The organism is Photobacterium sp. GB-36 (assembly GCF_003026135.1).
Lineage (GTDB): Bacteria > Pseudomonadota > Gammaproteobacteria > Enterobacterales > Vibrionaceae > Photobacterium.
The window spans coordinates 173014-230684 of sequence record NZ_PYNY01000005.1 but is presented as its reverse complement, the minus strand read 5'-3'; the positions used below and the strand labels follow the sequence as shown (position 1 = coordinate 230684).

The following is a 57671-nucleotide window of genomic DNA, read 5'->3' as shown; positions in this document are numbered from 1 at the left end:
CAAAGATGTCAGGTGTAAGGATGTAGCGACCAATAATTGCTAAGTTACTTGGCGCAGTGCCGGGCTCTGGTTTTTCTACCATGTTATCAACACGGAATAGATCGTCACGTAGCATTTGACCTGAAATCACGCCGTACTTGTGTGTCTCTTCTTCTGGTACTTCTTCAACCGCGACAATGGAGCAGCGAAATTGCTTATAAAGCTCAGCCATTTGCGCCAGCACGCCTTGTTGTTCTTCATCGGTTACACAAAGGTCATCGGCAAGTATCACAGCAAAGGGTTCGTTACCTACAAGCTCACGTCCTGTTAGGATCGCATGGCCTAAGCCTTTCATTTCACGCTGACGAATGTAAGTGAAGTACGCTGAATCAATAATGTCGCGAATATCAACCAATAGCTCTTCTTTGTTAGTACCACTGATTTGATGCTCAAGCTCGTAATTCTTATCAAAGTGATCCATCAAGGTGTTTTTACCACGACCTGTCACAATACAAATGCGGTTCATGCCTGCTTGGATTGCTTCATCTACGCCATATTCAATCAAGGGTTTGTTAACTACGGGCATCATTTCTTTTGGCATTGATTTGGTTGCGGGTAAAAAGCGCGTACCGTAGCCTGCGGCAGGAAAGAGACATTTTTTTATCATCGTACATCCTAGTATGTATATAAAGTTATTACGTTTTATACTGCTATATTATTAAAGACTTAATGCATATATCAGCAAATAGAGCACCTTTCTTTTTAAATGCGAAAGACTTCATTATTTGCGACTTTAAAGTTTGTTACTTCAGATCGTAGACACGAACATAATCGATTAAAAATTCCTGTGGAAAAATAGAGTTATCTATTCCTTTCTGTCCCCCCCAGCCACCACCGATAGCGAGGTTTAAAATCAGGTACATTGGCTTATCAAATGGCCAGGCTTCACCGTTACGCTGCTGGGTATGATAGAGCTTACCATCGTAGTAGAAGCGAACTTCATTACTATCCCATTCTGTTGCGTAAGTGTGGAAACCATCTTCTAATTTGTCATCTTGGATCACGCCTGGTATGGAGTTACCTAAAGTCTGGTTACGATCCGATTTATGGGTCGTAGAGTATGCAAAGTGTGGGTTGTAGCCAACATACTCCATGATGTCGATTTCACCACATGCAGGCCAGCCAACGGTTTTAATGTTGTCGCCGAGTAGCCAAATAGCAGGCCATGTGCCACGCCCTTGCGGTAGTTTTGCGCGTACTTCAACGCGTTTATGTACCCAAGAATGTTTTCCCGCGGTGGTTAAACTGGCTGAGGTGTAATAGGCGTCTTTACGTTGTTGATACCACTGAGTGCCGTTGGGATTGTAATCTGCATTTGGTACGGTTTCTTTCAGCGCTTCAATCACCAAGTTTCCATTTTCAATACGCGAGTTTTTACTGCTGGTGGTGTAGTACTGATCTTCTTGATTACGAATAAACTTTGTTTCGTATGTCCAATCTTTAGGGTTCGGACGTGTACCTGAATTGAACTCATCCGCCCATATTAAACGTTTGTGTTGTTTATCAACAACGTGAGATGAAGTGTCGTGTTGCGCGGCAAAGCTATAGCCAGAAAATAAAAGTAATGTGCTAGCAAGAAGTGTTTTTTTCATGACAAAACCTATTTGTTAAGTGCTCTATTGAGACGCTTTTTTACGGGTAGCGATAATAATAATGCTGAGTGTGGATATTTAATCATGTCGATAAATGCCGAAAGATCTTTGTGCTTTAACTTGGCAACGATCTCTAAATATTTACGCGCTGTGTTCATATTTTTAGTGCGATATTGCTGAGCGTTTACCGCACTGGCATCAAAGTTAAAGCTATTAACTAATTGGGTGTCATATTTCAGCAAGGTATCGATATGTTCGATATTAATGACACGTGAGATAGACCCTTCGCGAATGGTATAAATATAGCCGCAGTAATCGACAACTTGCGCTTTTGCACCAAAAGCGAGGCAATTAGCCAAGAAATAATAGTCTTCGCCAATCTTCACTTCTGGCCAATATCGCACTTGATGTTGTTTGATAAACGCATTGCGAAACAGTGGCTTAACATAACCTGTTGAATGTACATCACTGAACATTAAATTGGTTGCAATGAGGTGGGCAAGGCTGAAGTCGCCAACAGGTAATTCAGCACGGTTATAAATCGGTGTTGTTTGTACACCATCTGCGGTTTGTTCACAGAAGTTATCAATAATGATGTCGGTATCATTCGCTGCCATTTTTAGCATGACAGAAAGGCGCTCTGGTTGCATCGCGTCATCAGAATCGACCACTGCAATCCATTCACCTTGTGCCGCTTGAAAACCAATATTTCGCGCTGCACCCGGCCCACCATTTTGTTCACTAGTGAGCACTTTTACCCGAGGGTCGGGATGTTTGCTGACAACTTCCACGGTATTGTCGGTTGATGCGTCATCGACCACTAACACTTCAAGCTCAACGTCGGTTTGCTGCAAAACAGAATCAATGGCTTGAGTAATAAATTGAGCAGAGTTCCATGCCGCCATGACAACGGAAACTTGAATTGGATTTGCCATCTATAGAATCTCGTAATAAGTCAGATCAAGTGTAGCTTTTAACGTTGGCAAATAAGCCGTAAAAGAACCCACAGCCATGGGTAAGATCGCCTAAGGAATTGAGGATGCTACGGCTTGGCAGTAATGCATCCGGCAGTAACATCAGTGCGCCTTTTGCTAAGTAAGCGGAGCCTTTGAATAGGCAGCGAGCATAGCTTTTTGCAGGAGAGTTAATGCAAGATTCAATTTGAAACTCGGTGGCACCAATACGGAAACGACGCTTGAGCGCCCATTTCACATTAAGACGCTCTGGGCTAATAAACTCACTAATGATCGCATTTTGTACCCATAATATCTTGCCGTCATGACGACCAACTTGTTGGAACAATGCCTTATCTTCACCACCGAAAATCAGCTGGTTATTAAACGCTAATTGGTTTTGCGCAAAGAAGTGTAAATCAAGCAAAACGTTATTGGTTGCCGCCCAAGAAAGCGCAGCACCATCTGCCAGTTTACGTTCATGGTAAACCTTGGCTGCGGTATATAATGTTGCAGTGTCATCAGGGTAAATTGGAAATTGTGGCCCTGTAGTCACTTGAACCTGATTATTTTGTAAGGCGACAAATAACGTTTGGATCCAGTTTGGATCGGCAATTGCGTCATCATCAACAAAAGCCAAATAATCAAAGCCTTGCTGTTGACCGAAGCGTAACCCGTTATTACGAGCGAAAGGGATACCTGCTGTAGTTTCCAATTGATGATGGATAGTAAAAGGGGTGTGCTGATACCGAGCAATCGCCTCAACTACCGCTTGATTGTGAGTTTTATTGTTTTCAACAACCAAAATATCAATGCTAAATGTATCATTGATATTTTGCTGCTGTAGGCTCTCAATACACTGGCAGAATGTCGCCATACGTGAGCCCGTAGTTAAGGTTGTGAGCAGTACTCTTTTCATAATTTAGCCACGAATAAAAACGAACAAGATCAGTGAGTGTCACCGTATTGAGTGAGGTGCTGTTTGCCTAATAAACCACTTACCACGCCGAGGTGTAGGGCAACGCGCAACTTCCAAAAATACTTTTGGCTGGTTTCTTGATTTATAAAGCGCAACGCATAGACATAACTAAATCCAGCTTTAGCGCCAGCGAGGAATGTCTGTTTTAAGCGATTGAAGGTACTCGCGTTATCGAGTAGTAACATCTTGCCGTGGGTTTGCCCACAACGAAAACGACGTTGATAAAGCCAGTCATACTCGGTGCGTGCTAGTGGTACATGCTCAGAGGCTTCTGCCTGCTGAGAAAAGGCAATGGTGCCACCTTTCATCGTTAACTGACGAAAGAAAATCGAATCTTCACCGCCAGAGCAACCGTATTCCAAATCAAAGCGCAGTGGGTGCTGTCGAATAAAATCAAGGTTGATTAAGGTATTACCGGAGTTGGCGGTTTCAATCTTGCCACTTGGTGCGATGATTGGCTCTTTTACTGATTGTAAATCGAGCGCTTTCACCCATTCAGGTGCTTGCTCTGGGTAAATGCTACGTACTGGGCCTATCACCACATCTGCTTGTTCGCGTTGTGCGGTATCAAGATGGGCGCTTAGCCAGTTCTCTACCACAAATTCATCGTCATCAAGGAAGATCAAATATTGACTATGATTGAGTGCCCACTCTAAACAAGCATTACGTGCAATTGAGATATTAGAGGCTGGCGCATGAAGATAATGAATCGCTAATGGCGACTGCTCGGCGTAGCTTTCGATTAAGGCTTTTGAATTAGCGTCCACCGAGTTATCAGCGATCACGATCTGTATTTGTTTACCGTCGGGGATCGCGACCTTCGCCAAGCTATCGAGCGTGTCGGTAACTTCTTGGCGATGATATGTACATAAACCGATCGTAATTACATTAGGATCAATCATGAACAGGCTTCCTTCTGAAGGCTGGGAAGAGCAAGGCTGCACAAAAACCGAGTGACCAACCAAAGTGCATGATCATGGCTGGGATCCCTGAAAGCTTAGCACTGAGTGGGAACTGATCTGACTTACCCGTCGCGCCGACGAGTAAACAGGCGGCGATCCACAATAGAGCGGGTAGAGCAAAAATAAAATGCCACTCACTAAGCAATAACGCCATTAATAATACAGGTACCACTGATAATGGGATCAACTGACGCAGTTTCGGGATCGTGTGGTGCTTTATACAGTTAGCGGCACGACCTTTGCCATAGTTGTAGTATTGCTTAAATAGCGATTCTGGCGTTTTACGAGGGAAGTAAGTCATGTCCGTTTGACCCGTTAGCCAAATTTTGTAACCCGCATCGGTTAAACGCTTATCTAATTCTGCATCTTCGTTGGCGATGAAGGTTTCATCATAGCCTCCTACTGCGCGGTATGCCGATACTTTCATTAGTGCATGATGACCATGCTCAACCCACTTACCATCATTTTGTGCATTGCGGTGTGGTGAGCCACCGTTACCTAATTTGGAGTTTTGCGCGATAGCCGCTGATACTTGAAAAGGCGTGTGACCTTCGGTGTACATACTGACGACAACAGAATCCGCTTGGTGTTTTTCTGCTTCACTGAGTAAAGACGCAATGAAATCATCTGGGTACTGACCATGAGCATCAATACGAATGAAGTATTCATAATCGTCACCAAATTGATCCACCGCTAAGTTCATAGCAGCACTTTGGATCTTATCTGGGTTGTGAAGCAATACAATGTGATCATCTTTTTCAGACCAACGCTCCACGATTTCTTGCGTGCCGTCATGGCTGCCACCATCAACCACAACCAGTTTACTGTTGTCTGTTAATGATGGAGAAAAATGCGTTAAAAGATCACCAATATGATCAGCTTCGTTTAAACAAGGAATGATAATTAAACAGCTCAAAATATAACCTTTAAGTCTTAGTTAAAAAGCAGAAATCACTAGCGGAAGGTGATTTTTTTATTGGATAAATCAATCGATAAAAAGTGTCGTGAGAATAGGAGCAACAACACGATATAACAGCTTAAAAAGAGAATGGCGCTAAAGCACAAATTGAAAAACTCGTGAGTAAACGGCATTAAAGGCAGATTCATCGCAGCGAATGCAGTAATACCTAATGCGGTGTAAATAGGCCATAAACTTTTTAAATAGCGGTAAAACGAGGTGTTAATTTCACTGGTCACCAAGTAGGTCGAGGTGAAGAAATACAGTGCATTAACACCTAAGAAGCTCCACAGTACTGCATGAATATCAATGGTTGAGGCAAAGTACAATGTCGGCAGATAAATAGCCGCAATGATCATTTGTACTCTAAACCACAAGCGAGATCGGTTCGTCACGATGATCGCAGTTTTGTTGATCATGCTGTAAGAGATAAACAAAAATGCAATACAGAAAAACTGAAAATAACCTGCCGAGGTGATCCACTTTTCTGAGAACAAGAAATTGAAGATCGTCTCAGAATAGATAAAGCCATATACGAACAGTGGAGAGGTGATCGCTCCTGTAATGAATAAAGCTTGGCGGATCGCCCGTTGTAAACTTTGTTGATCGTTTTGGCTGTTGGATAAATACGGCAATGACATGTCATAAGACGTGCCAGTTAAGATATCGTTGATGATATTCGATAAGCGTTTGGCAATATTGAAAAAGCCTAAATCGTATTTACCTATGTTGCTACCAATCACAAAAGATTCAAAGTGGGTAGAAATGCTCTCAACGGTTGTGATTAGGGTGTTATATAAACCAAATTCCCACGTTTCTTTAATTAAGCTCCAGCGGAATGACCAGCCCAACATTTTACGAGTCGGAATGTAGACAGCAACCAAGTTGAAAATCGAAATAATGGTTTGTGATAACACCAGTGCCCAGATATTAAAATCAAAGTAAAGCAAACTGAGGATAGTCAAAGCTGAAACCATCGCACCTAAAATAGTGCGGTAGCCCAAGGCTTTGTATTTTTGCTCACGAACTAATATAAACGTGAGGGTATGACCTGCCGCATCAAAGGGCATTTTTATCGCCATTAAATAGAAAGCGAGATTAAATACCTGAGACTGAAAGCTAAAAAGGTTTAAGGAAATAACAAAACAAGCGATCAGTGCAAAAGCGAATCCCGATAAACTAAGAAACGCTAAAATGGTACTAAATTCGCGCTTGCCAAACTCGTGGTATTTAACAATCGCGCTTTGCCAGCCTGAGGGCAGAAAACTTGAAATAATATAGATGATGGATAGTGCAAGGGCGACTAAACCAAAGTCTTCTGGAGCCAGTATTCTTGCCGTATAAGTAAATACAGCGAAGTTAATGATCGGCGGAAATAGCTTACTGGAAAACAGCCACAACATACCGGATATGGATGACTTAGACATAGAGATGTTCTTTGATGTTGGTATCTAAGAGAAAGGCTCTCTGGAAAATAATACGACAAGTGAGAACACTTGCCGCATTGGCGCGGTAATTAGTCGAACTTACCGTCAGTGTCTTTAGACCAACGAGTTAACGCTGTTTGTAGGTTGCCTGGTAGTTCTATGTGGTTTTCAACTAACCAGCCAGGGTAAACATTGGTTGAGCGGATCAACTTCATCACGCGGTCAGGATGAATACCTATGTTTAGAAAGTTCACCAATTGCAGTAATTTAGCCGCACCAAGTACCACAAATTTTGGCACCATATAGACTTTAACGTCTGGAAAGTGCTCTGCTTTAAATGCTTCGATGATTTGTTCTAGGGTATAACGATCAGGGTAAGCACCGTTAAATAATTCAAAGTTATTGTCTGTTGCACGTGCCACTTCAATGGCAAAGATCAAATCTTCCACATAGATACAGGCTTTAATGGTGTCTTTACGACCTGGGTAGACAAAGAAGCCTTTACGCATCATTGCTGCAAGGCGAGTAAAGTTGCCGCCTTCACCTGGGCCAAAGACGACAGCAGGACGAACAATAGTCAGTTGATGCTCACTATTGCGTTCAAGCCATGCTTTATGGATTTGTTCAGCTAACATTTTCGAGTAGCCATAGGCTGAGTTTGGCGTTAATGGGCTATTTTCATCTTTTTGCTCTTCACCTGGACCGTATGGCGAAATTGAACTGGTAAAGACGATTTCTTTAATATTATTACGCTCAGCAAACTGACAAACGTTATTAGCCCCTGCAATATTGGTTTCGTAATACTCGTGAGTGGGGTGCCCTGGTGTGGTGTGAATCGCAGCAAAGTTGTAAATACAGTCAATAGGCTCATCAATCACTAAGTCATTGAGGTTTCTAACGTCATGGTTTATGTAAGTAACTTCATCGTGACGCACTTTAGGCTCGCGAATATCAATCGAATAAACCTTCACCCCTTCAGCAATAAATTTCTTGATGTAATGGGAAGCAATGAAACCGGAACCACCAAAAATAGCCACTGTTTTCATGAAATATTACCTTTATTATTTAATCTTTTTGCTTTGTGAGCGCTACTTTCTAGCTCAATCCAGCAAAAACAAAACATGACATGTGCGAGGGTGAATTGGGCAAACCAGTCAACTTCAAGCACACTTCTTGATATGAAAAACACAAAGTACGCAACGGGAATGAAATCACTTTTTTGAAAGTGTCCGCAGGCAATTAAACGAATGTTATAAAGCAGTCGTGCCAGTATCAAAAGGTAGATGGTGAGGCCGACATAACCGAAATGTACTGTCCAATGGATAAACATGTTATGGAAGTTAAATCCCACCCCTGGTGGTACTAAACCAATTTTCCACACCGCATCGCCGATCGGATTTCCAATCTGGAATATAGCATCATAGCCAGCACCTAAAATGGGCGCTTGGGCAATGGCCTTATCCCCTTCAGCCCAAATTAGTGTTCGGCTGGTTAAGGTTGGATCTTTCCCGATTTCAATCATGAAGTGGTTAAATTCAGGAGTGCCAAAGATGATATAGACAAAAATGATGACACACATAGCGAGCAAATAAAGCAGATTAACGGTCGCTTTTTGTGCGCGTTGGGTGATCGCAAAATTGGAGAAATGATATAAACAAAAGCACGCAAAAATAGAGCCAAAAGACGTTACTGTCGCCCCCAGAGATTTGGCTTTTAACAGGACAGCAATAGAAAAGACGATCGACAATAGCCCGATAATCTTTTCGACTTTATTCTTAGCTAGGGTGTAAAACAAACCAAATCCCACGAAAAAACCAATCGAAGCGGTTTGTGCTAAAAAGTTCTTACTACCAAGATAACCAATTAAAACGGTTTCTCCTGTCATACCGTTCGTCTCTACCCGGTGAGAGACTAAGCTCAGCGCCATAATAATAATGACGCTGCCTGATAAGCCGACAAAGAACTGTTCTTTTTTGATGTTATAGGCAACGGCAATACCTATCACAGTTGTTAAAATAAATTGTATTGATGAGCGAAATGTCGCTTCTGGATATTGTGACCATAATACGGAAAGCAAAGCGAGTATCGGGTAGACCATCACCATCCAATTATATTGGATTCCTAATAATGTTCGGTGAAGGTGGAATATAATAACGGTGCCACCGACAAGAATAAATAATAGGGCGGCCACCGATCCTAGAAAGGTATTCCAAACCAGTGCAGAAGTGATAAGGAAAGAGGCAGTAATACCTATTGCAGTATCTTTTTTAATTTCAAGCATCGTTATTATTTAAAGCGAGCGAATAACAGATAGTTAACCGCCCGCTAAACCTTTTTAAATAGCGGTTACATCACTTTATTGATCATAACGGCATCGATATTGATCCCATATGCACTGAACTTATGTATCGCTTGCTCTATGTCATTACGTTTGGTTTTATTCGCAGCGACAGTTAAGAGATTTACATCTGATATTTTTGCCACAATTAAGGCATCGCTACTAATAAGGCTTGCTGGTGTATCGATAATGATCTTATCAACATGCTGTTTTAATTCATCAAGTATGGCATTAAAACGCGATGATGAAAGCAGCTCTTGGGGATCGGAAACGGGCTCACCAGCGTTAATGACAAGCAAATTATCGAGGTGAGATTTCGCCATAATATCATTGATAGAAAGCGTATTATTGAGCAGCTCACTTAATCCTTTCGGTGTTGATAGTGCCGTTCCACGGTTATGAAGATCGACATGGATCAATGCCACTTTCTCTGTTTGTGCTAATGATTGTGCCAGATTAACAGCAAGTGTAGTCTTTCCTTCATTGGCTAATGCGGATGTGATCATCACGGTACGTTGATCTGGGGTTAATGCTAAATTCAATGCGGTTCTTATGTTACGGATCCCTTCAAAGAAAGCGGGTTTTTCTTTGATATTTAGCGTTTGTTCATCAATAGGACCTTTCTTTTTCGCTAGACGTTTCACAAACGGGAGATCACCTAATGAAAAGAGTGCGAAGTAACGTTCAAACTCTTCTGATGATTCAACCGTGGTATCGAAAAACTGGATAGCAAAAAGAATACAGAGTGCTAAGCCAAAGCCAACAATACCTGCAATCAAAACATTCTTTTTAATATTAGGGCCTGACGGATAAGCTTTTAGTGCGTAGTCCGTAAAGTGGGCAATAGAATCTTTGTAGTTATCTGTTGCAAGTGTTTCTTTTTGGCGATCAAGAAAAGCTTGAAGTAGCCGCTTATTGGTATCCACTTCTTGTTTAAGTGACTGATAATGTAACTTTTTAACAGCAAGTGATTGGAACTCTTCTTTTTTCTTGTTTATTTCAGCGGTGAGATCTTGTTCTTGACGTTGGTTGCTTTCAAGTTCTTTATGAATACCTTCAACTAAACGTGTCAGCATGCGATCTTTGCGCGCACGAATAGCTCTTAGTTGAGATTCTGCTTCAAGCATTTTCTCATGTTTAGGACCGTAGCGTTTTGATAGCTCTGCAACCAGATTCTCAGCATCTGTTTCCGCGTTAGTGATGTCTCGAATTTGTGGGTGATTAGAGATTTCACTGATTGAATCTATTTGGTTGTAACTAAGATGACGATTACCTCTTAGTGTGGTGTAAAGGGACTCTGTTTGTAAGCGTTTATCAGTTACTGCCGCTAACCGATTGGTTAAGTTAATCAATTCACTATTAGCAAGTTCATCAACCGCAATCGTATTAACCAATTTCTCTTTGGCTAAGTAGTCAGTGAGTTTTTTCTCTGAAGTATTAAGTTGCGCTTTTAATTCGGTTAAGCGTGAGGTTAACCAGTCAGAGGCTTTTTTATTTGTCTCTTCATTAATATCGACATAATAATTGATGTAAGCCTGACCTACAGCATTAGCAATATTGGCTGCTAAAGTTGGATCTTTAGAGGTGTACGTCACCATTACTAATTGGGTTTTATCAACAGGCGTGATCAATAAGTTTTTAGCAAAAATCTGCAATGCTTTTAATTGTTCTGGTGTGGTGTGAGTCAAACTATCATTGACACTTACACTGCCATCAGAAGGTTGTTTTAAATCAATCAGCCATTGCTTAATTCTGGCTTTTATTGAACCGTGTTGTGATGCATCCGTCCCCATAAACGCAGAATTATTCGTGAGATCTAAATTCGAGATCACTTTTGCGGCAATCACATTGGAACGCAATAATGCATATTGTGTGGCATAAAATTCTTTTTGCGTAGGATCGTAATTGGGCAAAGTTTGCAATGAAATCGGTTTTAGTGGTGTTGCATCAATCATTAATGTTGATGTTGCTGAATAAGAGTTCGTTGCTAATGGAGACTTCAAAAAAACGACAGTACAGAAAACCACGGTCAGTAACACAATCCACTGCCAATTATTTTTGATGCGATTAAAATATTTAGAGAAATTAATCGTTTCGTCTTTTACAACCAACTCTTCTGGTGATTTAAATAACATATTAATTTAACTCTATAAAAATTAGAAAAAGCTTTGTCCAACGACAATGATATCGCCAGGTTGAATTTCCATATTGACACTGGCATCGTCAGTTTTTAATTTGTTGTCAGCATCTTTAATGGTGATGTCATCCGTGTCAGCGCGATCGGTAAAACCGCCAGCAAGTGCAACGGCTTTTTCTACACTCAGATTCGGTTGATACTCGTAACCGCCTGGTCTTCTTACTTCACCTCCCACATAAATTTGTTTGAAGTTCAGCAGATTTACCATCACTTGAGGATTAAGAAGGTAGTCACCTTTTAATCCTTGTGTGATTTCATTTTTAACTTGCGATAAGGTACGACCTTTTAATGTGATAGCGCCAAGGTAAGGGTAATTAATTTGGCCACTGTCAGGAATCAGGATTTCATCAAACGATAAATTGTCTTCGCCATAGACTTTTATTTGGATCTTATCACCGGGGGACAGTTGGTAATGTGTTGTATCAATTTGTGCCGCATAAACATGGGGAACAAAGGCAAATAAAAACAAGCATAAGTACGCTTTTAATTTATTTTTCATAGCGAATCCAATTTAAAATTAGCAGAAAAGTAGACAATATTTTGGTCGTAATCATTGATAGGGACGGTCGAGCGATTACTTTCTTTTGTCCATCCAGTAACAAAGGTTAAATAATTTCTAAAGACATACCCGATAGAGGTTTCATAGCCTGTGGTTTTATCGGTTCGAAGACCACTGGTATATTCGTCGGTTAAATAGTTTGCCTTAACTTCGCTGTACAGTCGGTTAAGCCAAAAGTGTTTCCATGAAAAATCGTAATACGTTTCTTTGCGATAATCGTTTTTGGCATCAGGGTCGAGAATTTCTCGTTTTGTCTCTAATCGAAATGTTGAACGTTTTACTGGTGACCAAGCGAAATCACCTCGCCATGTTAAGCCACTAAACGTTGGACGATCGGCTTGAGCAAAGCTTTTATTTTGCCAGCCAAGCATCAGTGAACCATTGGTATCTTTATTGATGCCTAATTTCGATCCCAAAAAGAAATAGCTCGTATTGTTATCAAGAGTGCTGCCTTCAAATCGATTATAGAGATAAGTACGATCTTGATTTTCTATTCGGATAAAAAACGCACTCACATCGGAAGGGCGGTAAGTAAATTGACCTTCCAGTAATAGATCATTGAAGTCATCAAAACGAGTCGAAGATAAATCACCAGGAGCCGGTAAGTATCGGTAGTTCTTAAAACGCTTAGTGTTAAAACCAGCACCAAACTCTAATCGCCCTCGCGCCCATTGTGCCCCATATATGTAATCAAGCATGCCGTGCTGCGCATCGTATTTAACCGGTTCAGTTACATAGGGAAGAAGATCATCGCGAATGTCGGAACGGCCGTCATGTGATTGTATATATTGATATTTGAACTTTATTTTATTACGCATTGTAAAATGCTGCTCAATATCTAATTCTAAGTTTTGATCAATAAAATTATCTTGTTCACTGTTTAAGAACGTTGCTTTCTTAGCATAGTAGGTAAGATCATAAGTATTGGTACTTTTCTCACCATTAATAATAAATCCGGGCGTTAGCTCTATAACAGGAGACGAAATAGGATTTTTGGCTACTTGGGTAATATTATCGTTAATTAAATATTTACTGAAGATAAAAGGACTTACTTTTACATGTAAAGGGTTAGCCCATACAGAAAAAGTCATACAGCTTGATAATAATAGAAGTACTATTTTTAAACGCATGTCTTTTTTGTGTTCTCTAAATTAGATACTAAAAATGAATAAGCCTACGACTCTGAGGCGTGTGTTATATGATAGGTTTCGATTATTTTTTTACGCTACCGCCCTTAGGTTAAAGCTCCCAAAGTGCTTGTGGTGTTAACGCTAGAGTGACATTTTGTTGTTTTTTCTTTGAAATTAGCTTTAAAACGTCAGAAAAAGGTATCGCATTAACTATTTCTGACACTTTACTTAGTGTTTGTTACATCTAAGTTATGGCGTTAAAAGTAAGTCAATGGTAGCTGCAAAATCATAGGGTTACAATTTTATAATTTTCAATAGTGGTAGTTTGTCCTGATATCACAATGAGTGATGATTTAGCTATCCTTGATTTGTACTACTATTGTTTTATCTCGATATAGGATAACGCGATAACTTGTGAAAGTGTCAGAAAATTGACATATTTGCATGGCACAACATTTTGCGCCAGTTGAGGTAAAGATATTTAGCTGATATCCGCTGAAATTGTGATTGCCGTTTTTATTGCGTTGTACTTGGACTATGTAAAAATTCTACTAGCGTGATAAACTGCGCGATTGAGTATAAACTTTCAATAAGCGGCTATTAGAAACCAATAGTACGCTATCAGATTTGGAGTGAACTATGGCCAGTCGTGGCGTAAATAAGGTTATCTTAGTCGGTAACTTAGGAAATGATCCTGAAGTTCGTTACATGCCAAATGGCGGTGCAGTAGCAAATATTACTATTGCGACATCAGAATCATGGCGTGATAAAAATACTGGCGAGCAGCGTGAAAAAACCGAATGGCACCGCGTTGCTTTATACGGTAAGTTAGCAGAAGTTGCTGGTGAATACTTACGTAAAGGTTCACAAGTGTACATTGAAGGCCAATTACAGACGCGTAAATGGCAGAACCAGCAAGGTCAAGATCAGTACACAACAGAAGTGGTTGTTCAAGGCTTTAACGGTACTATGCAAATGCTTGGTGGTCGTCAAAACCAAGGCGGCCAAGCGCAAATGGGGGGCCAACAGCAAAACAATAATTGGGGTCAGCCTCAGCAGCCGGCTTCAGCACCTGCTCCTCAGCAGAACTATGCGCCGCAGCAGCAATCAGCACCACAGCAGCAGGCTCCTCAACAGCCTCAGCAGCAGTACAATGAGCCACCAATGGATTTTGACGACGATATCCCATTCTAAATCCTGTATAAAATAATCATTGAATATTAAGAAGCAGCGTTTAACGCTGCTTTTTTTATATCTTGATAATGATAAGTCAGGCGCTTTTTTTTATAAAATCAATAAAACATTTCGTTTTAGTGTGTTGATAGTTCAACTTTAGGTAGTAGGCAAATGTCGTCTGTTGGGGCAGTTGTAAATGCGTTAAAACAGGGATCAGTAAACCATGGGCTAACTCTCGTTGTACGTTTTGTGGTGAGATTAATATTAGCCCCATATGTTCGACGGCACTTGCGATTAAAATTTCTGGATTTGAGGTAGTGAAATTACCTTGTAAGCGTAGCGTTAACCCATTATCGAAGGCATATTCATGGGCGTGATTATGCTGATTTAGTAGTAAGCAATTATGTTGTGCCAGTTGCTCTGGTGACTCAATAGGATCATATTGCTCTAAATAAGACGGAGAGGCGTAAAATCTCGCATTATCTGAAAATAGGGGGGTGGCGATATAACTGGCAGAATTAAAATTATCGATTTCACTACAAATAATAATGTCGAGATTTAAATCAGGTAATTGTCCTGGCGTGATGGTGTGAAGCGTAATATTGATATTGGGGTATCGCTGACAAAACGCGGCAATAATATTGATCAAAAAATGACTTCCCGTACTTAATGGGGCGCCAACATGTAATGTGCCACTCATCTTTTCATTAGTTGCCGTCGTTTCGGTGATCAGCTGTTGCCAATGTTCTAATAACGTTTGACTTCGCTGAAAAAAAACATCTCCGGCATCAGTAAGTGATAAATGGCGGGTTGTACGTTTTAATAAAGGAACCCCAAGCTGTTGTTCAAGCCAAGACAAACGTTTTGATAAGGCTGAGTTTGATATATCAAGATACTTCGCGGCTTGAGAAAGCGATCCTTGATGAATGACAGCGACAAAGCTTTTAGTGCAGGTGATCCAGTCCATGGTGATAACCTTTCCTTGTTTCTTTCACGCATAATATGAGATTGATTGTTTCATTATGCGACACATTGTGTTTTGCTCAATGTAACGTATCGCGTTAAATGAAAATAGCGCGTGACGGAATGATATTGTGGATATATTAACCTTAAAATGAAAAACACTTCATAATGGTGCTCTACTATATAAGTTGTAGCTGATAATAGTAAATTGATTTGAATAATAGTGTGTAGAGTTAGGATGTTATGAGAAAAGCCTCAGGGATGAAGTTAACTAATCGGTTAGTTGCTTTTGTTACAATGATTGTTATTTGCGCCATCTTCGTTATTTTCATCGGAGGTGCACTGAGTTTTCGTAAGCTTGGTCAGGATTACTTAACCCATTATTTAAACGGTGTTGTTCAAGTTATTGATCAAGAGCTTGCTGATCCTCAAGGTGGCGCATCATTATCTCGTTGGCTACCTAAGCTTTTAAAATCCAGTAATGTCATGGGGTTAACGGTAACGAGTCCACATGGCGTGGTGTACGCCTATAAAAGTATGGAGTCGATTACTGATCCTAATATTCTCTATGACAGTGAATATCAACTTCAACTAAACCCTCAGTACAAAGTGACAATTGAATCTATTCCACCTTATGCTGAGTCTACGTATTCACTCGGCGCTATGTCATTTATTAGTCTCGCTATCGGCATTGTTATTTTTGGTTTAGTACAAGGGGTACGTTGGTTAAAGCTTCAATTACGTGGCTCTGAATTATTAGAAACGCGAGGAAGAATGATTTTAGCCGGAAAGGTTGATGATTATGCGGTGGGTGATGATCATGAATGGCCTGGCACGGCAAGTTTAGCCATGGATCAATTAATAAAAGAACTGAAAGATGCCCGCCAAGGGCGTAGCCGCTTTGATACCTTTATTCGTACCCATACTTTCCTTGATCAACTCACAGGTGCTGCGAATCGTATCCTATTTGATAGTCGCTTAAAGTCCATGCTGCAAGAGCCTGATAATCAAGGCTCGGTTATCTTGTTACGCTTGGCTGATTGGGATGACGTGGTCTCTGAAGAAGGGAAGTTAATTGCTGATGAATTTATCCAAGATGTCAGTATTATTCTGTCTAATTTTATTCAGCGCTTCCCTGACACCATGTTATCGCGTTACTACGATGCTGAATTTGCAATTTTGATCCCACAACAATCAGCGAAAGAAATTAAACTCTTTATTAATCAACTATTGAATGCGCTCGAACGTTTGTCTCCGCCATTATCAATGGAACGAGACAACTGGTGCCATATTGGCGTGACGGACTTCGAAGGTGGGGAGCGGCGAGGTCGTATTATGGATGAAGCTGATATCGCATTACGTAGCTCGCAATTACAAGGCTCAAACAGTTGGAATCGTTTTACCAAGGAAAGCCATTATGAAGATGATCGAGGCAGTGTGCGTTGGCGAACGTTGTTTGATCGGATTTTAACCCATGGTGGTCCTTTGTTGTATCAGCAGCCTATCTTTAATGCCGAGAATAACATTGTGATCAGTCGAGAAATACTTGCACGTATTCAAGATGAGCATAGAAAATTGATCAAAGCGTCATTCTTCATGCCTATTGTAAATCAAGTTGGATTCAATCAACGTTTTGATCGCGCTGTCATTAATCAGATATTCACGTTATTAAAAAGAGAATTAACACCAGAAGTTTACTCAATAAATATTAGTGCTTATTCATTATTAGATAAATCTTTTACGAAATGGTTATTCAATGAATTATTACAATTGCCACGACCATTACTGAGTCATGTGATATTTGAAATATCTGAAAGTCAATTAGTCAAAAACCTTGATGCCTTACGTCCGGTATTAAAAAAATTAGTAGGGCTTGGATGTAAACTAGCTGTTGATCAAGCTGGACGTACGATTGTAAGTACACACTACGTTAAAGAGGTAAAAGTTAATTACCTTAAATTGCACCGAGGACTTGTGAGAGATATTAATAAACGACAAGAGAACCAGCTTTTTGTAAGAAGTATGCTAGGTGCTTGTGATGACTCAAATGTTCAAATTATTGCTGTTGGTGTTGAAACCGATAAAGAATGGGAAATATTAAAACAATTGGGTGTTTCTGCAGGTCAAGGTCGTCTATTTGCCAAAGAAGATGTGATTTTATAAAAAATAACCATTTGTTTTATTTTAATAAATTCAATGTTTTTTAAACAGTATTAATTAAGTGATGTTTATCAATAATTTTATCGTATATCATTGGGGCGGTAATTAACTGCTGCTAACCTTATCAATAAAAAAGCATCATACAGGATGTATAGCCTTTTTCTGGTCGATTATGAAATACGTATTCTCTAAGCTTTTTCAGCGAGCGAGTTTTCAACCCTCTGCTGCTTTGGTTTTCTATACCGACACGGTTGTCCTTGTCCAAGCGAAAACTGAACATTTTATTGTTGATCGTATGGGGGTCTCTAATGTTTCTGATTGGAGCGATGCTGCACGCAACTTAATTACACAATACCAACTCTCAGGTACCGATTTAAAATTAGTACTAGGGCATGGTTTATATCAAAGTTTAGTGATTGATAAACCAGAAGTGAGTATTGATGAACTGTCAACCGCACTGCCTTTTTTAGTCAAAGATTTAGTCAATGAGTCGCCGTCTGAATTAGTCGCTGATGGTTTTCCTGCCACAGCTAAAGATCGTTTACAGGTTTTTGTCGCATCAAAACAACTGATCACTCAGGTTGTCTTAGCGTGTCATGATTGTGGTTGCCGTGTCTCGGATATCACAACAGAAGACATTGCATGGAGTCGCTTTTCTGATCCTAATCGTAGTCAACTTATTCTCCATGCTGATGTTGATGGTAATCTGCAGTTAACTGCATTTAATGAACAAATGCTGTGTTTTCAACGTCAATTACGTGGTTTTACTTTACCGTTATTTGATCGCCAAGCGCTGGATGGTGGTAGTTTTCAGCTGGATAATTTAGCGCTTGAATTACAACGTTCATTAGATTTCATTAGTGCGCAGTTACGTAATAATCCAATTAGTCAGCTGATCATCAGTTGTGATAACGAAGATAATCAAGCTTTAGCAGAAGAATTAAATAAACGTCTAAATATCAATGTAGAGGCGATTCAAGAGGTTGATCCTTTACTTGATACTAATGCTGCGCGTTTAGGCTGGGCGGCATTACAGCGGCCTAAAAACGCGATAATCAATCTATATTCTGACAATTTACTGCCAACTAAGCAGTGGATGACACTCACCAATATCGTTGCCAGTTGGGTGGCACTTATTGCCATTTTCGCGATGTGGGCGGGTTGGAATGCATGGCAGAACACGATTGAGCAAAAAAAATTAGCGCAACAAACATCCTTATTAAGTGCTGAACAACAAAAACTTGATCATGCCAGAGTACAAGTTGCCGCATTGCTGTCAGATCCTTTAAAAGAGAATCACGCTCATGAGCTTGAAAAAGAAATCGCGGCAAAGCGTGCCACCCTTAAAGTCATTGAAGAGCATGATGATAGTTTAAAGGTTGGCTATGCGGGATTGTTACAGCAGTTAGCTGATGCGGCGAGTAGCGATATCTCGGTTCAACAGATTTATGTCTCAGGCACTTCAATGGATTTAAGTGGATTAGCACGTAACCCTGATGCTGTTCCTCGCTGGGTAGGAGCATTTAAAACTTATCCATCATTAGCTGAACGTCGTTTCCAAATGATGTCATTGGGTCGTAATGATAAAAATGTCGTGACCTTTCAGTTACAAGCTGAGCGTAAAAGCATCATTAAGGGGGGCGAACAATGATCAAGTGGGATGAGCTAAGTCAGCGTTTTGCTGCTTTGTCGGTGCGTGAGCAATGGTTAATTGCTATCACAGGTTGGTTTGGCATCTTGTTTATTGGCTATATGCTAATTATTGAGCCACAAATGGTGACCTTACAGACGGTTAAAACAGCATTGGTGGATACCAAGAATGATGTGATCACCGCACAAAATCAATTGATTGTTGCAAATAGAAAATTACAGCAAGATCCGGATAAAGCGATTAACCAAAAATTGGCACAATATCAGCAAGAAGATAAAGCCTTACAACAAGCGCTAGAAGCAAAAATTGGTAGTTTGATCACGCCGGTTCAAATGGCTGGCTTGCTAGAGCAAGTTCTACGTCATAGCTCGGCATTAAAATTAGAGTCAATGACGTCATTACCGTCATCCCAACTAGTGAGTGGTGATCAACAGGGGTACTTTGTTCACCCCATTCGCTTAACGTTTAAAGGGCGTTACTTTGATGTGGTGAATTACTTAAATAAATTGGAAGCATTACCGGTTAAATATTACTGGCGAAGCCTGAGCTATCAGGTTGATAAGTATCCATGGGCAAAGGTGGAACTGGAAGTGTATACCTTAGGTGAGAGTAAGGACTTTATTGGTGGATAAGAAAATGACATGGATGGCAGCTTTACTTTTAAGTTTATGCGCCTTCGGTGCTTATGCTGCTCAAGATCCTACTGCACCATTAGGTTGGGTGGCGAGTAAAGCCAAAACGAGCCAAGCACAGGCACGATTGCCACAGTTACAAAGTATTATTTGTGATGGTCAGCAGTGCTCGGTGATTTTAAGTGGTCAAGTGGTCAGCATTGGCGAACGCGTCAATGGTTACACTCTGACAAATGTTTCTGAAAGTAGTGTTACTTTAAGTCGTAGTGGCAAAAAGTGGCATTTGGCGTTATTTGCTGAAAATATACGAACGAATTAAGGTTAAATATTATGCGTCGAATTCTTCTAGGGATCACCATTGCATCCTTAGCGGGCTGTTCAACTAATATGGGGCATCAAAACCCTGTTGAAGTGAAGAAGGCCTTAAATGAAGCTGCGAATGAAGCGAGTAGCCGTCCGTTAATGGAGCTACCGTCTGCGGTCAATGCTGATCTTATGCCATCACTTGATAGCAATATTAACCCTGCTAATTCTTCGTTAGAAAAGCGTTTTCGTGTTAATGCTAAAAATGTTGAAGCCAATGCATTTTTTACCAGTTTAGTAAAAGGCACGCCATTTAATATCGTCATTCATCCTGGTGTTACTGGCCGTATTACGATGAAATTAAATGATGTCACTCTCGATGAAGTGCTAAATGTCGTGTCTGATATTTACGGTTATAGTACGACGCGTAAAGGGAATATTATTCAGGTTTTCCCTGCAACGCTACGGACTGAAGTGATCCCCGTTGATTATTTACAATTACAGCGTAAAGGTAAGTCATTAACCTCTATTACCTCCGGTTCTATTAGTGATGGCGATAATAATTCATCATCAGGTGATGATAATAGTAGTAGCTCATCATCAAGTGGTGGTAATACCACAACGGGCGGCACAACGATTGAAACGACCTCGGACAGTGATTTTTGGACACAGTTAGAGAAAGTCGTGAGTGGCATGATTGGCTCTGGTGATGGTCGAAATGTCATGGTATCACCGCAAGCGGGTCTTATTTCGGTTCGCGCCTTCCCTAATGAATTACGTGAAGTTAAAGAGTTCTTGGGCATGTCTCAACGTCGTCTAAAGCGTCAAGTCGTGCTTGAGGCGAAAATCATGGAGGTGACACTTGATGATAGTTACCAACAAGGTATTGATTGGAATAACTTAACGCGCAGCATTGGTGGTACAAATATTGTTGTGAATGGTGTTGAAAATGCAGCAGATATTGTTGCTGGTGCACTACCCGGTGGTAATGCCATCTCAGAACTTTTAGGTGGTCAAACTAACGTTACTATTTCAGATGGTAACTTTAGTGCGGTGATGAGCTTCTTATCAACTCAAGGGGATTTGAATGTACTTTCTAGCCCGCGAGTGACAGCTGCAAATAACCAAAAAGCGGTGATCAAAGTCGGTGGTGATGAATACTTTGTGACAGACGTTTCAAGCAGCAACGTCTCAGGTGATAACAATAATGTTTCGCCAGATGTCTCATTAACCCCGTTTTTCTCTGGTATTTCGTTAGACGTAACGCCACAGATTGACGACCAAGGTGGCGTTTTATTACATGTTCACCCAGCGGTTGTTGATGTGCAGAATGAACAGAAAACGATTGAAGTCGGTACTGAAAAACCTATGGTATTACCGTTGGCAAAAAGTACTATTCGCGAATCTGATTCAATCATCCACGCCCGAACAGGTGATGTTGTGGTGATTGGTGGTTTAATGAAATCAAGCATTAATGATCAAGTCTCGAAGGTTCCTCTGCTTGGTGATATTCCTGGGATTGGTAATTTATTCCGTCATATCAATAAAGTGAAAAAGAAAACTGAATTGGTGATCTTACTTAAACCGACAGTTGTGACTGACAATACTTGGAAACAAGAAATTGAACGCTCTCGATCACTGATTAATGAATGGTTCCCTGAAGAAGGGTAATTCATGTATCTCGAACACTTTGGTTTTAGTCAGCAGCCTTTTTCTTTAACACCGAATACCTCTCTTTTCCATGCGCTGCCATCACATATTGAAGCGATTCAAACCGTGTTGGCAGCACTACAAATGGGCGAAGGGATCACACAGGTATCAGGAGAGGTAGGAACGGGTAAAACCTTAGTGTGTCGTATGTTGATGACCCAATTGCCAACTCATTTTGATCTTGCTTACCTACCGACGCCAGCCTGTAGTGGAATAGAATTAAAGCGTTCATTGGCAAAAGAATTAAGCCTACTACCCAATAGTGACCATGCTTTACTGACAGAGCAAATTCAGGATGAATTAATCACTCGCCGATTGAATGGTCAATCGGTGGTAGTGTTACTCGATGAAGCACAAGCGTTGTCAGATGATGCGTTAGAAGCGATTCGTTTATTCGGTAATTTAGAAACTGAACAAGAAAAGCTACTACATATCGTTTTACTCGGACAGCCAGAGCTTGATCAACGATTAGCTCAGCATCAATTGCGTCAATTACGTCAACGGATCACATTTCGTGCTGTTTTACGGCCATTAACCTTGGCTGAAACCGTTGCATATATACAACACCGACTGTATCAAGCTGGCTATACTGACATGGTGTTTAGCTTGTCGATATGCCGCGCAATTTGGTATGCCAGTGGTGGCATACCACGATTGATCAATCAACTATGCCATAAGTCCTTACTTGCCACTTTTTGTGAGCAAAAATATATCGTTAGTAAAAAAGAAGTTCTCATGGCTATTCGGGATACCCTTGGTGCAAAACAACCTAAGTGGTCATTTCCTATATTGTGGGGATGGAGTCATTCATGAGTGAATTAAATCGCCGACTTAATGAGTTGAGCCAAGTAAAACTCGCTTCTGTATCACAGCAGGGCTCTCCATTACGTGCAGCAGAAATAGCACCTATACCAACATCAGCATGGCCGAAATGGGTAACTGTTGGTTGCTGCACCATGGCATTTGTCGGTATGGCGTGGTGGTTAAATCAACCTGATAGTGTTGTTACACCAGCCATGGCACAAACAGAAATAGCCGCAGAGCCTATTGTTGATCAACCTGAAACGACGAAAGAGATTGCATCAGTTAAACCGTTATCAACCATTGCAGTGAAAACACCTGTAGCATCAGATGAAATTAAAACGGCAGTTGTTACAGAACAACCACATTCAAAGCGTATTGATAAATCAGTCACAGCTGAGCTTACGAATATGCCTGTCGCTCAAGAATCTCTTGAAAGTGAAAATGAACAAAAAGAGTTACAAAGCTCTTATGATCAAGGCTATGAAAGCGGTTATGAAAAAGCATTGGCTGCGGTTGAGCGAGAGCATAAAGTCCAGTCAAAGCCACCTGCGCCAAAACCTGTTAAAAGTGAATTATCGATTCAAACGGTTTCTTTAACGCCAAAAGAATTGGCGCAAGTTGAATACTTAAATGCAGAAAAAGCCTTAGAGCAGCAAAACAGTAAACAAGCGGTTGTTAATTTAGAGTCGGCTTTAAATTATCGACCGGATTGGATCATGGCAAGGCAACGTTTGGCGGCATTGTATTATGGGCGAGGCAATGTAAGAGAAGCGATTGCGACGCTTGAAAAAGGGCTAGCAAAGCAACCGAATCAACCACAGTTACGTTTAACACTCGCAAAATTATTGGTCAATGAAAACCAAAATCAAGCGGCATTAGCTGTGTTAAATGATAAAAGTGGCAGCATGGATTCACAGTATTTAGCCATGCGTGGCGCGTTAGCACAAAGATTAAATAACAATGTGGTAGCACTTCAAAGTTATCAACAATTAGTGCGTTTAGCGTCATTTGATGGTCGCTGGTGGATGGGATTAGCGATTGCTCAAGACCGGAGTGGTAATGCAGAAAAAGCCCGTGAGTCTTATCAAAAAGCGTTACAGCTAGGTAATATCTCAGCGTCATCACAACAATTTATTCAGCAGCGTTTAGTTGCATTAAAATCGCATAGGAGCTAGCCGATGCAAATTCGATTACGTAAACGCTTAGGCGACCTTCTGGTTGATGAAAATATCATTACGCAGCAACAACTAGAACAAGCACTGACAAAACAGCAATCAACGGGGCGTAAGCTTGGTGACACCTTAATTAATCTAGGGTTTCTTACTGAACAGCAAATGCTGCAGTTTTTGGCACGTCAGTTGGATGTGCCGCTTGTTGATTTAACACGAGTGCAAGTGGATAGCGAACATGTTGGTTTACTTTCAGAAGTAAATGCGCGTCGCTTGCGTGCGTTAGTTTTAGGTCGGCATGGTGATACGGTTCGTGTTGCGATGAGCGATCCTGCTGACTTAGCAGCGCAAGAGGCGGTGTTTGATCAGCTCAGCCAGTACCGGGTTGAACTTGTGATTGCGCCAGAGCGTCAATTGTTGGCTGCCTTTGATCGTTACTATCGCCGTACTCAAGAAATTGCGTCATTTGCAGAGCAATTAAAAGCAGAACACCAAGATCACCACACTTTCACATTTGGCATGGAAGAGGCCGACAATGAAGAAGTGACTGTTGTAAAACTGATCAACTCATTGTTTGAAGATGCAGTGCAAGTGGGCGCTTCGGATATTCACATTGAGCCTGATGCTGATGTGTTGCGTATCCGCCAACGTATTGATGGTGTGCTGCATGAAAACCTGATTGATGAGAGCAGTATTTCTTCTGCGCTAGTATTGCGTTTAAAGCTCATGAGTGGCCTCGATATTTCTGAAAAGCGTCTGCCTCAAGATGGACGCTTTAACATGATGGTACGAAACCGCTCGGTTGATGTGCGTATTTCTACTATGCCAATTCAACATGGCGAATCGGTCGTAATGCGTTTACTTGATCAGTCCGCCGGTATTTTAAGCCTTGATGAAATCGGTATGCCGGATGATATCGTGCAGCGTTTTCGTCGCCAGCTAAAACGTCCTCATGGCATGATTTTGGTCACAGGGCCAACAGGTTCAGGTAAAACTACGACGCTATATGGCGCATTAAGCGAATTAAATAAGCCGGGTAAGAAACTCATTACTGCCGAAGATCCGGTGGAATACCGTTTGCCGCGTGTTAACCAAGTTCAGGTAAACAGCAAGATTGGGCTTAATTTCTCCTCTATTCTACGCACTTTTTTACGTCAGGATCCCGATGTCATCTTAATTGGTGAGATGCGCGATCAGGAAACCGTCGAAATTGGCTTGCGTTCGGCATTAACGGGTCACCTAGTTTTATCGACACTTCATACTAACGATGCGGTAGACAGTGCACTGCGTATGATCGATATGGAAGCGCCGGGTTACTTGGTGGCAAGTGCCGTTCGTGCAGTATTAGCGCAGCGATTGGTACGTCGTATTTGTAGTGATTGTGGTGAAGATGCGGCTTTAGAGTTGGGACAAAAAGCGTGGCTAGAAACCCGTTTCCCATTTTACAACAATCATGTTTTCCGTCGTGGACGAGGGTGTCATAGCTGTAACTTTACTGGTTACAAAGGCCGTATTGGTGTCTTTGAATTACTTGAGATGCGCCAAGATATGATGGATGCGTTACGTCAAAATAATGCGGTGCTATTTACCCAACTGGCGAGAAAGAGTGAAGGCTATAAACCGCTGGTGGAATCTGCAATGGAGCTTGCTTTAGCGGGTAAGACCAGCATTGATGAAGTACTGCTTCTTGGTGAAGGTGAAGTACTGGATGTTCTTAACTAGTAGTAGAGACGAAGATGGCAGTATTTAGCTACCGAGGGCGCGGTGAGAAAGGCCAATTAAAACAGGGAACGATTGAAGCATCAAATGCTAATGCCGCAGCCGATCTCTTGCTGCGTCAAGGTGTGATCCCTCTTGAGATCCGAGAAACGCACGGTAAAGCAAAAGGACAAGCGTTTGATTTAAGTGCTTTGTTTCAAGCGCAATTACCGCTAGAAATTCTCGTGATCTTTTGTCGACAGCTATACAGTTTAACCAAAGCGGGTGTCCCACTATTACGGGCTTTTAAAGGTTTATCGCAAAGTGCGAGTCATCCTTTATTAAAAACAACCCTAGAAGCGTTAACCCTTGATTTGACGAATGGTCGCGCGTTGTCAGTGGCGATGCAGCAACATCCTCGGGTTTTTTCTCGGTTATTTATCTCAATGATCCATGTCGGCGAAAATACGGGTCGTCTTGATCAGGTATTGTTACAGCTTGCGAATTACTACGAACAAGAGATGAATACCCGTCGCCAAATTAAGTCGGCGATGCGTTATCCCACATTTGTATTAACGGCTATCGTGATAGCAATGGGGATATTAAATACCAAAGTTATTCCACAATTTGCGTCGATGTTCTCGCGCTTTGGCGTTGAACTGCCATGGCCAACTCGAGTGTTGATTGGAACATCGAACTTTTTTGTTCATTACTGGCCGATGATGATTGGCGTATCCGTCGCTATTTGGTTAGGTATACGATTTTGGCGTAATACGCCAAAAGGTGCCGAAAAGTGGGATAACTGGCGCTTACGTATGCCTATTACGGGAAGCATTGTTAATCGTGCTCAAATGGCGCGTTTTGCGCGTACGTTTTCTTTAATGATCCGTGCTGGTGTGCCTTTAAATCAAGCGATTCAAATGGCAGCGGAATCGTTAGGTAATCGCTTTTTAGAAAACCGTTTGATAGAAATGAAGCAAGGGATCGAAGGCGGCAGCAGTATTTCACGAACCGCTACTAAATCAGGGGTGTTTACGCCACTCGTTTTACAAATGATTGCCGTGGGCGAAGAAACAGGTCAAGTCGATGAGTTGCTATTAGAAGTCGCGGATTTTTATGATCGTGAAGTGGAATATGATTTAAAAACATTAACAGCTCGAATAGAGCCCATCATGTTGGTTGTTGTGGCAGGTATGGTGTTGTTATTAGCTTTAGGTATCTTTTTGCCTATGTGGGGAATGCTCGATGTCGCTAAGGGATCGTGAGGTACAGCACAAAAAAAGGTTACAAAATGTTTCATGGCTAATAATTACATTTATATTAATAAGTGTTTTGTTATACGAATGGCAGCAAGTGCAAAAAAATGCCAAGTTGCTTCAGTTTGATTTAACCCGAAATAATTTGTATCAAGGTGCTGTAAACCTGCGTCAGAACTGGGAGTTAAATAATAGGCCTCATTATGACAAGGTTGGTGATATTGCGTTTGAATATACCCAATTAGGATGGCCTATTGTATTGAAACAGGGGGAGTTGGACTGCCCTAAAATATGGTCTTTATTGTCAAATGGAATAGGAAGGCCTGAATATAATTCATTTGGTTATAGAAGTACTGATGATTCAAACAGTTATAATACATGTTTATATGATATAGGCATTAAGAAAAAATTGGCAATATTTTATATTAATGACAAAATACATATTGCCAGTAATTTGTCGCAATAGTGTCGAGTTTCTTACAGTAAGGATAGGGAAATGAAAAAAAACGCCGGCTTTTCGCTTATCGAATTAGTCGTTGTGATTATTGTGCTCGGGATCTTAGCGGCAACCGCTTTACCTCGGTTTATGAATATCACCGATCAAGCTAAGCAATCTGCAATAGAAGGAATGACAGGCGGTTTTGCAACGGCTGTGATTTCAGCAAGAGCACAATGGGAAGCGTATGGTCGCCCTGTTGATAGCGGAAATAAGAATACTGTTGATTACGACGGTACTGAATTTAAATTAACCCAAGAAGATACCACGTTAAATATACGTCCTGGTTATCCGTTTGCGTTAAACGCCAGTGCAACAACTGATGTGGTCGATATGACGGCGACGGACTGTTTAGATTTGTTGCAAGAATTGATGCAAAACCCACCGTTAGCAACGACATCACGCGATGATCTAGCGAGTGGCAAAGATTTATTTTTCGTCACAGTTGAAGGCACAGGTGCCGCTAAACAGTGTCGTTATTACCAGCTAGCATCAGCTAGCAAAAATAGCTCTGGCGAAGTGAATCCATTCGCTGGGCATTCTTTTACTTACCAGCCGGCAGTGGGCCGTGTTGAAGTAGATTTGAAATAAATGAAAGGAATCAATATGAAAAGTCAAAAGGGTTTTACGCTTATTGAGCTGGTAGTGGTGATAGTTATTCTTGGTATTTTAGCCGTAACAGCGGCACCTAAGTTTATGAATTTACAGACCGATGCGCGTAATGCTTCGCTAGAAGGTTTAAAAGGTGCTATTCAAGGCGCAGCGGGTATTGCTTACGGTAAAGCGGCTGTGAAAGGCCAAGAGTCTGGCGATGGTGCGATTAGTGTTGCTGGTAGCACATTAGATTTAACCGAAGGTTATCCTGATGCAACATCTGCGGCATTAAGCTTAATTGTTAATGGTTTGCATAGTGGTAATACTGAGTGGAAAGCATTTCAGCCTAAAAATGCAGTAAGCGATACCATTTCATATACGTTTGCTAATCAAAAAGCTGATAACACTCAAGCAAAATGTTATGTGACTTATGCACAAGCTACATCAACATCAGCTGCAACAGTAACTGTCACAAAGTGTGATTAATTTTTATAGTTAGTTAAGGTTTCATTGGAGTTAATATGAAGCGCCAAAATGGTTTTACCCTTATTGAATTAGTTGTAGTGATTGTTATTCTAGGTATTTTAGCGGTTACTGCTGCACCTAAGTTTATGAATTTACAAGGTGATGCGCGTCATGCATCGCTACAAGGTTTGAAAGGTGCGATTCAAGGCGCATCTGGCATTGTTTATGGTAAAGCTGCAATTGAAGGTATCGAATCAACATCTGGTACTGTTAGTGCTGGAGCTGATAATGTCGCAACACTTTTTGGTTATCCGGAAGCAAGTGATAACGGTATTGTAAAGGCGATCGTTGGTACCGGTTCTGATGGTGACTGGGCATCGAAAGTTATTGGTACTGGCACAACAAAGGATGCAAAAGTTGTGTTTGCCCCAAAACAATATTCAACTCAATTAAGTGAAATTTCGGCTGTTGCTGCAGATGGAAGTTCAACAACTCCAGCTAATAAAGTTCCTAAAAATTGTTACTTAGTCTACGTACCAGCACAAAGTGCAACTGTACCTGCAAAAGTACAACTAGCTGATAATGCTTGTAAGTAATTTTAAACTTCGCTTCGTTTCGATGCTATTTAGTAAATAAGAGATAAAAAATGAAAAAGCAACAAGGTTTTACTTTAATTGAGTTAGTAGTAGTGATTGTTATTTTAGGTATTCTAGCGGTAACGGCGGCGCCTAAATTTATGAACCTTCAAAATGATGCGCGTAATGCATCGCTTCAAGGCCTAAAAGGAGCAATCCAAGGTGCGGCAGGTATTATGTACGGTAAAGCTGCGATTAATGGTGTAGAAAGTTCTAATACAGCTACAGAGGTTGATGGAATTAAAACCATATTTGGCTACCCAACAGCAAGTTCAGCAGGTATTGCTCTTGCAGTTAAAGGTTTAGAATCAGACTCAACTGAATGGGCTCCTGTTAAGGGATCTACTGGCGGTGAAGATGCTGGTGATTCAATTAGTTACACACTGAAAAACCAAGCAGATAAAGCGGCGGTAGATAAGTGCTCTGTAACTTACACTGCTGCAACTTCTGCTGCTGCTGCAACCGTTGTTGTGCATGATTGTGAGTAATTAACATATAGCTAGAACTAAAGGCGCAGTCACTCGGCTGCGCCTTTTTTGTTTTAATCTGATAAATTATATAACAATAAAATAGGTCATGTTTAGGTGGTAATGTGAAGCAGCAACAAGGTTTTACTCTCGTTGAACTCATTATGGTGATCGTAATTATAGGGATCATCAGCGCCACTGCTGCTGCTCGCTTTTCAGGTCGGAGCGAGTTTGATGCCCAACTGACCCGTGATCAGGCGATTTCTGTTATTCGCCAAATTCAAATATCTTCGATGCAAGGGCAACGCACTCCCTTAAATGTTTCTTCGCCATGTTTAGGCGTCTGCAGTGCCGCTAATTCAGAAACTGATGGTAGCTTGCGTCAATCACAAACCAATACCGAGTTTTCATTGGTTGATGGTGGAAATGCACGTGCTAAGTTGTACTTTAATTTGCTTGGGCAGCCAGTCAATGCAACATCTATGTTAGTGTGTGCTAACGGTTGTACCATTACGATTACGGCAAAAAATAACCAAACCGCCAGCATTTGTATTAATAGCCAAGGTTATGTATATAAAAAGAAAGATAACGAGGTGTGCAGTAAGTGAATACTCACATAAAACAACGCGGTTTTACCCTTATTGAAGGGATTATTACTATTGTATTACTCGCGATTGCGATGATCACCTTGGTGAGCTTTCTTTTTCCTCAAGTTGAGCGCTCTGCGGTTCCTCAATATCAAGCGCGTTCAGCGGCAATGGCTGATGCGATTTTTAATGAAATATTAGCGCGTCAGTTCGACCAAAACTCTAATCCTAATGGCGACAGTGTTTACCGCTGTGGTGAGGATGATGCTAAAGGAAATCCTAATCCATGTACCTTGCCAGCACGTTTAGGGCCGGATGATCTTTTAGAAGCAACGAATCCAGCAATGGCTAATGATGTCGATGATTTTATTGGCTGTTGGGGAGATACAACGCAGTGCCCTAACCCTTATACATATAACGGTAATAATTATGTTAAACCCAGTTTAACTTCTCGCCGTGGCGAATTAACTGATTTAGTACCCAGTTTATCAACCGCAAACTATACCCATATTCATGCCACCATTAATGTCGAGTATGTGCCCTCACAACTTTTGAAAAAAATCACAGTGAGTGTGGATGCTGGACGCTATGGTAAATATGACTATATCGCCTATAGGGGTAATTATTGATGGCTAAGCCGCGTGGTTTCACGCTATTTGAAATGGTGATAGCAATTGTCGTGCTATCTATCATTATGATTGGTATTGGTAGTTATATTGCGATTGGTGTAAAGGGGTATACCAATACCGTTGATCGCGAGCGTCTTCAGTCTCAAGCCCGTTTTTTAGTTGCACGTATGACCAAAGAAATCCGCCATGCAGCGCCGAACAGTTTAAGTAATACATCTCATTGTCTGAGCTTTTATCCGATTATTGCTCCAGCGGTGTATTACGATAATTTACCGAATAACAGCAATACGATTGCGATCACTCCGTTACGCTTTTCTACTAACTGGAGTAATAGCGGTAATTTTGTTGCAGTGGGCTTTGCCTCATCTGAGCAATATAAAAATAACACCATAACTGTGAGTAGTATTACTGCGCCAGCTTCAAAAGATGAGACGTATCAATTGACATTAACGTCGCCAATCAAGGAGGCATCTTCTCCCGGTAATCGATTATATTTATACAAAGATAAGATCAGTTACTGTCAAGTGGGGACGACTATTGTGCGCAAGGTCAACGATGGTGATGGCATATTAATGGCTGAGAACATCGATAAATTTATACCTAATGTACAAACGGCGGGATTAAACAGTAATGCGATAGCGTTATTTACTATTCAGTATTTAGACTCACGCACTCAAGAAAAGTCAGATTATAACCATAGTGTACAGGTGATGAATGTCTTATAGCAGTTATAACAAGCAACGTGGTAGTGGCTTAATGATAGTGCTGTTCGTCATTATCGTTATGGGGCTCATGGCAATGGTGATGACGAAAATTGGTACCTCTAGTCAAACCATGACTACCAAAGAGGTGCTTGGAACACGGGCATGGTTTACAGCACATTCAGCCAATGAAGTGGTGTTAACGAAGATTTTTCCATTAAAAGAGCAAGATAATGGTTGTAAGAACTATACGTCGCAAGAAGTTGCAAGCATGATGCCGCCATTCCAAAAAGGGTGCCAAGTAATAAAGGTGGTATGTACAACGAAAAAGATTAGGTTATCAAGCGGTAAAACAGTCAATGAGTACCACCTAGAAAGTACAGCGACCTGCGGTAGTCATAACGTGGCGATGACACGTACCCAAGAAGTGTGGGCGAAAGATTTAAATGATTAAAAATTTTGTTTTTTTTATCTCCTTAATGATGTTGAGCGGTACCGCGTTGGCGAGTGAAGAAGGGCCAGTATTCGACTTTGGGCAAAGTGATATTTCACGCCCCAATGGCTGTATTAACCAAGAATGTGAAATTGTCTTAAATAAAGAATTTACAACCAAACCGTTAATTTTCCTCATGCCGACCATTACAGATAATGGTCTTGATGCACCATCATCTTTAAAGATTACCCGAATTTACAAAAAAGGTAAGACGTATGCATTTGGGGTAAGACAGGTTTATCCGAAAGTATCGAACGCAATTCGTTTAGAAGATGAAGATAGTCTTTTAGGCTCTTGGGAGTCATGGGAAGCGAAATGGCATCATTTTAAAAATAAAACCTATACCTTATATCGTATTCCTATGCGTAAAATCACCTATTTTGCGATGGAAAAAGGCACCATTGCATTAGGCAATAATGGTCGTATTACTGCGGCAGAACTGACTGTACATAAACAGCTTGATGCTAAAGATCCTAAATTTCAAACCGGTAAAGGTGATATCGATTACGGCAAATTAAATCCATTAATAAAGAAAGGCAAAGTAACGCCGGTTACGATTCCTAGTGGATTTAAAAGTAAAACACCTGGAGGAATCGCAGAAATTCAGCCAAGAAATAAACCGTCTGTTATTTCGGCTACAGGTACAGAATCAGAGTGGATAACGCCGTTTATTATTCGTGGCACGATAAATCAAGGTACGAGCAATAATGGCCATTTTTATTTAGGCGTGGATAGCTCTGAAACTCAATATGTGCTTAATCATAATGTGACGATTGGTTATTTATTAGTTGAAGGTAGTGGTTTATACAAAGGGTTACAGTTTGCTTTAGGTCCAGCAGAAACGCCCAATACCCTAAAAGGGAATTATCATGGGATTGAAAAGATCACTAAGCCTGTTACGGAGCAATGTGCAGGCTTTACTGATTTAAAAGGCAGCGATTTTGATTTTTCGGATCAGTCAAAAAATCCTATCTTAGTGATTGCCTCTAAAAACTCCCGTTTAGGACCTAACGGAGGGTGGATCCGGTTATGTAAAAATCAACAAAAGCCGGGTAAAGATGTTCTTGAAGTAAGCTTTGTTACTGATGAAGACTTAAATGAGCATACTAACCCAGAACGTCAACATGCCAATGAGATGGTTGGTTTTATGGCTTTCCAGCGTCGTGCATCAGAAGAAGTCTGTAATGTATTCCCAGGTCCTGCTCAGACATGGCAAACCTCTACTGGCGCATTTAACGCTAGCCATAATGTCTTAATTAAAGGTTCAGCCGTAAAAGAAGGCAAACGCTATATAGGTTTTAAGACAATTAATTCAAGTGGTGGTGAGAATAATTACTGTAATGGCGAAGAATGTCATACGGCTCAGCCTTACCCGAGCTTATTTGCTAAAAAACAAGTGTTAGATACATGGCCTGCTGTTGATGATGGCGATTTACAATCGCAGCGAGACGTTGGCAATAAAACGGTATTTTGGTTTAACACTATTAATTTAAGTAATAAAGATATTATCTTTCCTACGGGCTCTGTTGTTCATGTGAAAAAGATGAGTTTGATCAGCTCAACCATGAAGCCACTATCTGGGATTGCTGACGATTTACTTATTGTTGTTCATGATTTAAAACCGGTGAATGATATTCTCCATGATTATATTGAGCTAAACAAAGGTAGTCAGATCACAGGCTTAATTTACTCTGAGCGTAATCTTATGATGAGTGATGGCTTGAGTAACCAGATCACGCGAATTACCGGTGCAGTAACGGCGCCTAACATCACGATGACTGGCGATGTGAATAATATAGAAACAGAGATTATAGGTAGTAGTGCCTGTTTTGATCCAGAGCCTGAACCTAAATTTGAACTTACAATCACACCGACAAAAGTCACGAAGACCTTATGTCATGCCCAGCAAGTTGATTTTAATGTGACATCGGAGGATGGTACTAAAGAATTTGATGGTGATATTACGGTTAATATTACCTCATCAACAGGCGGTATCTGGGCGGATAATTCAGCACTCGCATCTTCTCATCAGTTTACTGCGGGTACACATACATTTACGTTGCCAGTAAAAAATCAACATGCAGTTATTTGGGTATTACCGACGGGGTCGGAGACGCTGAAAATAACGGCAAGTATTGAGTTTATGGCTGGTGATGAACCTAAAAGTCAATATACCTTTATCCCTGGCGGTTTCGCGATTGATCTAAATGATGGTCACAATATCGTGGCGGGAAAAGACGTTACCGCCACAATTAAAGCCATGACATGCCAAGCGGGTAAGAACATCAAGCTAGTTGAAAATTATACTGGAACACGGTTATTAGATTTTTCAACTGAATACCAAGCGCCGAAAAAAGCAGCCGATCCCAATAACCCTATTACTGTCGAGATTGTAAAAGGAAAGCATATTGAATCAGCGACAGGCGCATCTAAGCAAGCAAAAGTAGAGTTCGAGAAAGGGAAATCTGAACCGCTTACTTTGCGTTATCGTGATGCGGGTGTTATTGCTTGGCATGTTTCTGATCCAAATTGTACTAGTGATAGCTGCACGTTAACGACAACCAAAACGAAGGAAGCAAAAGCGTTACGTGAGCTGCTGCCTAATGGGTTAACCGGTTCTGTTGCAATTAATGCAAAGCCGTGGATGTTCGCGATTTGTCCGTTAAAGCCTAATGAAGCTAATACATTAGATACAGCAGATGGCACGTCTAAAAGTGGTGAGGGGTATATTGCCGCGGGGTTACCTTTTAATGTGCTGCTTAAGCCTTTAGTGTGGCAGGAAGGTAGCTCCCAAGGAACTGTTATTGATTCATCTGATAATAAATACTGTAGCTATTCTGTAACGGAGAATTTCCTTGCTCCAGATGCGCCAACTATGGGAAATGGGTTGTTGATGCAGGCTCACCTAGCCTCACCTTCTAGTGGCGTTATGGGGATATTTACGCAAGGTCAAATGACAGTAAAACCGACCTTGAAAGGGGTATTACTTACTGGTAATAGATGGTCTGAAGTCGGCAGTATTTGGCTACAGGTTGGGATGAACGATTATATAGAGAATGGCAATAATATTAATCAGAGTAAACGTCAAATAGGGCGTTTCTATCCTAAGTATTTTGCTTTTTCTAAGAATGAAGTAACACCTGCGATAGGCTCATTCACTTATATGGATCAGCCATTTGATGCTGGATTCACGATTAATGCTTTTAACGCGAATAATCAACCCGTTCAAAATTATGCCTTATTTGATCCGTCTCTTCAGAGTAAGTTTAAATTAGAGTCGGGGAATAATAACGGGGGGTACGTACCATTAGATCTACGTTTAAAACAAATGCGCAGTGATAAATCGTTAATGTCTCCTAAAATCGGTGATTGGCAGCAAAATAGCCAAGGTAACTCTGAGGTTGTTTTTAAGCCGTCTAAACTGATATTCCAACGTAAAGAAAAAGATACTAACACCAGTATTGAAGATGGACCGTTTGACCAATGGCAGTTGCGAGTGAAACAAGGTGAAGCGTTTCCTGATCACGTAACATGGGCGGGGGAAGAGGTTAATGCACAAGGTGCACTAGTGGGAGTTAACGATCTCCGTTATGGACGCATGGTATTGGAAAATATCGGTGGTGATATTCGTAAATCACTAGCAGTGCCGTTAAGAATTGAATATTGGGATGGTACAGCATTTGTTAAAAATACGGATGATTCAGTATCGCAGTTTAATGGGGCAAATTACTGTCGCCAAGTGATCAGTATGTATCCTGAAGATGGCAAGAGCAGTGCTTATACATCCGGTAGTGGAAAAGTAATGATGGGCAAGGCCTTATCTGGAGACTTTATGGCGAACCCAAGCCAAATGTCTGGGTATGGTACCAATTCAAATAGTACTACTTTTAAACAACAAATAAGATTTTGGCAGCGTTTGAGTGCGGTGAAACCAGGGGTAAAAGATAAAAACCCCATTAACTGTTTTGGCACGTACTCTCATCAACCTTGGCTACGATACAATTGGCGGAATTTAGGTGATGAAGACCCATCGGCAATTGTGACTTTTGGCGTATATCGAGGTAATGACCGAATATTATACCGAGATGAGCCAGGGATCCCTGCTGCTGATTACCAGTAAGTCTTATTTATTAATCAGAAAGCCGAGAGTGTGATCTCTCGGCTTTTTTGTGTGTAATTATTTACTCTGAATGTAGATGTTTGTGTTATTAATAATTAAGATATTAAGTTGAAATTAGTCAAATACCCTTAAGGCACGGACTCGCTTTTTATTTTGGGTAAAAGGATGTTTATGCGTTTATGTCTTAAGTTAATCAACGTTTTATTTTTCAGCTTATTCTTTGCATGGCAAGCGCATAGTGCTCAGTATGAATTTGGTACATTTGATACCAGCACATGTTCATCATTTATTTTACCTGAATCAGCAAACTCCTATGAGGATCAATCTGGTTGTGTTGTTAGATTAAAAAATGCATATGCGACTAAACCGCTTGTATTTTTAATGCCAACAATACCCAGCGATAATCCAGATAATGACGCCCCTCAGACCCTTGCTTTGTTAAATGTTACAAAAAAATCTTTTTCCATAGCACAAATAGTTGCGCCACTGTCTAACTCCTATTCGTTATCACGTAATCAAATGCCAGTGATTTCTTATTTGGTTATTGAAGAGGGGGTTACAACATTTGAGGATGGACACCGAGTACTCGCAGGCAGTGTGAATACGAAAAGATATTCCGCAGATGGTAAAAGGTCTTCACCTGCCTATGAAAGAGTGGATCTCTCCTCGTACTCTTCATTGTTGAGTGAATCGCCGATTGTTCTATCTGAAGTCCAAACGAAAAACAATGAACGCTGGTTAACGACCGCAACTAAAAATATTTCATCAATGGGATTTGACCTAGGTCTTGAAATTACGCGTGTAAATAAACGTGATATTGACGTTGAGGAACATGAGAAAATTGGTTATTTAGTCAGTGTTCCTAATATTGGTGAAACCAATGGTTATGACTATGAATTTTCATCAGGTGATATCGTTTCAAATTCGGGTAAACTGAAGCCATTACAGTACACATGTAATACTCCTATTAATCTTCGTCAAACTTATACCACTGTTCCAAATTTTATCGCCGGGAAGTTGCAGCGCCAAGGTGGACAAGGTGGCTGGGTTCGTCAGTGTAAGAAGTCCTTAACACAGGTGAGTTTTGTTGTTGATGAAGATATCCCACCATGGACGTATATAGGTCAACGCGCACATATAAAAGAAAAGGTGGGCTTTTTTGCTTTTGCTAAAAAGCCGCTGGCCAATAATATTTGTAAATATTTTCTAAGCCCAGCTCAAACATGGCAAGGTAATAGTGATCCGAGTTTACAAATTGGGAAAGATAGTCGACTAATAAATACGGTTGAAATCAAAAATAAAAGGTATGTCGGTTTTCGCCAAGAAAGTATAAATAATTACCTTGATAAAGGTTGTGATGATTCTCCATGTAATGAGAACCAAGATTTAATTGTAAAGAAAGAAAATAAGCCTCAACTTCCTAGCTTTAAAGAAAATAAAAGTAATAATGTATTTGACGCTGGAAAACAAATTGAACCAGAGATCCCATACAGTGAATATAAAAATTTGTCTGTTAGAGGCGGATCTATAACGTTAAACAAAGAGATGAAAATTGAAACATTATCTTTAGATTCAAATAGTCAGCTAACATTAAAAACGGGCACCTACTGGATTGATAGTTTTATCGTAAATGGTTCTCGAATTGTTATTCCAGAAAATAATAAAGTAGTTATCTATACCAGAGGTTACTCTTTTAACCATACATCAGGAACTAATGGCGCTTTAATTAATGTAGATGGAAGTCCTGATAATTTGGTGATCTACGCCTATAATGAGCCACCAACTTCGACTTTGTTATTTAAAGATTTTAACGCCGTGTCTAACAGCTCTATTGTAAAGGCGCTTATATATTCAGAGAAAAAAACTTACTTAAGTAACAATGCGATAGTATATGGTTCGGTAACGATTAATCAGATAGAACTAATTAATAAATCAAAAATTATTGGTGAAAGTGAGTGTTTTGACCCTAAACCTGATAATTATATTTTAGATATTGAGCCATCAACTGCATTTTCATTAACCTGCGATTATTTGCCTGTTACGTTTAGTGTTAAAAATGAAGACGGAACGCTAGCTGACACCTATTCTGGTTCAGTATCAGTAACCACCAATATTTCAACAGCTGGAAAAGCATCGTGGTTTCCAATCAATAGTGAAACGCCTTATAAAGATGTTTCAGAAGTCGCTGACGTTAATATTAAAAATGGTGTTGGTCAGTTGCGGCTTAAAAGTCATGATTATATCGGCAATATAGCGGTTAAAGGACAATTAAATAATTCCCCATCAACCAACACCGTTAATGGTCGTTATACGTTTGTACCGTTTAAATTTGATATTTCGCCAAGTCCAATAAAAGTCATTGCGGGTAAACCTAGGGAAAATATTAAAGTAAAAGCCCTTGCTTGCAAAAATGATCAAGTAACGATTGCAACAGGTTATCAAGGTGATAAACCGTTAGTTATGACGAGTACTTTCTTACAGCCAGCAAGCCAGGGTAATGGCGACTTACAAATAAAGGCTATGAATAGTGACTGGCAAACGTCTCAAGAAACATTTTCTTTTGATAAGGGGTTAGCGACCTTTGCGCTGAAATATCCCGATGCAGGTATTGTAGGGTTAAACCTTGCAGATCCTAATTGCTCGTTATCAACCGGCTGCGATATTTTTTCTACAGATGATGAATTACCAACAGAGTTTGGGAGTTGGAAACAATTAGAAGGCTCTGTTGAAGTGCATGCTCGTCCGTGGACATTTGCGGTATGTCCAGATAAACACAGTGATGGTACATCATTATCAGGTGATGGCTTTGTCGCAGCTGGCGATCCGTTTAAAGTGATTGTGAAACCGCTTGTTTGGCAAGGTGGTTCAGAGGCAGAGCCAATACAGACTACCGATGAGTTGTGCTCTGCACAAACAACACAAAATTTCTTTAAATCAGATGCACCTATTGCCGATGTCGAGTTATCTATTCCTAATACGGCATCGGTAACGCCAGTTGATGGTAAGCCTGGTGTGCTGCGAGGTACGGTACGAAAGAGTCATACCGATGAACTGGTGTTTAGTGATTTGTCGTGGAGTGAAGTGGGTAGTGTTCGCTTACAAGCTGACGCTAAAGCGCCATATTTAGCCATGACGATTAATCAAGGCTATCGCCATCTTGGCCGTTTTTATCCAAAGTATTTAGAGATCCAACCTAATAGCTTTGTTTATCCGGATGGGCATGGGGTTGGAGGTAATAGTTTTGCTTATCTCAGCCAGCCATTTAGTACCAACGTCTTGATCAATGCCAAAAATGCGTTGGGTGAGCAGGTCGATAACTACAATGGTTTTATTCCTGATTATCAAGCTGAAGTTGCTTTGATAGCTTATGAATATCCATCATTAAATAGCTTAAATGATCGTTTCTCGTATCATCATATTACGCGTTCAACAGAGCAAAGCTTTAAAGGTCGCTGGAATAGCGATATTGAACAAGTATGGCTATTAGAACGAAAATCAGTGGCTAAAACACCGTTAACCACAGTGGAAGATGGACCTTGGAATGATTCGAATAGTCGCTGGGGCGGGTATATTTCCTCGCATCATGATCCTATTTTTATCCGCAATACCGCTACAGGTGTCACTGATGAAGTTGATAGCAAGCAGGTTGCCCCTTTCGAAACAACGCCTAATTTACGTTATGGGCGAATGGTTCTAGATGATGCGATCAGCCCATTTGATCAACCGGTTAGTCTGCCATTAAAAATCGAATATTGGGATGGGAGAGAATTTCAAACCCATACTGATGATAGTGGCTCAACATACAACAGTAACTATTATTGTAAGCTGGCATTACATCCGGTTGATGGATCTAATACATCGATATTAACAACCAATATAACGGGCAAAGTCAGCGTTGGTGAAAGCGATGAAATTGAAGCTCATCCACAACTATCAACGCCTGCTAATTATAAAAAACAACAAACCCGTTTTTGGTTACGTATTGCAACCAACACACCAAGTAATATTGGTTGTAGCCAAACCAACAAAGAACACCAACCGTGGCTGACCTATAACTGGCGAGAATTAGGCGATGAAGATCCATCTGCGATTGTGACATTTGGTGTATATCGTGGGAGTGATCGCATCGTTTATCGAGGTGAAAAAGGGTTAAATTAGGCCTTAGCGCAAATAAATTGCAAATCTGTGGTAGGTTTGACAATCCTTACCTTGTTTCAGTGTCTAGCGCTTGGTACATTTAGTGCAATTTAACGAATTTTGAGCTTTCAGGATTAGCCGAAGACTATGTTTAAAAAACTTCGTGGCATGTTTTCTAATGACCTGTCTATTGACTTGGGTACTGCCAACACCCTTATTTATGTCAAAGGACAGGGCATCGTTCTAGATGAACCCTCTGTGGTTGCAATCCGTCAAGACCGTGCAGGCGCAACAAAAAGTGTTGCAGCGGTAGGTCATGACGCAAAATTAATGCTTGGTCGTACACCAGGTAATATTGCTGCTATCCGCCCAATGAAAGACGGTGTAATTGCTGATTTCTATGTGACTGAAAAAATGTTGCAGCATTTTATTAAGCAAGTACATGACAACAGTATTCTTCGCCCAAGCCCTCGTGTGTTAGTTGCGGTTCCTTGTGGCTCAACGCAAGTTGAACGTCGTGCAATCCGTGAATCAGCACAAGGTGCTGGTGCTCGTGAAGTTTACTTAATCGATGAGCCAATGGCGGCTGCTATCGGTGCTGGTATGCCAGTGTCTGAAGCAACGGGTTCTATGGTGATCGATATCGGTGGTGGTACAACAGAAGTTGCAGTGATCTCACTTAACGGTGTGGTTTACTCATCATCGGTTCGTATCGGTGGTGACCGTTTTGATGAAGCCGTTATCAACTACGTACGTCGTAACTACGGTAGTCTTATTGGTGAAGCAACCGCTGAGCGCATTAAGCATGAAATCGGTTCAGCGTACCCAGGTGATGAAGTGCGTGAAATTGAAGTGCGTGGTCGTAACCTTGCAGAAGGTGTACCGCGTAGCTTTACGTTAAATTCAAATGAAATCCTAGAAGCTTTACAAGAACCACTAACGGGTATTGTCTCTGCAGTTATGGTTGCCCTAGAACAGTGTCCGCCAGAGCTTGCATCTGATATTTCAGAGCGTGGTATGGTACTGACGGGTGGTGGTGCACTACTTCGCGATTTAGACCGCCTACTGACAGAAGAAACAGGTATCCCTGTGGTTGTTGCTGAAGATCCACTAACATGTGTGGCTCGTGGTGGTGGTAAAGCGTTAGAAATGATTGATATGCACGGTGGCGATCTCTTCAGCGAAGAGTAATAATGCCTGCGTTAGTTTTCTATAAAACAGGTTATAGCGTTAGATGAAACCTATCTTTGGCAGAGGTCCTTCTCTGCAATTACGCCTGTTTCTTGCCATATTACTATCGGCTAGCCTTATGCTAGCCGATAGTCGTCTTGATGCTTTTGCCAATGTTCGTTATTTTCTGAACTCAGCAATCGCTCCGCTTCAGTATGCGGCTAATTTACCGCGTGAATTACTTGATGGCCTGAATGGTCAAATGAGTTCTCATCAGCAATTATTAGCTGAGAATAAAGCGTTGAAGCGTGATTTGTTGGTGATGAAAAGTAATGTTTTATTGCTTGATCAATTACAGCAAGAAAATCAGCGTTTAAGAAATTTATTAGGCTCACCGTTTGTGCGTGGTGAGCGTAAAATGATCGCCGAGGTGATGGCGGTCGACTCTGATCCTTATAGTCATCAAGTGATGATTGATAAAGGGCGTGTTGATGGAGTGTATGAAGGCCAGCCTGTTATTAATGATAAAGGTATTGTTGGCCAGATCTCCTATGTTGGCGCGCATAATAGTCGTGTGTTATTACTGATTGATCCGACGAATGCTATTCCAGTACAAGTTGTGCGTAACGACATTCGTGTTATTGCAACAGGAACTGGAAAGAGTAATGAGCTTCAACTTGAGCATGTCCCAAGCAGCACGGATATTCGTGTAGGTGATTTATTGGTGAGCTCTGGGCTCGGTGGTCGCTATCCTGAAGGATATCCGGTTGCACGTGTAACTGAGTTCTCTTTTGACAATAAACGCCCATTTGCACAAATTATCGCTAAACCAACCGTGCAATTTGACCGATTACGTTACTTATTATTAGTCTGGCCAACCGATAGAATGAAAGCGGCAGAAACGTCAGCCACAAAATCGATTGCGCCTTCAAGTGCGGTTTCAACCATTTCTCCTGCAGTTGCTGTACCAGCAAATGGTGTAAAACCAACAGCACCTATTGAGAACAAAAAGCCGAGCAGTGAGGTGAATAATGCCAACTAGCCAAGCACATGGCCGAATTTGGATTTGGTTGTCATTCGTTTTTGCGCTGGTGCTGCAAGCAGCTCCTTGGCCCGGAATGTTGGAACCGTTTCGACCTTCATGGGTTTTACTGGTTACTTGTTATTGGGTATTAGCCTTACCACATCGTGTTAACGTGGGAACTGCTTTAATTATCGGCTTATTGTGGGATTTGATTTTAGGATCTACGTTAGGTGTCCGCGGCTTAATGATGTCGGTGATTGCTTACATTGTTGCTTTAAATTTTAGAGTACTTCGTAACCTGTCATTAGGACAACAAGCGATTGTCTTCGCGCTGTTATCATTAGCCGGTAAGCTTATTGAATACTGGGCTGAATACTTAGTCTCAAATGTAACTTTTGAGCCACAACAATTATGGGCTGTCGTATTAAACTTTATATTATGGCCATGGTTGTTCTTATTATTACGGCGTATACGTCGTAAATTTTCGATTCGTTAATCGCAATAGCATAAAGGGGAAGCCAATTGGTCTTCCCCTTATTTATAATTAAATGTTTTTAAAGTATAAATGTAAGTTTGAGGTGTATCATGGCTGCTATTCAATTATATCTTGCTTCAGGTTCGCCTCGTCGAATGGAGTTATTAAATCAGTTAGGCTATCAGTTTGAACGTGTTGTGGTAGATGTCGAAGAATGCCACCAAGTAGGCGAAAGCCCTGAAAATTATGTTCAGCGTTTATCGCGCGATAAAGCCTTAGCTGGACTAAAAGCAGCGCCGGCTGATTTACCTGTTTTAGGATCGGACACAATTGTTGTGGCTGATCAGCAAATATTAGAAAAACCTGTCGATTTTAATGATGCAGCGCGTATGCTGAAAATGCTGTCTGGTCGTCAACATCAAGTGATGACCGCAGTGACAGTCGCAACGAAAGAAAGGATTGAAACTAAGCTAGTGATCACGCAAGTGTGGTTTAAGCCTTTGTCAGATAACGAAATCAAAAAATATTGGCAAAGTGGAGAGCCACAAGATAAAGCGGGCAGTTATGGCATCCAAGGCTTAGGTGGCAAATTCGTTGAACGTATCGATGGCAGTTTTTATGCAGTGATGGGGTTACCGCTAGTGGAAACCGACATCCTGTTACAAGATTTTTTAAAGTTATAAGTAGAGGCAACCATGAGCACTGAGCTGCTGATCAATGTGACGCCGAGTGAAACCCGTGTCGCAATGATTGAACATGGCGTATTGCAAGAGATCCACATTGAACGTGAATCGAAACGCGGTATCGTCGGAAATATTTACAAAGGGCGAGTAAGTCGCGTACTTCCTGGTATGCAGGCGGCATTTGTCGATATTGGGTTAGATAAAGCTGCATTTTTACATGCTTCAGATATTGTTCCTCACACGGAATGTGTGGCTGAAAATGAGAAAAAACAATTTCAGGTGCGCGACATTTCAGAGCTTGTTCGTCAAGGGCAAGACATTGTCGTGCAGGTGGTGAAAGATCCTCTGGGAACTAAAGGTGCGCGGTTAACGACTGATATTACCTTACCGTCTCGTTACCTTGTTTTCATGCCGGGAGCAAGCCATGTTGGTGTATCTCAGCGGATTGAAAGTGAGAAAGAGCGTGATCGTTTGAAAAAAGCGGTTTTACAGCATTGTGATGATTTAGGCGGCTTTATTATTCGAACGGCTGCAGAAGGGGCGAATACTGATGAAGTCGCTCAAGATGCTGCTTTTTTAAAGCACTTGTGGCGTAAAGTATTAGAGCGTCGTGCTAAGTATAAGCCACGTTCGATGTTGTATGGTGAGCTAGGACTTGCACAACGTATCTTACGTGATTTTGTTGGTACTGAAATTGATAATATCAAAGTCGACTCACGCCAAGCATTTGATAAATTAAAAGAGTTTACAGATGAGTTCGTACCTGAAGTGACAGATAATATTGAATATTATTCAGGTCAGCAGCCTATCTTTGATCTCTATGATACCGAGTCTGAAATTCAACGTTCCTTAGATCGTAAAGTTGAAATGAAGTCTGGCGGGTATTTGATCATCGATCAAACAGAAGCGATGACCACGGTTGATATTAATACTGGTGCGTTTGTTGGGCGAAGAAATCTCGACGAGACTATTTTTAATACCAACATTGAAGCAACGAAAGCTATCGCACGTCAATTACGGTTACGTAATTTAGGCGGCATTATCATTATTGATTTTATCGATATGATTTCAGAGGAACACCAACAACGCGTTTTACAAGCGCTTGAGCAAGCACTTTCTTATGATCGAGTGAAAACCAATATTAATGGCTTTACGCAATTAGGCTTGGTTGAAATGACGCGTAAACGTACTCGTGAAAGTATTGAACATGTGTTGTGTGGCACGTGTCCATCTTGTGATGGTCGTGGTACGGTGAAAACAGTTGAAAGTGTTTGCTATGAGGTATTGCGAGAAATAACCCGAGTCAATCGTGCTTACGATGCTGATCGATTTATCGTGTATGTTTCATCCGCGGTGGGTGAGGCCCTTATGGGGGATGAATCGCATGCATTAGCTGAGCTTGAGGTCTTTATTGGTAAACAAGTAAAAATAAAGCCTGAGCCGCTGTATAACCAAGAGCAGTTCGATGTGGTAATGATGTAATGATACCAATGGGGAAGAGTCAGTGAACCGTATGGTGGCAAAAACCTTACGTGGTGTATTGTGGTTAGTGGTTATTGTTGCAGTAACATTGGCTATTTTGATCAGTACTCTCCGCTTTTCTCTTCCTCACCTTGACCATTATCGTCAGCCAATAGCGCAGTGGCTTTCTCAGCAAACACATACCCAAATATCGGTAGAAAATATTGATGGGCGCTGGCTACAATCGGGGCCCGAAATAAAATTTAACCAATTATCGGTGGCTGAAAATAATCATTCAGCACCATTAGTGAAGGTTGGGCAAGCCGAGATCTATTTAGATTTCTGGCAGTCAGTGCTGACATTTAGACCCGTCTTTAAACATGTCCAAATTGAGCAATTCGATTTAGATATTACACAACTTCCACGTCGTGCTTCGAAACCCTCTTCTGATATTTCTTTTGTTAAACGGTTAGAGCAATTTTTTTTCACGCGTATTGATAATGTGACATTAAAAAACGCGACGGTTACCGTTCCTTCTCCTTCAGGTAAAGCATTACATCTAGCGGTTACACAACTTAACTGGCGCAATGAGGGAGGGCATCATTTTGCTCAAGGTTCCGTTGGATTGATTAATAGTCCATTAGGCCAAGTTGAAGTAAAAGCAGACATTACCGAACAAGGTGGTTTGTCTAGTGTGAATGGAACGCTATATCTCAAAGGAAAAAACATTTCGGTCACACCATGGTTAAATAAAAAATTTACCGGTGTCGCTGATATTTCAGACAGTAAATTGAGTATGCAAGCGTGGTTATCGTTAGATCAAGGCACGATAAGTTCAGCGATGATCCAACTTGCCAAAAGTCATATTGATTGGACGACCCAACATAAATCACACCAAATTGTTATTAACGGTGGCGTTGTTGCGCTAAAGCCCACCTTCGATAAACAGCAACGCGTATGGCGGATTGATACCGAGCAATTTGATATAGCTACCGATAAGATATCGTGGCCTAAATTTGATATCGCAGCGCAATTTTCACTTAATAAGCAATGGCAGCCTGTAAATTGGAAAGCCGCACTGACCAATATCAAATTAGATCGATTACTACCATTGCGATCTTTTTTACCCAAGTCGAATAGTATTACGGAAGCGATCACTGCGTTACAACCGACAGGGCTGGTGACAAAAATTCGGGTTGCTGGCGAGCAAGATAAGCCGCTCCATTTTTCATTAAATCTTGATGATTTAGCATTTAAACAGTGGCAGTTACTACCTGGTATTAATAAGCTAAATGCGCGTATTGCTGGTGATACAACACAAGGTGCAGTGAAAATTCGAGTCGATGATGATGCTCTGCCTTATGGTAAGGTTTTTCCGAAACCATTAAACATCAATGACGCGACGATTGATGCATATTGGAAACATGATAATCAAGGCACCAGTTTATGGAGTGATAAACTGAGTGTGGCCACCCCAGATCTCAATGCAAAAGGGCAATTTAGACTCGATTTTTATCAAAAATCGCCTGCATGGTTGGCTTTTTATGGTGAAGCGTCGGTTAAAGATGCTGGGCAAACATGGCGTTATTTACCTCGACCAGCGCTTGGTAATAAATTAACCCATTATCTAGCTACCGCGATAAAAGGCGGTACGGTGAAAGACGCTGAACTGCTCTGGTTTGGTCCTTTAAACACATTTCCTTATCCTAATCATGATGGTGTCTTTGAAGTTAAAGTCCCACTGAAAAAAGCAAAATTTCAGTTTGATCCTGATTGGCCATTATTAACAGATCTCAATCTTAATTTAGGCTTTAAAAATGATCGTATGACGATTGATGCCAGTCATGTAAAAACGTTATCAGCCGTTGGCTCTAATGTGGTTGGTGGGGCAAAATTAGCCCCTGATGGGCATTTGAAACTAGCATTTGATCTTGCCGCTAGTGGCAAAGATGTTACAGAGTACATGTTGAAAACGCCATTAGCCGATTCTGTAGGGAGCGCATTACAAACAGTGAGGGTGAATGGGCCTGTTACAGCTAAATTAACCCTTGATATACCTTTTGACGGCAGTGATGTGGATGCGAAAGGTCAGGTGTTTTTTAAAAATAATCGTATCGATTTACGAACACCAGCTCTGACTGTTGATAATACTTACGGTAGTTTAACCTTTGATAATGCCAAAATTAGGGCTGAAGACTTAAGCGGTAAATTATTTGATCAACCGATTAGGCTTGGATTTACGGGTAATAATGTTGCAAACAATCATTATCGAGTAAATGTTGATGTGGCTGGTGATTGGCAAGTCGCTCGATTGCAGCCTTATATTCCTAAACAGTTATTGCATTATCTTTCAGGAACCAGTGATTGGAAAACAAATGTCCAGGTAGATTTAGAAGGTGATTATTTTACTTACAAAGTAAAAAGTCTATTACCTCTTACCCACATTAAGAGTGATTTACCCTATCCGTTATCTTATCAACCTAAGCTCAATCAATCGCAGTTTATGACGGTGAATGTTGATGGCAATGCACAAAGCTTTAATGGGCAACTTCAGATGCCTGATGCGGCTTATCAAGCACGTGTGAACCTTATTGATGGAAAACCACAATTAGCAGCCAGTGATTTGATGATTGGTAAAAAAGAGATTCAGTCATCATTAGGTATTGGACATGTGGTGAATATCGATACTAAGGCATTCAATGTTGATTCGTGGATCGCTTTTGCGAATAAGTGGCAACAATCAAACACCAATAAAAGCCATGGTAATGAGGGGATTGTATGGCCGATTCCAAGCAAGATAGAGGCAAAAGTTAAGCAGTTAACCTTGGGCGGGTTAGTGTGGAATGATGTTAATTTGCATGTCAAACATGGTCATCAGTGGTCCGCGAAATTAGAGAGCCGACAAGCTGAAGGCTATATTACTTGGGATCAGAAAAATACGGTGAATGCGATCTTTAAATCCCTTCATCTTAACTTTCCACAATTAGATAAAAAGTCAGTTACTCAGCAGCAAGCTGATATTACTAAAAAAGTGCCTCCTCTATTATCTCCGATAGTCACAGCGCTAGATCGTAAGGTAATGGCTGCGATCCCTGCTATTAAACTTACGATATCGGATGCATGGCTACAGGGCTATCGATTAGGGCAAGTCAATGCTGTACTTGAGAAGTCCTCAAATCAATTAACGTTGAAAACGTTCAATATTAATGCTGGTAATATCAAATTAGATGCTAATGGACGTTGGTATTTTAAAGATAACCTTAATCATTCGGCGTTAAGTTTCATGGTGAAAGGTGACAATAGCTCCGATTTATTAGGTCGCTTTGGTATTGAAGGTGGCGTGCAAGATGCATCGTTTGATACGAGTATTTCAGCCTCATGGCAAGGATCACCTTGGGTGATGGATCGCCGAACATTAAATGGCAAGGTGAAAACAGATATTGGCAAAGGGCTAGTCAGTGGCGCATTTGGTGCAGGACGATTGCTTGGCCTGTTTAGTTTAGATTCTATTATTCGAAAAATGCAGCTCGATTTCTCGGGGGTATTTGATAATGGCTTAGCGTTTAACTATATCAAAGGAACAGGAACAATTAAGCAAGGCACCTTTTATAGTAACGATATCAAGATGCAAGCATTAGCCGGTGATATGTACATTAAAGGTAAGGTTGATCTGGTGAATGAAAAGGTCGATGCAAATGTGAAGTTTATTCCTGACTTTACCTCGGGCTTACCTGTTTTAACCGCTTTTGCTGTTGCGCCACAAACAGCGTTATATGTGTTAGCTATTTCAACGGTGTTATCACCCGTGTTAGATGTGATCACTCAGGTTAATTATCAAGTAACGGGTTCGATTGAAGCTCCGAACGTTGTAGAGCGCTCACGCTTATCTGGTGAGTATACTGTGCCTGATGAGTAAGCTAAATGAATGGGTTGCGTTAATTTTTATCAGTGGTACAACAAAGAGATAGTAATAAATACGTTATATGTTGAGTATAACAAGTGTATAGGCCCAGGGAGAAGGTCATGGCGAAGATTGGTTTAGTACAAATGAATTCGGGAGCCGATCCTGAACATAATCTCACTAAATTAAAAAAGAAAGTGAAAGGGCTTCAGCTACAAGGGGCTAAATTGGTTGTTACTCCTGAAAATACCTTAGTTTTTGGTAGTAAAGCAGATTACCAGAAATGGGCTGAACCTCTCAATGACGGCCCATTTCAAAAAGAATTATCAGCATTAACTGAAAAGTTAGGCATTTGGCTTTTACTGGGCTCAATGCCTATCTTACAACCCGATGGTTCAATCACATCAACCAGCTTGTTATATAACGATAAAGGCCAACTCCAAGAACATTATAATAAGCTGCATATGTTCGATGTCGATGTTGCCGATAAACACCGTAGCTATCGAGAGTCTGATACTTTTAAAGCGGGTGATGAGCTTAAAGTCGTAAAAACACCGTATGGCAATATCGGGATGTCGATTTGCTATGATGTAAGATTTCCATTGCAATATAGTGCATTACGCGCACAAGGTGCTGATATTATTGTTGTGCCCGCAGCGTTTACTAAGTTAACAGGTAAAGCGCATTGGGAAGTATTATTACGAGCTCGTGCTATTGAAACTCAGTGTTGGGTGATTGCCGCTGCACAATGGGGCGAGCATAATGAAGGGCGAGAAACATGGGGCCACTCAATGATTATTGATCCTTGGGGGCAAATTGTTGCCTGTCAGCAGCAAGGCACCGGTGTTCTGACTGCCAATATTGATTTACAATTATCTGAGAAGATCCGCGCCAACATGCCTGTTGCTGAACATACTAAATTTTATGTTCAACCGTGCTAAATAATTTAAGAGCAAATTAATGACCCTTAACACCGTAGAAAATACCATGCTAGACCAATCAGGTCTTGGCCGTGATGAACTGCATAATATCCTTGGGCTAATTGCAGCAAGAGATGTGGATTATGCCGATATTTATTTCCAATCTTGCTGGCATGAGTCGTTAGTACTGGAAGACAGTATTATTAAAGATGGTTCGTTTAATATCGATCGTGGTGTAGGTGTACGTGCGGTTGCTGGCGAGAAAACAGGTTTTGCATATTCTGATCAAATAAACCTATTGGCATTAACGCAAAGTGCCAAAGCGGCACGTGGTATTGTGCGCCAAGGGGGAAGTGGCAAAGTACAAACTTTCAGCCCACTAACACCATCAGGTATTTATGCCCCTATTAATCCATTAGGCAGTCTTGATAAATTCCAAAAAATTGCATTACTGGAAGAAATTGATCGTTATATTCGTACTAAAGAGCCATTAGTCACGGAAGTGTCGGTTAGCATCAATGGTGTCTATGAAGAGGTGTTAGTTGCCGCGCTTGATGGCACTTATGCGGCAGATATTCGCCCGCTTGTTCGTTTATCTATCAGTGTTCTGGTTGAAAAAGGCGATAAACGTGAGCGTGGTAGTGCGGGTGGCGGTGGTCGTTACGGTTATGAAATGTTCTTAACTGAAACCGATGGTAAAAGCCAAGCATTGTATTTTGCTGATGAAGCTATCCGCCAAGCATTGATTAACCTAGAAGCAGAGGCAGCCCCTGCAGGTACCATGCCGGTGGTTTTAGGAGCTGGTTGGCCTGGCGTGTTGTTACACGAAGCTGTCGGCCATGGCCTTGAAGGCGACTTTAACCGTAAAGGTTCATCGATGTTCTCTGGTCAGTTAGGTGAGCAAGTCACATCACCGTTATGTACCATTGTCGATGACGGTACACTGGTTGATCGTCGTGGCTCTATTAACATTGATGATGAAGGCACACCTTCACAATACAATGTGCTGGTGGAAGGCGGTAAGCTAAAAGGCTACATGCAAGATAAGCTTAACGCACGTCTAATGGGCGTAGCGCCTACTGGTAATGGTCGTCGTGAGTCATATGCGCATTTACCTATGCCTCGCATGACAAACACTTACATGCTGCCAGGTGAGCATACACCGGAAGAAATTATTTCCAGCGTGAAGAAAGGCATCTACGCCCCTAACTTCGGTGGTGGTCAGGTTGATATCACATCGGGGAAATTTGTATTCTCTGCATCAGAAGCTTACTTAATTGAAAACGGTAAGATCACTCGTCCAATTAAAGGCGCAACTTTAATTGGTAGCGGTATTGAAGCGATGCAGCAAGTTTCTATGGTTGGTAATGACTTAGATATCGACCGTGGTGTGGGTGTGTGTGGTAAAGCGGGACAAAGTGTACCTGTGGGTGTTGGTCAGCCAACCCTGAAAATTGATTCAATGACAGTAGGCGGCACTGAGTAAATCTTCTCGCACGTCTATTTGATAAAGAAAAAGCCAGCATGAATAATTCCTGCTGGCTTTTTTTATTTTTACTTTATCACAACGAAAAGAGGTGAGTGATCACTTAGTCTGCTAGGTATAAAGATTTTAAGTATTGGAAAATTTCACGGTAAGCCTTACCTGGCTTCTCTTGTGATTTTTCTTTTGTTGCTTGGCGAACAAGCTGGCGTAAATGTTGGCGATCAGCATCTGGGTGATCGACTAAGATAGCATTGATCATGCTATCGCCATTTTCGATTAACTTATCCCGTTTTAGCTCAAGCTTTTTCAGCGCAACAGTATGCTGAGAGTGCTTATTACGTAATTTATCGAGTGCCGCTTGGATTGGTTCAATGTCGATAAAGCGCATTTGCTTACCGATATATTGAAGTTGACGACGACGTGCTTCTTTATTAAAGCGCTGAGCGTCTTTAATTGCATCCATCATTTCGTCATCAAGAGGCATCTTAGCGAGTGCATTAGGTGTTAATTCAACTAACTCTTCACCAATTTTTTGTAGCGCATCCATGTCGCGTTTCATCTCGGATTTACTTACCCAGATGATTTCTTCTTCTTCATCCCAAGGGGCTTTCTTGTTTTTACGGCTCATAATGGGCTCACTAACACTATCAATAGCTCTATTTTATCAGTTTAATAACGATTTTGGGCGTAAATTACATTATTCTATAACCAATAAGCAAAACTCTAACCTTAAGTGATTGTATGGACGTAAGAGAACAGGTAGCCCAGCAGCGTGTTGAACTGGAAGCTGCGGTTGCGAAAGCACTGGAAGTCGCCGGTAAACAAGCGGATGCCGCCGAAGTAGCCATTAACAAAACAACAGGGATCAGTGTCTCTACACGTATGTGTGATGTTGAGAATGTTGAATTTAATAGTGATGGCGCATTAGGGATCACTGTTTATCGCGGAAATCGCAAAGGCAGCGCATCAACTTCTGATTTAAGTGAATCAGCAATTGCTCAGACAGTAGCAGCCGCACTGGATATTGCTAATTACACTTCAGAAGATCCTTTTGCAGGGCCAGGTCCGAAAGAATTAATGGCACGTGATATTCCTGATTTGGATTTATTCCATCCAGATGAGCCAGAGCCCGATCGCGCAGCCGCGATTGCTATTGCTGCAGAAGAAGCCGCATTAGCTTATGATCCTCGAATTAAACAAAGTGATGGCGCAAGCTATGATAGCCATTACGGTGTCCGTGTTTATGGAAACAGCCACGGCATGTTGGCAAGTTATGCCTCAAGTCGTCACAGCATCAGTTGTTGTGTGATAGCGGAAGGTAAAAATGGTGAGATGGAGCGAGATTACAGCTACACCACTTCACGTTTAGCCTCTGAGATGTGGACACCAGAGCGTGTGGGTCGCCATGCAGCTGAGCGTACAGTGGGGCGTGTTGATGCGCAGAAACTGACAACCCGTGAAGCGCCTGTGATGTTTGCAGCGGATATTGCCACAGGCTTGTTTGGTCACTTAGTGATGGGGATCAGTGGTGCTAATCTGTACCGTAAATCTTCTTTCTTGGTTGATAAGTTAGGTGAGCAAATTTTCCCTGAGTGGTTAGGTATTAGCGAGCGTCCACATATTTTACGTGGTATGGCGAGTACCCCGTTTGATAGCGAAGGTTTAGCCACTTATGACCGTGAAATCATTACCGACGGTGTGCTACAAACTTACTTATTGACCAGCTACGCTGCCCGTAAAATGAATATGCAGCCAACAGGTCATGCGGGTGGTATCCATAACTGGATGGTGAAATCGACCGGTGAGTCTTTTGAGCAAATGCTGAAGAAGATGGATCGAGGTTTATTGGTCACAGAGCTAATGGGTCAAGGCGTGAATATCGTAACGGGTGATTACTCGCGTGGTGCAGCGGGTTTCTGGGTTGAGAATGGTCAAATTCAATATCCAGTGTCTGAAATTACGATTGCCGGTAATTTAAAAGATATGATGCAGAATATCGTTGCTATTGGTAATGATACTGAAACTCGCAGTCAGATCTTAACTGGCTCGATGTTATTAGATTCAATGAAGATTGCTGGTGAGTAATTTTTGCTAAATTGATTAAAACGAAAAGCCCGAATCAACATGATTCGGGCTTTTTTTATTTATTCATATTACAGGAAAGGGCTATTTTTAGGGGGTAATGAAGATAGTCGCAAGACCAAGGAATACCATTAAACCGACAATATCAGTACATGTCGTTAATGCCATACCGCCAGCTAATGCTGGATCGATCTTGAGTTTTTTCAATCCAATCGGGATCAATACACCCGCAACACCGGCAACAAATAAGTTAGCAAGCATTGCGCCGGCCATAATAGCACCTAGCATTAAACTGCCTTTCCAAACAACGACAACCGCACCGATAATTAACGCCCATATAAAGCCATTGATTAAACCAACACGGGCCTCTTTACTTAGTAGCCAGCGGGTGTTGGTATCACCGATGTGACCGACAGCTAAACCACGAATAACCAGAGCAACGGTTTGGTTACCAGCAACGCCACCCATTGAGGGAACGATAGTCATCAATACAGCAACAGTAGCCATCTGTTGTAAAGTGTTTTCAAACATGTTGGAAACAGAGGCTGCAGCGAGTGCTGTTAATACGTTAACACCTAACCAAATACTACGACTTTTGGCTGATTTTAAAACTGGCGCAAAGGTATCTTCGTCATCGTCCATACCCGCCATACTCATCATTGAGTGTTCGGCTTCTTCACGAATGAGATCGACCACGTCATCGATAGTAATACGACCAAGTAATAGATTATTTTGATCGACAACAGGTGCTGAAACCCAGTTACGACGTTCAAACAAATTGGCGATTTCACTGTCAGGCATATCGACAGGAATGGCTTCATCTGCATCTTCCATCACATCTTTGATTTCAATATCAGGCTGTGTCGTAATTAGTGTAGCAAGAGATAAATGGCCTATTAAGGTTTCGTTGCTATCAACGACATATAAAGCATCTGTCGCTTCAGGTAACTCGCCTCGCATACGCAAATAACGTAAGACAACATCAGCGGTAACATCACCACGAATGGTGATGAAGTCGGTACTCATCATACCGCCAGCAGTATCTTCAGGGTACGCGAGCGCTTTCTCGATACGATGACGGTCAGTGCTATCCATTTGCGCCAGTACTTCTTGATAACGTTCATCAGGAAGACTACGCAGTACATAAGCGACATCATCGCTTTCCATCCCCTCGGTCACAGCAGCCAGTTTCTCTGGCTCCATTTGCGAGACGATACCATCTTTTACATCTTCAGATAGTTCATCAAGGATTTCACCTTGCTCTTCAGGATCGGTCAGTTGCCATAGTACTTGACGTTCTTTCGGAGGAGAGGCTTCCAACAGATGTGCAATATCTTCCGGCTCCATTTCTTGAAGGAGTCGGCGAACATGGACAAACATGCCATTTTCTAATGCAGTATTAACTTCTTGGAGTCGTTGATGGGTTTGATCTTGTTCTAATACATCCGCCATAGGTATTAGGCCCACTTATATTTTGATGGCGCAATAAGTTGAATTTTAACGTAATCACCTAGCTTTTGTCTCACATGTTTTACGTATAATGAGCAGATTTATCCTTCTCACATATATCACATACACAATTACTCGGTTATTTAACGGAAAGTTATCACCAGTTGCCTACAGAGTTATTAATAATAGCGATAATTAAAGCAGAATTTCAGATTTAGTTGTCAATGACACATGAGAAAATCATTTAAAGTGTAATTGAAAAGTGAGTAGCATTGAGTCTTAAACGTAATGTTTAATTTTCTTCATCAAACCCGGCTTCAATTAAAGCGGAAATAGCGTTAAGTGCTGAGACTTCGTCTAAACCTTCAGCACTTACCATGATTTTTTGTCCTTGCGCAGAATCAAGCATTAAAAGCCCCATGACACTGTCAGCAGTGGCTGATACATCAGCATTACTCACGGTGATCACTGCGGTAAAGCTTTGTGCTAGTTCAACCAGTTTAATTGCCGCGCGTGCGTGTAAGCCGAGTCGGTTTTTAATAAATAATTCGCGTTGGACAGTCATTGTTTTTCTTCTAATGTGCGGTGACGAACTTGGACTTGTTGACCGTGGTGTTCAAAGTAGTCAGCAAGAGATTGCGCAATATAGACAGAACGATGTTGGCCGCCAGTACAACCAATGGCTACCGTGACATAGCTGCGGTTGTTTTTTTCAAGCATTGGGAGCCAACTTTCTATGAAATTACGAATTTGGTAATTAAGTTGATTCACTTCACTTTGGCTGGAAAGAAAATCTTTTACTTCTTGATCTAGCCCTGTTTGGGGTTTGAGTTCAGGTACCCAATGAGGGTTGGGTAAAAAGCGAACATCAAATACATAATCGGCATCTGAAGGTAAACCATGCTTAAAGCCAAATGATTCAAAAACAAGAATCAGCTCTTTTGCTTCTCGACCTAATACGCGAGCACGAACGGTTTCACTTAAATCATGAATGGATTTATTTGTGGTATCGATAACTAAATCAGCGTGCTCTTTTAAATCACCTAATATGGCACTTTCAGAGGTAATCGCTTGCTCTAGAGTCATATTTTGCCGAGATAAAGGATGTAAGCGACGAGTTTCGCTATAACGTTTAACTAACTCTTTATCATCAGCATCGAGAAAAACAACGTTAACATCAACATCGTTCTCAAGTGATTTGAGAATACGCTGTATTTCACCTGGCTGCTGAGGCATGTTACGTACATCAATACTGACTGCTATATCTTGCTCAGTATGGGCAATGTCTTTGACAAATTGCGGCAGTAGAGTAACCGGTAGATTATCGACACAGTAATAGCCGAGATCTTCAAGCACACGCAAGGCGACAGATTTTCCTGAACCAGAACGGCCACTTACAACCATTAACATCATGGTTTATTTACCTCGGTAATTGGGATATGGAGTAAAAGCTCACGATTCATCGGTAAGGATATGATACAGCTCTTGATCGCTAGTTGCATGACGCAGTTGTTTACATACTTGCTTGTTACCTAGCTTTTCAGCCATGCTTGCAAGTGTTTTTAAATGCTCTTTACATTGCTCTTCTGGTACAAACAGCGCAAACAGAAGATCAACGGGCTGATTATCAATTGCGTCAAAATCAATCGGTTCTTGGCATTGAATCAGTACGGCAATGGCTTGATCGCTATTACTGATACGTCCATGAGGGATCGCAATACCATTACCAATACCTGTAGTCCCCATCTTTTCACGATTGAGCATACATTCGAATAGTGGCTGTGGGTTTTGATCGAGATGAGCGGCAGCTATCTCACTAATGAGTTCTAGCGCGCGTTTTTTGCTGGAGCAAGGGACTGCACTTTTAGTGCAGTCCAGGCTCAATACATGACTAAGTTGCATAGTTAGTGGCTGTTGAGCTTATCTTTGTGTTTGTTTAATTGACGGACGAGTTTATCAGTCAATTCATCAATCGCAGCATACATATTTTCAGAATCCGCTTTTGCGTGGATTTCCCCTGCGTTAATATGTAGTGTAGCTTCAGCGATCTGTTGAAGCTTTTCAACATTAAGTATTACTTGGACATTGTTTATTTTATCGAAGAAGCGCTCAAGTTTTTCAAACTTGGTCGTGACATATTCACGAAGAGAATCGGTTACATCAACATGGTGCCCTGTAATATTGATTTGCATAGACATCTTCCTTTTGTTGGATCTGACCTGTTAATCTAGATCAGACGTTTTCGCTGGTTCGACGGCGGAATACCTAAGGATTCACGGTACTTAGCGATAGTCCGCCTTGCTACCATAATGCCTTGCTCGGCTAGTAGTGTCGCAATTTTGCTGTCACTTAATGGCTTCGCTTGGTTTTCTGCTGCAACAAGTTTCTTCACCAGTGCGCGGATGGCAGTAGACGAACATTCGCCACCATTATCCGTACTGACATGACTTGAGAAGAAGTATTTCAATTCAAAAATACCTCGAGGTGTATGCATATATTTTTGCGTTGTGACTCGAGATATGGTGGATTCATGCATTTCTACGGCAAGGGCGATGTCATTTAATACCATGGGTTTCATCGCTTCTTCGCCATATTCAAAGAAGTCTTGCTGATGTTCGACAATGCAGCGAGCAACTTTGAGTAATGTTTCATTTCGACTTTCTAAACTTTTGATCAGCCATTTAGCATCTTGCAGATGAGTACGAATAAATTGGCTATCTGCACTATTACGGGTATTTTTGCTTAATGCTGCATATTGTTCATTGACTTTAATACGTGGCACGCTGTCAGGGTTGATAGTGACTACCCATTTGCCGTGATCTTTAAACACAGAGACATCTGGTACCACATATTCGGTGTCTGAATGAATAACACGATTGCCTGGACGCGGATCGAGCGAATGGATCAACGCCATTACGGCTTTTAAATCGGCTTCTTTTAGTTTGGTTTCACGCATCAGTTGTCGATAATCACGATTGCCTAAAAGAGCAATATGATCAGACAGTAGCATTTTGGCTTCAGTGAGCCACTGGGTCTCTTT

Annotated in this window: 50 protein-coding genes (2 of these 50 only partly in view); 30 read left to right on the top strand and 20 right to left on the bottom strand. The window is 41.2% G+C overall.

Annotated elements, in window-relative coordinates:
• The 12 genes from galU to C9J46_RS07300 form a co-directional block, all read right to left on the bottom strand.
• Positions 1 to 646, bottom strand: partial view of a UTP--glucose-1-phosphate uridylyltransferase GalU gene (gene galU / locus C9J46_RS07355; protein ID WP_107206487.1) — the 5' portion only. The gene continues 227 nt to the left of window position 1, outside the view; only the first 646 of its 873 coding nucleotides appear in the window; its start codon is at positions 644 to 646; its stop codon lies beyond the left edge, outside the window.
• Between the two features lie 136 nt (positions 647 to 782).
• The gene (locus C9J46_RS07350; RefSeq protein ID WP_107206488.1) at positions 783 to 1631 is read right to left on the bottom strand and encodes a glycoside hydrolase family 16 protein; all 849 of its coding nucleotides are present in this window, start codon (positions 1629 to 1631) and stop codon (positions 783 to 785) included.
• Between the two features lie 8 nt (positions 1632 to 1639).
• A complete protein-coding gene (locus C9J46_RS07345; RefSeq protein WP_107246272.1) occupies positions 1640 to 2566 on the bottom strand; it encodes a glycosyltransferase family 2 protein in 927 nt (308 codons plus the stop codon).
• A 25-nt stretch (positions 2567 to 2591) separates the two neighbouring features.
• Complete coding sequence (locus C9J46_RS07340; RefSeq protein WP_107206490.1) at positions 2592 to 3503, bottom strand: glycosyltransferase; 912 nt, start codon at positions 3501 to 3503, stop codon at positions 2592 to 2594.
• 29 nt (positions 3504 to 3532) lie between these two features.
• Complete coding sequence (locus C9J46_RS07335; RefSeq protein ID WP_107260262.1) at positions 3533 to 4465, bottom strand: glycosyltransferase family 2 protein; 933 nt, start codon at positions 4463 to 4465, stop codon at positions 3533 to 3535.
• Positions 4458 to 5441, bottom strand: a complete 984-nt coding sequence (locus tag C9J46_RS07330; RefSeq protein ID WP_107206492.1) for a glycosyltransferase family 2 protein — start codon at positions 5439 to 5441, stop codon at positions 4458 to 4460. Before C9J46_RS07330 ends, C9J46_RS07335 begins: the two co-directional genes overlap by 8 nt.
• Positions 5442 to 5479: 38 nt before the next feature.
• Positions 5480 to 6910: an oligosaccharide flippase family protein gene (locus C9J46_RS07325; protein WP_107206493.1), complete on the bottom strand. Its 1431-nt coding sequence runs from the start codon at positions 6908 to 6910 to the stop codon at positions 5480 to 5482.
• A gap of 89 nt (positions 6911 to 6999) precedes the next feature.
• On the bottom strand, positions 7000 to 7956 hold the full coding sequence (locus C9J46_RS07320) for an NAD(P)-dependent oxidoreductase (protein ID WP_107206494.1): 957 nt from the start codon (positions 7954 to 7956) through the stop codon (positions 7000 to 7002).
• Positions 7953 to 9191: an O-antigen ligase gene (locus C9J46_RS07315; RefSeq protein ID WP_107206495.1), complete on the bottom strand. Its 1239-nt coding sequence runs from the start codon at positions 9189 to 9191 to the stop codon at positions 7953 to 7955. Before C9J46_RS07315 ends, C9J46_RS07320 begins: the two co-directional genes overlap by 4 nt.
• Positions 9192 to 9256: 65 nt before the next feature.
• Positions 9257 to 11383 carry a polysaccharide biosynthesis tyrosine autokinase gene (locus C9J46_RS07310; RefSeq protein ID WP_107290710.1) on the bottom strand — a complete coding sequence of 709 codons (2127 nt, stop codon included), beginning with the start codon at positions 11381 to 11383 and terminating at the stop codon, positions 9257 to 9259.
• A 21-nt stretch (positions 11384 to 11404) separates the two neighbouring features.
• Complete coding sequence (locus C9J46_RS07305; RefSeq protein ID WP_107246278.1) at positions 11405 to 11944, bottom strand: polysaccharide biosynthesis/export family protein; 540 nt, start codon at positions 11942 to 11944, stop codon at positions 11405 to 11407.
• The gene (locus C9J46_RS07300) at positions 11941 to 13134 is read right to left on the bottom strand and encodes an outer membrane beta-barrel protein (protein ID WP_107246280.1); all 1194 of its coding nucleotides are present in this window, start codon (positions 13132 to 13134) and stop codon (positions 11941 to 11943) included. The genes C9J46_RS07305 and C9J46_RS07300 overlap by 4 nt, the downstream gene beginning before the upstream one ends.
• A gap of 639 nt (positions 13135 to 13773) precedes the next feature.
• Between C9J46_RS07300 and C9J46_RS07295 the strand changes: the two genes are divergently transcribed.
• On the top strand, positions 13774 to 14328 hold the full coding sequence (locus C9J46_RS07295) for a single-stranded DNA-binding protein (protein ID WP_005371054.1): 555 nt from the start codon (positions 13774 to 13776) through the stop codon (positions 14326 to 14328).
• A 76-nt stretch (positions 14329 to 14404) separates the two neighbouring features.
• On the opposite strand, the gene C9J46_RS07290 is transcribed toward C9J46_RS07295, so the two are convergent.
• Entirely contained in the window at positions 14405 to 15277 is an 873-nt protein-coding gene (locus C9J46_RS07290) for a LysR family transcriptional regulator (RefSeq protein WP_107206499.1), read from the bottom strand.
• A 239-nt stretch (positions 15278 to 15516) separates the two neighbouring features.
• Here C9J46_RS07290 and csrD point away from each other — a divergent pair, with 239 nt between their 5' ends.
• The 28 genes from csrD (at position 15517) to tldD (ending at position 51100) form a co-directional block, all read left to right on the top strand.
• Positions 15517 to 17436: an RNase E specificity factor CsrD gene (gene csrD / locus C9J46_RS07285; protein ID WP_107206500.1), complete on the top strand. Its 1920-nt coding sequence runs from the start codon at positions 15517 to 15519 to the stop codon at positions 17434 to 17436.
• Positions 17437 to 17605: 169 nt separating this feature from the next.
• The gene (locus tag C9J46_RS07280; RefSeq protein WP_107206501.1) at positions 17606 to 19084 is read left to right on the top strand and encodes an MSHA biogenesis protein MshI; all 1479 of its coding nucleotides are present in this window, start codon (positions 17606 to 17608) and stop codon (positions 19082 to 19084) included.
• Positions 19081 to 19716, top strand: coding sequence for a type 4a pilus biogenesis protein PilO (gene pilO, locus C9J46_RS07275; protein ID WP_107206502.1), 636 nt, complete (start codon positions 19081 to 19083; stop codon positions 19714 to 19716). Before C9J46_RS07280 ends, pilO begins: the two co-directional genes overlap by 4 nt.
• Positions 19709 to 20035 (top strand): MSHA biogenesis protein MshK, encoded by a 327-nt coding sequence (locus C9J46_RS07270; RefSeq protein ID WP_107206503.1) that lies wholly within the window; start codon positions 19709 to 19711, stop codon positions 20033 to 20035. Before pilO ends, C9J46_RS07270 begins: the two co-directional genes overlap by 8 nt.
• A gap of 11 nt (positions 20036 to 20046) precedes the next feature.
• Positions 20047 to 21690, top strand: a complete 1644-nt coding sequence (gene mshL / locus C9J46_RS07265; RefSeq protein WP_107206504.1) for a pilus (MSHA type) biogenesis protein MshL — start codon at positions 20047 to 20049, stop codon at positions 21688 to 21690.
• A 3-nt stretch (positions 21691 to 21693) separates the two neighbouring features.
• Positions 21694 to 22542, top strand: coding sequence for an ExeA family protein (locus C9J46_RS07260; RefSeq protein ID WP_107206505.1), 849 nt, complete (start codon positions 21694 to 21696; stop codon positions 22540 to 22542).
• Positions 22539 to 23708 (top strand): lipopolysaccharide assembly protein LapB, encoded by a 1170-nt coding sequence (locus C9J46_RS07255; RefSeq protein WP_107290709.1) that lies wholly within the window; start codon positions 22539 to 22541, stop codon positions 23706 to 23708. The genes C9J46_RS07260 and C9J46_RS07255 overlap by 4 nt, the downstream gene beginning before the upstream one ends.
• A gap of 3 nt (positions 23709 to 23711) precedes the next feature.
• The gene (locus tag C9J46_RS07250; protein WP_107290708.1) at positions 23712 to 25424 is read left to right on the top strand and encodes a GspE/PulE family protein; all 1713 of its coding nucleotides are present in this window, start codon (positions 23712 to 23714) and stop codon (positions 25422 to 25424) included.
• Between the two features lie 14 nt (positions 25425 to 25438).
• Positions 25439 to 26665 carry a type II secretion system F family protein gene (locus C9J46_RS07245; RefSeq protein WP_107206508.1) on the top strand — a complete coding sequence of 409 codons (1227 nt, stop codon included), beginning with the start codon at positions 25439 to 25441 and terminating at the stop codon, positions 26663 to 26665.
• The gene (locus tag C9J46_RS07240) at positions 26646 to 27122 is read left to right on the top strand and encodes a hypothetical protein (protein ID WP_107290707.1); all 477 of its coding nucleotides are present in this window, start codon (positions 26646 to 26648) and stop codon (positions 27120 to 27122) included. The genes C9J46_RS07245 and C9J46_RS07240 overlap by 20 nt, the downstream gene beginning before the upstream one ends.
• A gap of 30 nt (positions 27123 to 27152) precedes the next feature.
• Positions 27153 to 27743 (top strand): type II secretion system protein, encoded by a 591-nt coding sequence (locus C9J46_RS07235; protein WP_107290706.1) that lies wholly within the window; start codon positions 27153 to 27155, stop codon positions 27741 to 27743.
• 15 nt (positions 27744 to 27758) lie between these two features.
• Positions 27759 to 28232: a prepilin-type N-terminal cleavage/methylation domain-containing protein gene (locus C9J46_RS07230; RefSeq protein WP_107246301.1), complete on the top strand. Its 474-nt coding sequence runs from the start codon at positions 27759 to 27761 to the stop codon at positions 28230 to 28232.
• Positions 28233 to 28267: 35 nt separating this feature from the next.
• Entirely contained in the window at positions 28268 to 28807 is a 540-nt protein-coding gene (locus C9J46_RS07225) for a type II secretion system protein (protein ID WP_107246303.1), read from the top strand.
• A gap of 50 nt (positions 28808 to 28857) precedes the next feature.
• On the top strand, positions 28858 to 29334 hold the full coding sequence (locus tag C9J46_RS07220) for a type II secretion system protein (RefSeq protein WP_107290705.1): 477 nt from the start codon (positions 28858 to 28860) through the stop codon (positions 29332 to 29334).
• A gap of 104 nt (positions 29335 to 29438) precedes the next feature.
• Positions 29439 to 29921, top strand: coding sequence for a prepilin-type N-terminal cleavage/methylation domain-containing protein (locus C9J46_RS07215; protein WP_107290704.1), 483 nt, complete (start codon positions 29439 to 29441; stop codon positions 29919 to 29921).
• Positions 29918 to 30529, top strand: a complete 612-nt coding sequence (locus C9J46_RS07210; protein ID WP_107290703.1) for a prepilin-type N-terminal cleavage/methylation domain-containing protein — start codon at positions 29918 to 29920, stop codon at positions 30527 to 30529. The genes C9J46_RS07215 and C9J46_RS07210 overlap by 4 nt, the downstream gene beginning before the upstream one ends.
• Positions 30529 to 31254 (top strand): PilW family protein, encoded by a 726-nt coding sequence (locus C9J46_RS07205; RefSeq protein ID WP_107260248.1) that lies wholly within the window; start codon positions 30529 to 30531, stop codon positions 31252 to 31254. The genes C9J46_RS07210 and C9J46_RS07205 overlap by 1 nt, the downstream gene beginning before the upstream one ends.
• Positions 31244 to 31684 (top strand): MshP protein, encoded by a 441-nt coding sequence (locus C9J46_RS07200; protein WP_107260245.1) that lies wholly within the window; start codon positions 31244 to 31246, stop codon positions 31682 to 31684. Before C9J46_RS07205 ends, C9J46_RS07200 begins: the two co-directional genes overlap by 11 nt.
• Positions 31677 to 35843, top strand: coding sequence for a DUF6701 domain-containing protein (locus tag C9J46_RS07195; RefSeq protein ID WP_107290702.1), 4167 nt, complete (start codon positions 31677 to 31679; stop codon positions 35841 to 35843). Before C9J46_RS07200 ends, C9J46_RS07195 begins: the two co-directional genes overlap by 8 nt.
• A gap of 171 nt (positions 35844 to 36014) precedes the next feature.
• A complete protein-coding gene (locus C9J46_RS21530) occupies positions 36015 to 40001 on the top strand; it encodes a DUF6701 domain-containing protein (RefSeq protein ID WP_158259269.1) in 3987 nt (1328 codons plus the stop codon).
• Positions 40002 to 40127: 126 nt separating this feature from the next.
• Entirely contained in the window at positions 40128 to 41171 is a 1044-nt protein-coding gene (locus C9J46_RS07185) for a rod shape-determining protein (protein WP_005371106.1), read from the top strand.
• Between the two features lie 43 nt (positions 41172 to 41214).
• Positions 41215 to 42192, top strand: coding sequence for a rod shape-determining protein MreC (gene mreC / locus C9J46_RS07180; protein ID WP_107287264.1), 978 nt, complete (start codon positions 41215 to 41217; stop codon positions 42190 to 42192).
• A complete protein-coding gene (gene mreD, locus C9J46_RS07175; protein WP_107206520.1) occupies positions 42182 to 42670 on the top strand; it encodes a rod shape-determining protein MreD in 489 nt (162 codons plus the stop codon). The genes mreC and mreD overlap by 11 nt, the downstream gene beginning before the upstream one ends.
• 89 nt (positions 42671 to 42759) lie before the next feature.
• Positions 42760 to 43332, top strand: coding sequence for a nucleoside triphosphate pyrophosphatase (locus C9J46_RS07170; protein ID WP_107206521.1), 573 nt, complete (start codon positions 42760 to 42762; stop codon positions 43330 to 43332).
• A 12-nt stretch (positions 43333 to 43344) separates the two neighbouring features.
• Complete coding sequence (rng, locus tag C9J46_RS07165; protein ID WP_005371112.1) at positions 43345 to 44814, top strand: ribonuclease G; 1470 nt, start codon at positions 43345 to 43347, stop codon at positions 44812 to 44814.
• 31 nt (positions 44815 to 44845) lie between these two features.
• Positions 44846 to 48709 carry a YhdP family protein gene (locus tag C9J46_RS07160; protein WP_233217713.1) on the top strand — a complete coding sequence of 1288 codons (3864 nt, stop codon included), beginning with the start codon at positions 44846 to 44848 and terminating at the stop codon, positions 48707 to 48709.
• A 107-nt stretch (positions 48710 to 48816) separates the two neighbouring features.
• Complete coding sequence (locus tag C9J46_RS07155; RefSeq protein ID WP_107290700.1) at positions 48817 to 49635, top strand: carbon-nitrogen hydrolase family protein; 819 nt, start codon at positions 48817 to 48819, stop codon at positions 49633 to 49635.
• Between the two features lie 19 nt (positions 49636 to 49654).
• A complete protein-coding gene (tldD, locus tag C9J46_RS07150; protein ID WP_107206524.1) occupies positions 49655 to 51100 on the top strand; it encodes a metalloprotease TldD in 1446 nt (481 codons plus the stop codon).
• A 103-nt stretch (positions 51101 to 51203) separates the two neighbouring features.
• On the opposite strand, the gene yjgA is transcribed toward tldD, so the two are convergent.
• Complete coding sequence (gene yjgA, locus C9J46_RS07145) at positions 51204 to 51728, bottom strand: ribosome biogenesis factor YjgA (RefSeq protein WP_107290699.1); 525 nt, start codon at positions 51726 to 51728, stop codon at positions 51204 to 51206.
• Between the two features lie 113 nt (positions 51729 to 51841).
• Between yjgA and pmbA the strand changes: the two genes are divergently transcribed.
• Positions 51842 to 53185 (top strand): metalloprotease PmbA, encoded by a 1344-nt coding sequence (pmbA, locus tag C9J46_RS07140; RefSeq protein ID WP_105061026.1) that lies wholly within the window; start codon positions 51842 to 51844, stop codon positions 53183 to 53185.
• Between the two features lie 87 nt (positions 53186 to 53272).
• Here pmbA and mgtE read toward each other — a convergent pair whose 3' ends face one another.
• The 6 genes from mgtE to C9J46_RS07110 all read right to left on the bottom strand — a co-directional run.
• A complete protein-coding gene (gene mgtE / locus C9J46_RS07135; protein ID WP_107206526.1) occupies positions 53273 to 54634 on the bottom strand; it encodes a magnesium transporter in 1362 nt (453 codons plus the stop codon).
• A 289-nt stretch (positions 54635 to 54923) separates the two neighbouring features.
• Positions 54924 to 55196 carry an HPr family phosphocarrier protein gene (locus C9J46_RS07130; RefSeq protein WP_107206527.1) on the bottom strand — a complete coding sequence of 91 codons (273 nt, stop codon included), beginning with the start codon at positions 55194 to 55196 and terminating at the stop codon, positions 54924 to 54926.
• Positions 55193 to 56044: an RNase adapter RapZ gene (rapZ, locus tag C9J46_RS07125; protein WP_107260235.1), complete on the bottom strand. Its 852-nt coding sequence runs from the start codon at positions 56042 to 56044 to the stop codon at positions 55193 to 55195. Before rapZ ends, C9J46_RS07130 begins: the two co-directional genes overlap by 4 nt.
• Positions 56045 to 56083: 39 nt before the next feature.
• A complete protein-coding gene (gene ptsN, locus C9J46_RS07120) occupies positions 56084 to 56533 on the bottom strand; it encodes a PTS IIA-like nitrogen regulatory protein PtsN (protein WP_107206529.1) in 450 nt (149 codons plus the stop codon).
• A gap of 2 nt (positions 56534 to 56535) precedes the next feature.
• The gene (hpf, locus tag C9J46_RS07115) at positions 56536 to 56823 is read right to left on the bottom strand and encodes a ribosome hibernation promoting factor (protein WP_005371137.1); all 288 of its coding nucleotides are present in this window, start codon (positions 56821 to 56823) and stop codon (positions 56536 to 56538) included.
• Between the two features lie 35 nt (positions 56824 to 56858).
• Positions 56859 to 57671 carry the 3' portion of an RNA polymerase factor sigma-54 gene (locus tag C9J46_RS07110; RefSeq protein WP_107206530.1) on the bottom strand. The gene runs 657 nt beyond the window's last position, so the window shows 813 of its 1470 coding nt (coding positions 658–1470); its start codon lies off the right edge, out of view; it ends in the stop codon at positions 56859 to 56861.

Excerpts from the sequence above, each read along its gene's own strand:
- C9J46_RS07345 (WP_107246272.1), bottom strand. The coding sequence starts at position 2,566 with ATGGCAAATCCAATTCAAGTTTCCGTTGTCATGGCGGCATGGAACTCT.
- C9J46_RS07290 (WP_107206499.1), bottom strand. The coding sequence starts at position 15,277 with ATGGACTGGATCACCTGCACTAAAAGCTTTGTCGCTGTCATTCATCAA.
- rng (WP_005371112.1), top strand. The coding sequence starts at position 43,345 with ATGAGCACTGAGCTGCTGATCAATGTGACGCCGAGTGAAACCCGTGTC.
- C9J46_RS07195 (WP_107290702.1), top strand. The coding sequence starts at position 31,677 with ATGATTAAAAATTTTGTTTTTTTTATCTCCTTAATGATGTTGAGCGGT.
- C9J46_RS07295 (WP_005371054.1), top strand. The coding sequence starts at position 13,774 with ATGGCCAGTCGTGGCGTAAATAAGGTTATCTTAGTCGGTAACTTAGGA.
- C9J46_RS07160 (WP_233217713.1), top strand. The coding sequence starts at position 44,846 with ATGGTGGCAAAAACCTTACGTGGTGTATTGTGGTTAGTGGTTATTGTT.
- C9J46_RS07320 (WP_107206494.1), bottom strand. The coding sequence starts at position 7,956 with ATGAAAACAGTGGCTATTTTTGGTGGTTCCGGTTTCATTGCTTCCCAT.
- C9J46_RS07305 (WP_107246278.1), bottom strand. The coding sequence starts at position 11,944 with ATGAAAAATAAATTAAAAGCGTACTTATGCTTGTTTTTATTTGCCTTT.
- C9J46_RS07260 (WP_107206505.1), top strand. The coding sequence starts at position 21,694 with ATGTATCTCGAACACTTTGGTTTTAGTCAGCAGCCTTTTTCTTTAACA.
- C9J46_RS07310 (WP_107290710.1), bottom strand. The coding sequence starts at position 11,383 with ATGTTATTTAAATCACCAGAAGAGTTGGTTGTAAAAGACGAAACGATT.
- C9J46_RS07280 (WP_107206501.1), top strand. The coding sequence starts at position 17,606 with ATGAAATACGTATTCTCTAAGCTTTTTCAGCGAGCGAGTTTTCAACCC.
- ptsN (WP_107206529.1), bottom strand. The coding sequence starts at position 56,533 with ATGCAACTTAGTCATGTATTGAGCCTGGACTGCACTAAAAGTGCAGTC.
- rapZ (WP_107260235.1), bottom strand. The coding sequence starts at position 56,044 with ATGATGTTAATGGTTGTAAGTGGCCGTTCTGGTTCAGGAAAATCTGTC.
- C9J46_RS07240 (WP_107290707.1), top strand. The coding sequence starts at position 26,646 with ATGTCGCTAAGGGATCGTGAGGTACAGCACAAAAAAAGGTTACAAAAT.
- pilO (WP_107206502.1), top strand. The coding sequence starts at position 19,081 with ATGATCAAGTGGGATGAGCTAAGTCAGCGTTTTGCTGCTTTGTCGGTG.
- C9J46_RS07155 (WP_107290700.1), top strand. The coding sequence starts at position 48,817 with ATGGCGAAGATTGGTTTAGTACAAATGAATTCGGGAGCCGATCCTGAA.
- C9J46_RS07250 (WP_107290708.1), top strand. The coding sequence starts at position 23,712 with ATGCAAATTCGATTACGTAAACGCTTAGGCGACCTTCTGGTTGATGAA.
- yjgA (WP_107290699.1), bottom strand. The coding sequence starts at position 51,728 with ATGAGCCGTAAAAACAAGAAAGCCCCTTGGGATGAAGAAGAAGAAATC.
- C9J46_RS07245 (WP_107206508.1), top strand. The coding sequence starts at position 25,439 with ATGGCAGTATTTAGCTACCGAGGGCGCGGTGAGAAAGGCCAATTAAAA.
- csrD (WP_107206500.1), top strand. The coding sequence starts at position 15,517 with ATGAGAAAAGCCTCAGGGATGAAGTTAACTAATCGGTTAGTTGCTTTT.
- C9J46_RS21530 (WP_158259269.1), top strand. The coding sequence starts at position 36,015 with ATGCGTTTATGTCTTAAGTTAATCAACGTTTTATTTTTCAGCTTATTC.
- pmbA (WP_105061026.1), top strand. The coding sequence starts at position 51,842 with ATGGACGTAAGAGAACAGGTAGCCCAGCAGCGTGTTGAACTGGAAGCT.
- mreC (WP_107287264.1), top strand. The coding sequence starts at position 41,215 with ATGAAACCTATCTTTGGCAGAGGTCCTTCTCTGCAATTACGCCTGTTT.
- C9J46_RS07300 (WP_107246280.1), bottom strand. The coding sequence starts at position 13,134 with ATGCGTTTAAAAATAGTACTTCTATTATTATCAAGCTGTATGACTTTT.
- mreD (WP_107206520.1), top strand. The coding sequence starts at position 42,182 with ATGCCAACTAGCCAAGCACATGGCCGAATTTGGATTTGGTTGTCATTC.
- C9J46_RS07255 (WP_107290709.1), top strand. The coding sequence starts at position 22,539 with ATGAGTGAATTAAATCGCCGACTTAATGAGTTGAGCCAAGTAAAACTC.
- C9J46_RS07315 (WP_107206495.1), bottom strand. The coding sequence starts at position 9,191 with ATGCTTGAAATTAAAAAAGATACTGCAATAGGTATTACTGCCTCTTTC.
- C9J46_RS07225 (WP_107246303.1), top strand. The coding sequence starts at position 28,268 with ATGAAGCGCCAAAATGGTTTTACCCTTATTGAATTAGTTGTAGTGATT.
- C9J46_RS07130 (WP_107206527.1), bottom strand. The coding sequence starts at position 55,196 with ATGACTGTCCAACGCGAATTATTTATTAAAAACCGACTCGGCTTACAC.
- tldD (WP_107206524.1), top strand. The coding sequence starts at position 49,655 with ATGACCCTTAACACCGTAGAAAATACCATGCTAGACCAATCAGGTCTT.
- C9J46_RS07350 (WP_107206488.1), bottom strand. The coding sequence starts at position 1,631 with ATGAAAAAAACACTTCTTGCTAGCACATTACTTTTATTTTCTGGCTAT.
- C9J46_RS07335 (WP_107260262.1), bottom strand. The coding sequence starts at position 4,465 with ATGATTGATCCTAATGTAATTACGATCGGTTTATGTACATATCATCGC.
- C9J46_RS07235 (WP_107290706.1), top strand. The coding sequence starts at position 27,153 with ATGAAAAAAAACGCCGGCTTTTCGCTTATCGAATTAGTCGTTGTGATT.
- C9J46_RS07220 (WP_107290705.1), top strand. The coding sequence starts at position 28,858 with ATGAAAAAGCAACAAGGTTTTACTTTAATTGAGTTAGTAGTAGTGATT.
- C9J46_RS07340 (WP_107206490.1), bottom strand. The coding sequence starts at position 3,503 with ATGAAAAGAGTACTGCTCACAACCTTAACTACGGGCTCACGTATGGCG.
- C9J46_RS07170 (WP_107206521.1), top strand. The coding sequence starts at position 42,760 with ATGGCTGCTATTCAATTATATCTTGCTTCAGGTTCGCCTCGTCGAATG.
- C9J46_RS07200 (WP_107260245.1), top strand. The coding sequence starts at position 31,244 with ATGTCTTATAGCAGTTATAACAAGCAACGTGGTAGTGGCTTAATGATA.
- C9J46_RS07325 (WP_107206493.1), bottom strand. The coding sequence starts at position 6,910 with ATGTCTAAGTCATCCATATCCGGTATGTTGTGGCTGTTTTCCAGTAAG.
- hpf (WP_005371137.1), bottom strand. The coding sequence starts at position 56,823 with ATGCAAATCAATATTACAGGGCACCATGTTGATGTAACCGATTCTCTT.
- C9J46_RS07205 (WP_107260248.1), top strand. The coding sequence starts at position 30,529 with ATGGCTAAGCCGCGTGGTTTCACGCTATTTGAAATGGTGATAGCAATT.
- C9J46_RS07230 (WP_107246301.1), top strand. The coding sequence starts at position 27,759 with ATGAAAAGTCAAAAGGGTTTTACGCTTATTGAGCTGGTAGTGGTGATA.
- mshL (WP_107206504.1), top strand. The coding sequence starts at position 20,047 with ATGCGTCGAATTCTTCTAGGGATCACCATTGCATCCTTAGCGGGCTGT.
- mgtE (WP_107206526.1), bottom strand. The coding sequence starts at position 54,634 with ATGGCGGATGTATTAGAACAAGATCAAACCCATCAACGACTCCAAGAA.
- C9J46_RS07185 (WP_005371106.1), top strand. The coding sequence starts at position 40,128 with ATGTTTAAAAAACTTCGTGGCATGTTTTCTAATGACCTGTCTATTGAC.